The 54,854-nt window shown below is 68.9% G+C and carries 59 protein-coding genes, 1 tRNA gene and 2 pseudogenes; 36 read left to right on the forward strand and 26 right to left on the reverse strand.

Translation table 11 applies throughout. From position 1 onward, the window contains the following. The first annotated feature begins 555 nt into the window (after window positions 1-555). Both AB0K21_RS35410 and AB0K21_RS35415 read left to right on the forward strand, forming a co-directional pair. A complete protein-coding gene (locus tag AB0K21_RS35410) occupies window positions 556-1,590 on the forward strand; it encodes a D-alanyl-D-alanine carboxypeptidase family protein (protein ID WP_364156105.1) in 1,035 nt (344 codons plus the stop codon). A 109-nt stretch (window positions 1,591-1,699) separates the two neighbouring features. Next, entirely contained in the window at window positions 1,700-2,626 is a 927-nt protein-coding gene (locus AB0K21_RS35415; RefSeq protein ID WP_364156108.1) for a polysaccharide deacetylase family protein, read from the forward strand. A gap of 130 nt (window positions 2,627-2,756) precedes the next feature. Here the strand turns inward: AB0K21_RS35415 and AB0K21_RS35420 are convergent, their stop codons facing one another. Both AB0K21_RS35420 and AB0K21_RS35425 read right to left on the reverse strand, forming a co-directional pair. Next, on the reverse strand, window positions 2,757-4,571 hold the full coding sequence (locus AB0K21_RS35420; RefSeq protein WP_364156111.1) for an FtsX-like permease family protein: 1,815 nt from the start codon (window positions 4,569-4,571) through the stop codon (window positions 2,757-2,759). A gap of 5 nt (window positions 4,572-4,576) precedes the next feature. After that, a complete protein-coding gene (locus AB0K21_RS35425; RefSeq protein ID WP_364156114.1) occupies window positions 4,577-5,323 on the reverse strand; it encodes an ABC transporter ATP-binding protein in 747 nt (248 codons plus the stop codon). A gap of 216 nt (window positions 5,324-5,539) precedes the next feature. Here AB0K21_RS35425 and AB0K21_RS35430 point away from each other — a divergent pair, with 216 nt between their 5' ends. Together AB0K21_RS35430 and AB0K21_RS35435 are read left to right on the forward strand one after the other, a co-directional pair. Next, a complete protein-coding gene (locus tag AB0K21_RS35430; protein ID WP_364156117.1) occupies window positions 5,540-6,193 on the forward strand; it encodes a response regulator transcription factor in 654 nt (217 codons plus the stop codon). Between the two features lie 61 nt (window positions 6,194-6,254). Then, complete coding sequence (locus tag AB0K21_RS35435) at window positions 6,255-7,328, forward strand: ATP-binding protein (RefSeq protein ID WP_364156120.1); 1,074 nt, start codon at window positions 6,255-6,257, stop codon at window positions 7,326-7,328. Between the two features lie 170 nt (window positions 7,329-7,498). On the opposite strand, the gene AB0K21_RS35440 is transcribed toward AB0K21_RS35435, so the two are convergent. From AB0K21_RS35440 to AB0K21_RS35450, 3 genes are all read right to left on the reverse strand, one after another. Next, window positions 7,499-7,696 carry a DUF397 domain-containing protein gene (locus AB0K21_RS35440; protein ID WP_364156123.1) on the reverse strand — a complete coding sequence of 66 codons (198 nt, stop codon included), beginning with the start codon at window positions 7,694-7,696 and terminating at the stop codon, window positions 7,499-7,501. A gap of 19 nt (window positions 7,697-7,715) precedes the next feature. Beyond that, window positions 7,716-8,582, reverse strand: coding sequence for a helix-turn-helix transcriptional regulator (locus AB0K21_RS35445; protein ID WP_364156126.1), 867 nt, complete (start codon window positions 8,580-8,582; stop codon window positions 7,716-7,718). Window positions 8,583-8,703: 121 nt separating this feature from the next. Then, complete coding sequence (locus AB0K21_RS35450; protein WP_364156129.1) at window positions 8,704-8,967, reverse strand: winged helix-turn-helix domain-containing protein; 264 nt, start codon at window positions 8,965-8,967, stop codon at window positions 8,704-8,706. Window positions 8,968-9,730: 763 nt separating this feature from the next. Between AB0K21_RS35450 and AB0K21_RS35455 the strand changes: the two genes are divergently transcribed. Together AB0K21_RS35455 and AB0K21_RS35460 are read left to right on the forward strand one after the other, a co-directional pair. Beyond that, window positions 9,731-10,000, forward strand: a complete 270-nt coding sequence (locus AB0K21_RS35455) for a hypothetical protein (protein ID WP_364156132.1) — start codon at window positions 9,731-9,733, stop codon at window positions 9,998-10,000. Continuing rightward, a complete protein-coding gene (locus AB0K21_RS35460) occupies window positions 9,997-10,317 on the forward strand; it encodes a hypothetical protein (RefSeq protein WP_364156135.1) in 321 nt (106 codons plus the stop codon). The genes AB0K21_RS35455 and AB0K21_RS35460 overlap by 4 nt, the downstream gene beginning before the upstream one ends. A 133-nt stretch (window positions 10,318-10,450) precedes the next feature. On the opposite strand, the gene AB0K21_RS35465 is transcribed toward AB0K21_RS35460, so the two are convergent. From AB0K21_RS35465 to AB0K21_RS35475, 3 genes are all read right to left on the reverse strand, one after another. Beyond that, complete coding sequence (locus AB0K21_RS35465; RefSeq protein ID WP_364156138.1) at window positions 10,451-11,065, reverse strand: RcpC/CpaB family pilus assembly protein; 615 nt, start codon at window positions 11,063-11,065, stop codon at window positions 10,451-10,453. 147 nt (window positions 11,066-11,212) lie between these two features. Next, on the reverse strand, window positions 11,213-12,022 hold the full coding sequence (locus AB0K21_RS35470; RefSeq protein WP_364156141.1) for an S-methyl-5'-thioadenosine phosphorylase: 810 nt from the start codon (window positions 12,020-12,022) through the stop codon (window positions 11,213-11,215). Window positions 12,023-12,130: 108 nt separating this feature from the next. After that, the gene (locus tag AB0K21_RS35475) at window positions 12,131-12,679 is read right to left on the reverse strand and encodes a GNAT family N-acetyltransferase (protein WP_364156144.1); all 549 of its coding nucleotides are present in this window, start codon (window positions 12,677-12,679) and stop codon (window positions 12,131-12,133) included. A 3-nt stretch (window positions 12,680-12,682) separates the two neighbouring features. Here AB0K21_RS35475 and AB0K21_RS35480 point away from each other — a divergent pair, with 3 nt between their 5' ends. The 5 genes from AB0K21_RS35480 to AB0K21_RS35500 all read left to right on the forward strand — a co-directional run bounded on the left by AB0K21_RS35480 (window position 12,683) and on the right by AB0K21_RS35500 (window position 14,905). Further along, on the forward strand, window positions 12,683-12,958 hold the full coding sequence (locus tag AB0K21_RS35480) for a hypothetical protein (RefSeq protein WP_364156204.1): 276 nt from the start codon (window positions 12,683-12,685) through the stop codon (window positions 12,956-12,958). A gap of 45 nt (window positions 12,959-13,003) precedes the next feature. Beyond that, complete coding sequence (locus tag AB0K21_RS35485) at window positions 13,004-13,354, forward strand: metalloregulator ArsR/SmtB family transcription factor (RefSeq protein ID WP_343964715.1); 351 nt, start codon at window positions 13,004-13,006, stop codon at window positions 13,352-13,354. After that, window positions 13,351-13,857 carry an SRPBCC family protein gene (locus AB0K21_RS35490; RefSeq protein WP_364156147.1) on the forward strand — a complete coding sequence of 169 codons (507 nt, stop codon included), beginning with the start codon at window positions 13,351-13,353 and terminating at the stop codon, window positions 13,855-13,857. Before AB0K21_RS35485 ends, AB0K21_RS35490 begins: the two co-directional genes overlap by 4 nt. Next, window positions 13,857-14,477: a dihydrofolate reductase family protein gene (locus tag AB0K21_RS35495; RefSeq protein WP_343964711.1), complete on the forward strand. Its 621-nt coding sequence runs from the start codon at window positions 13,857-13,859 to the stop codon at window positions 14,475-14,477. The genes AB0K21_RS35490 and AB0K21_RS35495 overlap by 1 nt, the downstream gene beginning before the upstream one ends. 98 nt (window positions 14,478-14,575) lie before the next feature. Further along, window positions 14,576-14,905, forward strand: coding sequence for a transposase (locus AB0K21_RS35500; protein WP_343964709.1), 330 nt, complete (start codon window positions 14,576-14,578; stop codon window positions 14,903-14,905). 255 nt (window positions 14,906-15,160) lie between these two features. Here the strand turns inward: AB0K21_RS35500 and AB0K21_RS35505 are convergent, their stop codons facing one another. After that, on the reverse strand, window positions 15,161-15,331 hold the full coding sequence (locus tag AB0K21_RS35505; RefSeq protein ID WP_364156207.1) for a hypothetical protein: 171 nt from the start codon (window positions 15,329-15,331) through the stop codon (window positions 15,161-15,163). An 18-nt stretch (window positions 15,332-15,349) separates the two neighbouring features. Continuing rightward, entirely contained in the window at window positions 15,350-15,598 is a 249-nt protein-coding gene (locus AB0K21_RS35510; RefSeq protein ID WP_156056290.1) for a hypothetical protein, read from the reverse strand. Window positions 15,599-16,102: 504 nt separating this feature from the next. Between AB0K21_RS35510 and AB0K21_RS35515 the strand changes: the two genes are divergently transcribed. Then, entirely contained in the window at window positions 16,103-16,822 is a 720-nt protein-coding gene (locus AB0K21_RS35515) for a hypothetical protein (RefSeq protein ID WP_051753743.1), read from the forward strand. 20 nt (window positions 16,823-16,842) lie between these two features. Here AB0K21_RS35515 and AB0K21_RS35520 read toward each other — a convergent pair whose 3' ends face one another. Continuing rightward, complete coding sequence (locus AB0K21_RS35520) at window positions 16,843-18,378, reverse strand: ISL3 family transposase (protein WP_157594899.1); 1,536 nt, start codon at window positions 18,376-18,378, stop codon at window positions 16,843-16,845. 945 nt (window positions 18,379-19,323) lie between these two features. Between AB0K21_RS35520 and AB0K21_RS35525 the strand changes: the two are divergent. Then, window positions 19,324-19,539: pseudogene (locus AB0K21_RS35525) on the forward strand (Tn3 family transposase); the annotation flags it as partial. 243 nt (window positions 19,540-19,782) lie between these two features. On the opposite strand, the gene AB0K21_RS35530 reads toward AB0K21_RS35525, so the two are convergent. Together AB0K21_RS35530 and AB0K21_RS35535 are read right to left on the reverse strand one after the other, a co-directional pair. Further along, on the reverse strand, window positions 19,783-20,469 hold the full coding sequence (locus AB0K21_RS35530) for a hypothetical protein (protein WP_364156152.1): 687 nt from the start codon (window positions 20,467-20,469) through the stop codon (window positions 19,783-19,785). A 184-nt stretch (window positions 20,470-20,653) separates the two neighbouring features. After that, a complete protein-coding gene (locus AB0K21_RS35535; RefSeq protein ID WP_343964699.1) occupies window positions 20,654-21,238 on the reverse strand; it encodes a helix-turn-helix domain-containing protein in 585 nt (194 codons plus the stop codon). A 102-nt stretch (window positions 21,239-21,340) separates the two neighbouring features. On the opposite strand from AB0K21_RS35535, the gene AB0K21_RS35540 reads away from it, so the two are divergent. From AB0K21_RS35540 to AB0K21_RS35555, 4 genes are all read left to right on the forward strand, one after another. After that, window positions 21,341-22,294: an NAD(P)-dependent alcohol dehydrogenase gene (locus tag AB0K21_RS35540; RefSeq protein WP_343964697.1), complete on the forward strand. Its 954-nt coding sequence runs from the start codon at window positions 21,341-21,343 to the stop codon at window positions 22,292-22,294. Between the two features lie 86 nt (window positions 22,295-22,380). Next, the gene (locus AB0K21_RS35545) at window positions 22,381-22,506 is read left to right on the forward strand and encodes a hypothetical protein (RefSeq protein WP_343964695.1); all 126 of its coding nucleotides are present in this window, start codon (window positions 22,381-22,383) and stop codon (window positions 22,504-22,506) included. 305 nt (window positions 22,507-22,811) lie between these two features. Further along, window positions 22,812-23,147, forward strand: a complete 336-nt coding sequence (locus tag AB0K21_RS35550) for a hypothetical protein (RefSeq protein ID WP_364156156.1) — start codon at window positions 22,812-22,814, stop codon at window positions 23,145-23,147. A gap of 39 nt (window positions 23,148-23,186) precedes the next feature. Next, window positions 23,187-23,330 carry a hypothetical protein gene (locus AB0K21_RS35555; protein ID WP_364156210.1) on the forward strand — a complete coding sequence of 48 codons (144 nt, stop codon included), beginning with the start codon at window positions 23,187-23,189 and terminating at the stop codon, window positions 23,328-23,330. Window positions 23,331-23,344: 14 nt separating this feature from the next. On the opposite strand, the pseudogene AB0K21_RS35560 reads toward AB0K21_RS35555, so the two are convergent. The 3 genes and pseudogenes from AB0K21_RS35560 to AB0K21_RS35570 form a co-directional block, all read right to left on the reverse strand. Then, window positions 23,345-23,485 (reverse strand): annotated as a pseudogene (locus tag AB0K21_RS35560) (FmdB family zinc ribbon protein); the annotation flags it as partial. A 118-nt stretch (window positions 23,486-23,603) separates the two neighbouring features. Beyond that, window positions 23,604-25,109, reverse strand: coding sequence for a potassium/proton antiporter (locus AB0K21_RS35565; protein ID WP_364156159.1), 1,506 nt, complete (start codon window positions 25,107-25,109; stop codon window positions 23,604-23,606). A gap of 234 nt (window positions 25,110-25,343) precedes the next feature. Next, window positions 25,344-25,925: a 5-formyltetrahydrofolate cyclo-ligase gene (locus AB0K21_RS35570; protein WP_364156162.1), complete on the reverse strand. Its 582-nt coding sequence runs from the start codon at window positions 25,923-25,925 to the stop codon at window positions 25,344-25,346. A gap of 25 nt (window positions 25,926-25,950) precedes the next feature. On the opposite strand from AB0K21_RS35570, the gene galU reads away from it, so the two are divergent. The 7 genes from galU (at window position 25,951) to AB0K21_RS35605 (ending at window position 30,683) form a co-directional block, all read left to right on the forward strand. Continuing rightward, on the forward strand, window positions 25,951-26,850 hold the full coding sequence (galU, locus tag AB0K21_RS35575) for a UTP--glucose-1-phosphate uridylyltransferase GalU (protein WP_343964689.1): 900 nt from the start codon (window positions 25,951-25,953) through the stop codon (window positions 26,848-26,850). A gap of 5 nt (window positions 26,851-26,855) precedes the next feature. Continuing rightward, entirely contained in the window at window positions 26,856-28,043 is a 1,188-nt protein-coding gene (gene glp, locus AB0K21_RS35580; RefSeq protein WP_343964687.1) for a gephyrin-like molybdotransferase Glp, read from the forward strand. Beyond that, window positions 28,040-28,516 (forward strand): cyclic pyranopterin monophosphate synthase MoaC, encoded by a 477-nt coding sequence (moaC, locus tag AB0K21_RS35585; protein ID WP_343964685.1) that lies wholly within the window; start codon window positions 28,040-28,042, stop codon window positions 28,514-28,516. Before glp ends, moaC begins: the two co-directional genes overlap by 4 nt. Then, window positions 28,513-28,986 (forward strand): MogA/MoaB family molybdenum cofactor biosynthesis protein, encoded by a 474-nt coding sequence (locus tag AB0K21_RS35590; protein ID WP_343964683.1) that lies wholly within the window; start codon window positions 28,513-28,515, stop codon window positions 28,984-28,986. Before moaC ends, AB0K21_RS35590 begins: the two co-directional genes overlap by 4 nt. 74 nt (window positions 28,987-29,060) lie before the next feature. Continuing rightward, complete coding sequence (locus AB0K21_RS35595) at window positions 29,061-29,714, forward strand: GNAT family protein (protein WP_343964765.1); 654 nt, start codon at window positions 29,061-29,063, stop codon at window positions 29,712-29,714. A 124-nt stretch (window positions 29,715-29,838) separates the two neighbouring features. After that, the gene (locus AB0K21_RS35600) at window positions 29,839-30,540 is read left to right on the forward strand and encodes a hypothetical protein (RefSeq protein WP_364156168.1); all 702 of its coding nucleotides are present in this window, start codon (window positions 29,839-29,841) and stop codon (window positions 30,538-30,540) included. Between the two features lie 69 nt (window positions 30,541-30,609). Beyond that, a tRNA-Ala gene (locus AB0K21_RS35605) sits at window positions 30,610-30,683 on the forward strand. A gap of 156 nt (window positions 30,684-30,839) precedes the next feature. On the opposite strand, the gene AB0K21_RS35610 is transcribed toward AB0K21_RS35605, so the two are convergent. Continuing rightward, window positions 30,840-31,922, reverse strand: a complete 1,083-nt coding sequence (locus tag AB0K21_RS35610) for a DUF6461 domain-containing protein (protein ID WP_364156171.1) — start codon at window positions 31,920-31,922, stop codon at window positions 30,840-30,842. Between the two features lie 802 nt (window positions 31,923-32,724). Here AB0K21_RS35610 and AB0K21_RS35615 point away from each other — a divergent pair. Continuing rightward, window positions 32,725-33,585 carry an SDR family NAD(P)-dependent oxidoreductase gene (locus AB0K21_RS35615; RefSeq protein ID WP_343976761.1) on the forward strand — a complete coding sequence of 287 codons (861 nt, stop codon included), beginning with the start codon at window positions 32,725-32,727 and terminating at the stop codon, window positions 33,583-33,585. Window positions 33,586-33,595: 10 nt separating this feature from the next. Further along, window positions 33,596-34,144, forward strand: coding sequence for a MerR family transcriptional regulator (locus tag AB0K21_RS35620; RefSeq protein ID WP_343976758.1), 549 nt, complete (start codon window positions 33,596-33,598; stop codon window positions 34,142-34,144). Window positions 34,145-34,538: 394 nt separating this feature from the next. Here AB0K21_RS35620 and AB0K21_RS35625 read toward each other — a convergent pair whose 3' ends face one another. From AB0K21_RS35625 to AB0K21_RS35640, 4 genes are all read right to left on the reverse strand, one after another. Next, entirely contained in the window at window positions 34,539-35,216 is a 678-nt protein-coding gene (locus tag AB0K21_RS35625; RefSeq protein WP_343976755.1) for a hypothetical protein, read from the reverse strand. A gap of 63 nt (window positions 35,217-35,279) precedes the next feature. After that, window positions 35,280-35,384, reverse strand: a complete 105-nt coding sequence (locus AB0K21_RS35630) for a transposase (RefSeq protein ID WP_343976752.1) — start codon at window positions 35,382-35,384, stop codon at window positions 35,280-35,282. A gap of 1,050 nt (window positions 35,385-36,434) precedes the next feature. Further along, window positions 36,435-37,406, reverse strand: coding sequence for a zinc-binding dehydrogenase (locus AB0K21_RS35635; RefSeq protein WP_343976749.1), 972 nt, complete (start codon window positions 37,404-37,406; stop codon window positions 36,435-36,437). Window positions 37,407-37,784: 378 nt separating this feature from the next. Continuing rightward, window positions 37,785-38,399 carry a TetR family transcriptional regulator gene (locus tag AB0K21_RS35640; RefSeq protein WP_343976745.1) on the reverse strand — a complete coding sequence of 205 codons (615 nt, stop codon included), beginning with the start codon at window positions 38,397-38,399 and terminating at the stop codon, window positions 37,785-37,787. Window positions 38,400-38,462: 63 nt separating this feature from the next. Here AB0K21_RS35640 and AB0K21_RS35645 point away from each other — a divergent pair, with 63 nt between their 5' ends. Continuing rightward, window positions 38,463-39,395, forward strand: a complete 933-nt coding sequence (locus tag AB0K21_RS35645) for an NAD(P)H-binding protein (RefSeq protein WP_343976742.1) — start codon at window positions 38,463-38,465, stop codon at window positions 39,393-39,395. Between the two features lie 369 nt (window positions 39,396-39,764). Next, window positions 39,765-41,402, forward strand: coding sequence for an Ig-like domain-containing protein (locus AB0K21_RS35650; protein ID WP_364156179.1), 1,638 nt, complete (start codon window positions 39,765-39,767; stop codon window positions 41,400-41,402). 252 nt (window positions 41,403-41,654) lie between these two features. On the opposite strand, the gene AB0K21_RS35655 is transcribed toward AB0K21_RS35650, so the two are convergent. Then, entirely contained in the window at window positions 41,655-42,494 is an 840-nt protein-coding gene (locus AB0K21_RS35655; protein WP_343976736.1) for an alpha/beta fold hydrolase, read from the reverse strand. Window positions 42,495-42,622: 128 nt separating this feature from the next. Beyond that, complete coding sequence (locus AB0K21_RS35660) at window positions 42,623-43,387, reverse strand: epoxide hydrolase family protein (RefSeq protein ID WP_343976733.1); 765 nt, start codon at window positions 43,385-43,387, stop codon at window positions 42,623-42,625. A gap of 174 nt (window positions 43,388-43,561) precedes the next feature. Here AB0K21_RS35660 and AB0K21_RS35665 point away from each other — a divergent pair, with 174 nt between their 5' ends. After that, a complete protein-coding gene (locus AB0K21_RS35665; protein ID WP_343976729.1) occupies window positions 43,562-44,737 on the forward strand; it encodes an MFS transporter in 1,176 nt (391 codons plus the stop codon). A gap of 214 nt (window positions 44,738-44,951) precedes the next feature. Here the strand turns inward: AB0K21_RS35665 and AB0K21_RS35670 are convergent, their stop codons facing one another. After that, window positions 44,952-45,524 carry a dihydrofolate reductase family protein gene (locus AB0K21_RS35670; RefSeq protein ID WP_343976726.1) on the reverse strand — a complete coding sequence of 191 codons (573 nt, stop codon included), beginning with the start codon at window positions 45,522-45,524 and terminating at the stop codon, window positions 44,952-44,954. Between the two features lie 71 nt (window positions 45,525-45,595). Between AB0K21_RS35670 and AB0K21_RS35675 the strand changes: the two genes are divergently transcribed. Then, complete coding sequence (locus AB0K21_RS35675) at window positions 45,596-46,168, forward strand: TetR family transcriptional regulator (protein ID WP_343976723.1); 573 nt, start codon at window positions 45,596-45,598, stop codon at window positions 46,166-46,168. 246 nt (window positions 46,169-46,414) lie between these two features. Then, on the forward strand, window positions 46,415-47,218 hold the full coding sequence (locus AB0K21_RS35680; RefSeq protein ID WP_343976720.1) for a hypothetical protein: 804 nt from the start codon (window positions 46,415-46,417) through the stop codon (window positions 47,216-47,218). 115 nt (window positions 47,219-47,333) lie between these two features. On the opposite strand, the gene AB0K21_RS35685 is transcribed toward AB0K21_RS35680, so the two are convergent. Then, window positions 47,334-48,302: a helix-turn-helix domain-containing protein gene (locus tag AB0K21_RS35685; RefSeq protein WP_343976717.1), complete on the reverse strand. Its 969-nt coding sequence runs from the start codon at window positions 48,300-48,302 to the stop codon at window positions 47,334-47,336. 95 nt (window positions 48,303-48,397) lie between these two features. Between AB0K21_RS35685 and AB0K21_RS35690 the strand changes: the two genes are divergently transcribed. Both AB0K21_RS35690 and AB0K21_RS35695 read left to right on the forward strand, forming a co-directional pair. Continuing rightward, complete coding sequence (locus AB0K21_RS35690; RefSeq protein WP_343976714.1) at window positions 48,398-49,243, forward strand: dienelactone hydrolase family protein; 846 nt, start codon at window positions 48,398-48,400, stop codon at window positions 49,241-49,243. A gap of 328 nt (window positions 49,244-49,571) precedes the next feature. After that, window positions 49,572-50,393, forward strand: coding sequence for a nitroreductase/quinone reductase family protein (locus tag AB0K21_RS35695; RefSeq protein WP_343976712.1), 822 nt, complete (start codon window positions 49,572-49,574; stop codon window positions 50,391-50,393). Between the two features lie 443 nt (window positions 50,394-50,836). Here the strand turns inward: AB0K21_RS35695 and AB0K21_RS35700 are convergent, their stop codons facing one another. After that, window positions 50,837-51,925 (reverse strand): DUF418 domain-containing protein, encoded by a 1,089-nt coding sequence (locus AB0K21_RS35700; protein WP_343976709.1) that lies wholly within the window; start codon window positions 51,923-51,925, stop codon window positions 50,837-50,839. Between the two features lie 41 nt (window positions 51,926-51,966). Here AB0K21_RS35700 and AB0K21_RS35705 point away from each other — a divergent pair, with 41 nt between their 5' ends. The 3 genes from AB0K21_RS35705 to AB0K21_RS35715 all read left to right on the forward strand — a co-directional run bounded on the left by AB0K21_RS35705 (window position 51,967) and on the right by AB0K21_RS35715 (window position 54,739). Next, window positions 51,967-52,467: a TetR-like C-terminal domain-containing protein gene (locus AB0K21_RS35705; RefSeq protein WP_343976706.1), complete on the forward strand. Its 501-nt coding sequence runs from the start codon at window positions 51,967-51,969 to the stop codon at window positions 52,465-52,467. Window positions 52,468-52,504: 37 nt separating this feature from the next. Continuing rightward, entirely contained in the window at window positions 52,505-53,449 is a 945-nt protein-coding gene (sigJ, locus tag AB0K21_RS35710) for an RNA polymerase sigma factor SigJ (RefSeq protein WP_343976703.1), read from the forward strand. A 93-nt stretch (window positions 53,450-53,542) separates the two neighbouring features. After that, on the forward strand, window positions 53,543-54,739 hold the full coding sequence (locus AB0K21_RS35715; protein WP_343976700.1) for an FAD-dependent oxidoreductase: 1,197 nt from the start codon (window positions 53,543-53,545) through the stop codon (window positions 54,737-54,739). The last annotated feature ends 115 nt before the right edge of the window (window positions 54,740-54,854 follow it).

Consider the following 54,854-nt stretch of genomic DNA (forward strand, 5'->3'; position numbering starts at 1 on the left):
GCGGGACGGGCGAACCGGGAGGGGTAAGCCAACCCGGCCAGTCGAACCAACCCGGTCAGTTGAACCAACCCGGTCAGTCGAACCGACTGGGTCAACCAAACCAACTGGGTCAATCGGGACGGCCGGGCCTGCCAGGTGGAGTGGGCCAACTGGGCCGCACGGGTGGGCCGGACCGTTCGGGTGGATCAAGCCGACACAGCATGGACGAGCCGGACGTGGTCGTACCTCTGAGGGTCCCCAGGGGGCCGCGGAGGGCCGCGTCGCGGCCGCCTGTGGAGCCTGAGCCCCAAAAGGAGCGAGAGCCCTGGGACGGCTGTCCGACGGAGTGGCGAAGGACGTGGCTCTGGGAGGTCTGCAAGGAGCACGCGCGGCAAGAAGTCTGACTTGTCCGGTCGCAAAAAGGGGTGTTCGGCGCATAACGGCTGTGGAGGTCTGGCCCGGGTAGTTGGCCAGCTGTAGTAGCGTGCGTGCCTGACCCAGGTCACGAGTTCGCAAACGGAGGGGTCGAACGTGCCACCTCGTCGATCAGCGGGTCTGATCGCCGTCGTCGCGACGATGCTTTCCCTCCTGCCGGGGGCCGCTGTCGCGCAGCGGGCGCCGGCGGAGGTTCAGGCCGTTGTCGTCGCCGATCCGGTGAATCTCACAGAACTGCGTCGCGAGGCGGAGAAGGCGACAAAGGACCTTGAGGCCGCGACCAAGGCGCTGGAGCAGCGACGGACCCAGATCCGTGACTCGGAGAAGCAGCTCACCGCCAAGCTGAGGGAGCTGCAGGTCGCCGAGAGGGCCTTCGACCAGGTACGGCAGCCGCTCTCGGACCTGGTCGGGTTCCTCTACCAGCAGCCTCTCGGTGGGGACGTGTCCGGTTTCCTGTCCGGCGAGTCCAGCGCGGACACCCTGCGTGCCATGGCCGGTGTCACCCACCTCGTCGCCGAGCGGGACCTGATCCTCAAGGACAGCAGCCGCCTGCAACTGGAGCGGGAGCGGCTGGCGGGCGAGGCCCAGGAGCTCCGGGCGACCAACCTCCTCGCGGAGGCGCAGATGGGCGCCGAGATCGAGACGCTCAGGGCGCGCTCGCAGAAGATCGTGCAGTCCCTGACCAAGGCGCTGGTGAAGCTGGGCGTCAAGATCAACAAGAACGGGCGGCCGGCGGCCGGGTGCGACCCGACCAGGGCGACCTCGATGGGCGACTTTCCCAACGGGCTCATCCCGCAGGCGTACCTCTGCCCGCTCCAGCAGCCGGGCAACCAGCTGCGCGGTGACGCCGCGCTCGCGTTCATCAGCCTCAACGAGGCGTACAAGCGGCGGTTCGGCAAGCCCATGTGCGTGACCGACAGCTACCGGAGCCTGGCCGAGCAGCAGTCGGTCTACTACCGCCGCCCCGGCTTCGCCGCGGTTCCCGGGCGGAGCAACCACGGCCTGGGGCTCGCGGTCGACCTGTGCGGGGGCGTCGAGCGCTTCCGCTCGGCCGAGTTCAACTGGGTGGAGGCCAACGGCAAGAGGTTCGGCTGGATCCACCCCCAGTGGGCCTACGTCAGCCCCTTCGAACCCTGGCACTGGGAGTACGACCCCAAGCTCGGTTCCCTGCTGTAGGGGCTCCTGGCAGAACGGTCCACGGAAGTCGATCCCCCGACCGAACGTGAGGGCGGCGTGGCGGGTAATTCCCGTGCGCGACCTCTCGCCGGCGGTTCACACTGCGGGCATGGACGGACATGCCTTCGAGCCCGCCACGCCCTTGGTGCAGTCGAGCGAACTGCTGGGCTTCCCTCCCGACGCCCGGGTGCTCATCGTCAACTGCGACGACTTCGGGATGTACGACGCGATCAACGCCGCGGTGATCGACTCGATCGAGCAGGGGATCGCCGGTTCGTGCAGCCTGATGGCACCCTGTCCATCGGCGCCGCACGCCATGCGTCTGCTTCGCGGGCGGCCGGAGATCCCGTTCGGGATCCACCTCACGCTGGTCTGCGACACGGCCCACTACCGGTGGGGCCCGCTGACCGCGAAGGAGAGAGTGCCCTCGCTGCTCGACGACGCGGGCGAACTGTTCACATCCACACCCGCGGGGCGTTCCGAGTTCCTCGCCCAGGCCCGTCTCGACGAGGTAGAGCTTGAGTTCCGCGCACAGATCAACGCGGTGGCCGACGCCGGGCTCACACCAACGCATCTGGACTTCCACTGCCTGGCCGACGGCGGACGCGACGACATCCTCGACCTGACCGTGGCGCTGGCCGCGGAGTACGGCCTGGCGGTGCGGGTCTGGCTCGAACCCGGACGTCGGAAGATGCGACAGCGGGGCCTGCCGGTCACCGACAACGAGTTCCTGGACAGCTTCTCCCTCAGCATCGAGGGTAAGTCGGCCCGATACGCCCAGCTGCTACGCGAACTGCCGACCGGGCTCAGCGAATGGGCGGTGCATCCCAGCGTCGGCCGCGAGGAGTCGCAGGCGATCGACGGCGGCTGGCGCGTACGCCGAACCGACTACGAGTTCCTGACCTCGCCGGAGGCTCACGAACTCCTCCAGCGGGAAGGCATCACCGTGATCGACTACCGGGGCGTCCAACGGGCATGGTCCAGCGCCCCCGGCAGATCGGCAGGGCGCCTGCCGCTGGACAGCCGGCCGTCGTAGGCACTCAGATGCTCGTTGGCTTGGGAGCCACGCCGTGACCGGCGAAGCGGTCCGGGTGGCCTCCGGGCGTCACCGCGTGAATTATCCCTCGCGGAGGCCGCCGACCCGTTGGCCAGGCCATGGGCTCGGTTCAAAGAGTCGCGGTCACGGGACGGCGGCCGCCGAGGTGGGCGGGAACGGCGCTGAGCGCCGCCACCGCCAGCACGGTCGCCAGCACCAGGCCGATCAGCTGCCAGGGCGCCGGAAGCGTGGCCTTGCCGCTGTCGCCGCCGGTGATCGCGTTGATGGCGGCGAACAGCGCCCAGCCCCCCGGGAAGACACCCAGGACGGCGCCGACGAGCGCGGGCAGCACCTGCGCGGCCGCCAGGGCGACGGTCATTTCCCGCGGGGTCGCGCCGAGGGCGCGTGCCAGTGCCGACGTGTGCCGGTTGTCGAGCACCGTCGCCCAGGTGATGACGATGGCGTTGACCGCCGCCAGGGAGAGCAGGATGACCGTCCAGACGAGGAGCACGTGCCGCAGCACCGCCACCTGAGCCTCGGTGTACGCGCCGGTGCCCGGCTGGTCGCCGAGGAAGGCGTCGAGCACCATCAGGACGTAGATCCCGCTGACCGTGACCGCGATGCCGGCCACACCCAGCGCCACCCGGCGCGGCCGGCGGGCGGCGACTCGCAGGGCGAGCAGCAGCGGGACCGGCAGTCGTGCCGAGAGAGCGATCAGCCAACCGGTACGGCGGGGTGGGCGTGCCGCGTCGGCCAGCGCGCCGACGGTGCTGGAGCGGGCCGCGCGCACGGCCGGAACAGCGGTCGCCACCACCGCGACGCCGAGTGCCACGGCGGTCACCAGACCGATCGTGGACCAGGTCAACGACGCCGTCCCCGCGCTGCCGACGAGGCCGGCACTGGACCCGGTGAGCAACGGAGCGGTCAGCGCTCCGATCGTCAGCCCGGCCGCGGCCGCGACGACGGCCACCAGGAGATACTCCGCGAGCAGCACGGCGGCGACCAGGCTCGGGGTGCCGCCGACCGCCTTGAGGAGTCCGACGCGTCGGGTCTGGTCGGCCATCCGGCCGCCGACCAGCACCGAGAGACTGGCCACGGCGAGCAGGCCGAGCAGCCAGGCGCCGATCAGCAGCAGGATCTGGGAGTCCCGGGCCAGGTCGGTGGCGTCGGCGAGGATGCTCTCCCAGGTCTGCATCGACACGGCGCCGCCGGTCCGGTCGACGAATGCCTGGGCTTCGTCCGGGTCGGCCAGCTTCATGTTCATCACGTAGGACAGGGAGCTTCGGTCCGAGGCGAGGCTCCGCACATCCGCCTGGGTGAGCCAGACCAGCCCGGGATTGTGCAGCAACCCCGCCGGCAGGTCCCGGTCGTCGGGGATGGCGCCGTTGACGCAGCCGGCGGAGACGACGCAGGACGCCCCGGGATAGGGCGGCATGGCGGCGGTGACCGCGACACCGACGACCTCGAACGACCTACCGCCCAGGGTGACCGAGTCACCGACGCCCACGTCGAGCGAGTCGGCGAAGGCGGCCTCGAACACCACGCCGCCGTCGCTGACCCAGCCGCCTCGCGTCACCTCGGGCTGATCGACCGCCGCGACAGTGGCGTCGCGCCCTTCGACCTGCACGTCCGACGTCCGGCCGGAGGCCTCGAGCCTCCCCGCGATGACGGGGTACGGTCCGCTGTGCTCGGTGACGCCGGAGGCGGTGGCCAGTTTCCCGAGGCCGGCGAGGTCGGCGGCCTGGCCGACGTGAGCGACCACATCGGGCCCCTTGGTCGCCGCCCGGGTGCTCTCGTACGGGTCGCCGGCCGCGTCGCGCAGGACGAGCCCGAGCGTCAGCGTCGTGGTGGCGGCCAGGATGGCGATCAGCAGAAGCACGGCCTCGGTGCGGCGCCGCAGGAGGTCTCGCAGGGCGAGACGGATCACCAGGAGGATGCGGCCCATTGCGGTCAGTCCTCCAGTCCGACGAGCGCGCCGAGCCGCCCGGTGGTGCCGCCGGTCAGCCGGGCCTCCTCCACGAGCGCGCCGTCGCGCATCGAGAACATCCGGTCCGCGGTGGCCGCGATCCGCGCGTCGTGGGTGACGATGACCAGCGTCTGCCCGGACTCGTGCAGGTCCTCGAAGAGCTGGAGGACGTCCAGGGTGGCGGCGCTGTCCAGGTTTCCGGTCGGTTCGTCGGCGAGGACGACCAGCGGCTCGTTGCTCAGCGCCCGGGCGACCGCGACCCGCTGCCGCTGGCCGCCGGAGAGCGCGGAGGGCAGGAAGCGCGCCCGGCCGGCGAGCCCGAGCTGATCCAGCAACTCCTCCGCGCGCCGCCGGGCGGCCCGTGGCGAGCGTCCGGCGAGCAGCGCCGACAACTCGACGTTCTCGACGGCGGTGAGCTCCTCCATCAGGTGGAAGGACTGGAAGACGTAGCCGACGTCGGTCCGACGCATCCTGGCCAGGGCCTTCTCGCTGATGTTGTCGATGCGCCGACCGTTCAGCGACACCTCGCCGCCCGAGGGCCGGTCCAGCCCGCCGAGCAGGTGCAGCAGCGTGGACTTACCGCAGCCGCTGGGACCCATGATCGCCACCGTCTCTCCCACGCCGACGTCGAGATCGACCCCGTCCACGGCGCGTACCAATCCTTCGCCTCTGCCGTGCTCTTTCCGCAACCCGCGGACGCTCAGCACGGGCGTGTCGGCGGCGTCGCTCACGATGCACTCCTTCGCTAAGTCCGGTCCTTCTCACATGCCTCAAGCCGGAACGCCCCGATGACGGCGGCGCGCCGGGCGTCCTCGACATGTGCGCTCACCGGACGAGTTCTACGCGGCGGCCGGTCACGGCACGGTCCGCGCCGCTGTGACCGGGCTGTGACGGGCGTGCGGTTAGCCTCGGACCGGGACAGCCGACGTTCAGGTGGAGGTGTGGCGATGCGGGTGCTCGTGGTCGAAGACCAACCTGAGCTGGCGAACTCGGTGGCCCGGGTACTGCGGCGGGAGGGGATGGCCGTCGACGTCGCCTACGACGGCGGGTCGGCGCTGGATCGGGCCACGGTGGTCGAGTACGACGTCGTCGTCCTGGACCGGGACCTTCCCGTGATGCACGGTGACGACGTGTGCCGGGCCCTGATCAACCGCGGAACGTTGACCCGGGTGCTCATGCTGACCGCCTCTGGCACGCTGGCCGAGCGGGTGGAGGGGCTGAGTCTGGGAGCCGACGACTACCTGCCCAAGCCGTTCGCCTATGCCGAACTGGTGGCCCGGATCCGGGCGGTGAGCCGGCGCTCCCGGCCCGCCACGCCACCTGTCCTGGTCCACGGCGACCTGCGGCTGGACCCGGCACAGCGGACCGCCACCCGGGCCGGGGGCCGCCTGCCGTTGAGCCCGAAGGAGTTCGCCGTGCTGGAGTACCTGCTGAGCTGCGGCAGCCGGGTGGTGTCGGCCGAGGAACTGCTCGACCGGGTCTGGGACGAGGCCGCCGATCCGTTCACCACCACGGTGAAAGCCACGATGAACCGGCTGCGTGCCAAGCTCGGCGACCCACCGGTCATCGAGACCGTCCCCCGAGCCGGCTACCGGATCTGACGTGCGGCCCGGTCGGCACCGTCTCCGACTCCGACTGACGCTGCTGTACTGCCTGGTTTCGGTGGTCTCCAGCGCCGTTCTGCTGGTCATCATGTACGCCCTGGCCAGGAACCTGAGCCCGGGCCTGGTGCGGCCGCTGGGCGGGCCGTCCGCACTGCCGTTGCCATACCCGGGCCCGCCCGGGGCCGAAGGCCGGACCACACCACACGTCTACGATCTCTCCGCGGAGATGCTGGTCCTGCCCGGCATCGCGCTGGCGATCATGGCGGTGTTCTCGCTGCTGCTCGGCTGGCTGATCGCCGGCCGCGTGCTGCGTCCGGTGCTGACCATGACCGAACGCCTGCACCGGATCTCCGAACGCAACGTGCACGAGCGGCTGTCCCTGCCTGGCCGTCGCAACGAGCTGAAAGACCTCGCGGACACGGTGGACGGGCTGCTCGGCCGGTTGGAGACCGCTCTCGACACGAACAAACGGTTCGTCGCCAACGCCGCGCACGAACTGCGGACGCCGTTGACGGTCGAACGCGCGCTGCTGGAGGAGCCGCTGATCGACCCCGAGGCCAGCCTGGAGTCGTTCCGGGCCAACTTCGAGCGGCTGCTGGCCATCACCGACCAGCGGGGACGGTTGCTGGAGTCGCTGCTCACCCTGTCGGGCAGCGAGAACGCCCACAGCCGGGACGAGCCGGTGGACCTCACCGGCCTGATCGAGAGGACACTCCAGGACCGGGCACCAGATGTGAAACGACGCGGCCTGCGGGTGCGGAGTGTGCTCCGGCCGGTACGGATACCGGGTGACCAGGTGCTGCTCGCCCGTCTGCTGGCCAACCTCTACGACAACGCGATCCATTACAACGTGCCCGGCGGCACCGTCGAGATCGGCGTACGCCACGAGGCCGGGCGGGTCGTCCTGTCCGTGGCGAACACCGGCCAGGTCATCCCACCCGACCAGGTCGACCGGCTGTTCGAGCCGTTCCAGCGGCTGCGTCGTATCGCCGACGACGGCCATCACGGTCTAGGGCTGTCGATCGTGCGCGCGATCGCGCGAGCCCACAGGGCGGATCTCACCGCCGTCGCCCGCCCCGACGGTGGCCTCGCCGTCGACATCGCGTTCCCCACGGTCACACCGGACCCGTGAAGCCGGCCACCTCGGCCGACCTGTCTCCAAGCGAGGAACCGGCCGCCGCTGGGCGACACGCGGCGAACAAAACCACACTCGAGCCTCTTCGGCCGCATTGAGCCGCAGGTGCCTACCTCCACAGCCTGTTGGCCGCGCCCGCCCTCATCCGGCACCGCCGGACGAGGATCTCAGGCTTCTCCCGTACGGATGCCCGCGAGGAAGTCGTTCCAGGTCGCCGGGGAGAAGGTGAGCATGGGACCCGACGGGTCCTTGCTGTCGCGGACGGCGACGACACCCGGCAGGTTGGTGGCCACCTCGACGCAGCCGTTGCCGCCGTCGCTAAGGGTGGATTTGCGCCACGCGGGAGTAGGTGTCAGATCTGGCATCTTGGCATCCTCCGTACGTTCAGGTTGTGGCGGCAATGGCATGGAGAAAGACGAGGGAATCATCAGGATTAAGTGCCATCGCGCATAGCTGGTCGAAAACCAGGTTATATCGGTACACCTCGGCATCTGCCTCGATGTAGATGCTACTCGCCAGCGTCTCGATATAAACGATGTCCGGATGGATGCCGGGGAAGTCCAAGATTGAAAAGGGGCCAACAACGGCGGGATGCGCCCCGGCATCATGTGACAGGACCTGAATTGTCACGTGTGGTTTCTGGGCCTGGGCAAGCAAGTGGGAGCATTGCTTAGTCATCACGCCGGGATCGCCCATTATGCGGCGGAGTGCGGCCTCGTCGATGATCGAATGGATGTTCAGGGGCTCGGGCTTGCTCAACGTGGCCTGGCGAGTCATCCGCACTTCGACGCGCCGATTGATCTCCTCGGCCGGTTCCTGGGACATCATCGTCGCCTCGATGACAGCGCGTGCGTAGTCCTCGGTCTGGAGCAGCCCGTGCACGAGCTGCATGCTGTAACACCTGATCACGGCAGCGTCGGACTCCAGGCCGATGTAGCCCGCATAGTCGGACGGCAGGTCGTCGTAGACGTCCCACCATCCGTGCTCGCGGACTGACGCCTGCAAGGTGATCAGACTCTGGCGAGCCTCCTCTGCCACCCCGTAAGCGTCCAGCAGAGTGATCAGGTCGGCAGCCTTTACCCGGGAGGTGCAGTGCTCGATACGGCTGATCTTGGATGACTGCCACCCGACTCGTCGCGCCGCCTGCTCTCCGGTGAATCCTTTGAGCTCACGAAGCCGACGCAACTCTGACGCCAGTCGGCGCTGCCGTACTGTCGGACCTGAGCCAGCCACCATGATCCAGTCTTCCATGAAAAATAGAAGTTTCTGAAATTCTCTGGAAATCCTAGCGCTCCGCCGCCACCTGGAGAGATGATGCCTGCGACATAAGAATCACGTGATGACTGGAGGGTGACTGATGCTCCCTGTCACTTCATCCTTCCGGGTTATGTGCGTTATGTCGCCATTCGCTCTGAGGGCGTACGTACGTTCCCTTGCCGGGGATGGTACGGATCAGGAAGTCGTCTTTCAGGAGGCGCAAGACCTTCTGGATCGTGGTCCTGGCGACGCCGAACTCCTGTTCCAACTGGGTAAGGCTGGGGATGACGGATCTTTCCCGATATTCGCCACTTACTATGCGCGTACGAAGGGCGCTGTAAAGCTGCTCCCAGATCGTGCGATCTTCGTCCCACTCCATGATTCGTACCGTAGAGGGCTGCACTTTGCCCTACTTAACCCGCTCAGGCTCTACCCTGCTCCACTGTGGTGCACCAGGGTAGAGCCTGGTGGAGCACTCATTCATGTCCAGCAACACGAGACCCGCCCGGCGCTGCCACGACCGGATGGGTCCTTGACCAGGAAGGTCCTCCTGAACCGTGACCAACCCTAGTGCTCCGGTTCTCGACCGACAGGCGGCCAGCGGTTGCGGCTGTTTCGTCGACGAGCCACCGATGCCGATGGGGTGTGCCATCTGCGGGCACGCGCCCTACACGCACGGCTGCCCAGACGGGTCCGCCGATCATGAGTACGCGCAGCCCTCCGGCGCTCTGATGGCCACGCGCCTGGAGGCCCGGCGTACCGGGGACCGCTCCTTGCCCTGCTTCGAGTTGCCCGCTCTCACAGCTCCGGCCGAAGTGATCCCGCCGGTACCCGCTCAGCGGTCTGCCGAGCCCGCCGTACCGGTGTCGCCACCCCGGCGGGTGCCCTGCCGTCGTCGCCCGGTGCCCCCGGCCAGGTCCGCCCACACCAGACCGCCCCGACCCGGGAGCAGGTATCGCTGCATGCCCCGTCTCGGGCGAACGACCGCCTGCGCTCTGCGTCGAGTGGCGGTCACCCCGTCTCCGTACCGGCCACCCAGCCCGTACGGCACACCCCTCCATGTCCTGCCCTGCCCCATGAAGTGGGCCCGTCCTCCGCTACCAACGTCCGGACGGGCCCTTGATCGGATGGAGGTCCAATCAATGGACGATGTTAGATCCAGCACACCCGAACCGGCCATCCCCGGCTGGCGACTGATCCTCAGCGACGCCGGACGGCTGTGGGCCAGCCGGGAGCAACCCTTCCCCCTGGCCGCCTTCCACGCCGGGGCCGAACGGACCGTCGACGCCGACAGCCTCGACGCCCTGCGCGCCGAGACCGACCGGCAGGAGAGCATCGCGCGAGAGGCCGTCGAGCAGCGGGAGGCCGTCGCGCAGAAGGCACAGGAGCAGGCCGGGCAGGTGATCTCGTGATCCGGCGACGACCGGCCCGTACCCGCGGACGCCACCGCGACGGCCTGGCCGCCCCTCCCATGCCGCACTACACCTGGGACCACGAGGCCCGTGCCGAGGCCGCCATGCTGGAGATCACCTGGCCCGGCTGGGCCGTGCTGTACGGCACCGGCAGCCGTCTCTTCCACGCCATCGCCACCTGGCCCACCCCGGAGCCCCTACTCCTCTGCGACCGCACCGTCGAGGGGCTCAAGGCGCAGATGCGCGAAGCCGAGACGACCGCGCTCCTGCACCGCTGGGCACTCACCTCCACCTCGGCCACTACCGGCCACTTCTGAGCATGAGCAGGCGCGGCGGTCCCCTTCCCGGGCCTGGGCCGCCGTGCCGTTGTCAACGCACCGCGCGGGCGGGCGTGCTCATCCGGCCCGCCCGCGCCCGCCAGGCAGGAGCACCCGATGACCGACGACGGAATCACCTCGCGGGGACGCCGATCGTGATGGAGAGCCGTCCGCCCGCCTGGGCGGAGGCCAGTTCGGTCGCCTGGGCCGAGGTGGTGGCCAGCACGACGAGGGCGCCCCGCTCGGACTTCTCGCCCGGGGTGGCCAGGACCGTGACGTCCTCGGCCACGATCGTCGCGTGAGCGGGGGTGGTGCCGTCCCACGTCGAGGTGGCGGCGGCGAGCACGTCCACCACGTCACCCGGCGAGAGCAGGCGCGCGGTCTCGGGGTCCGCGACGCGGACCGGGGTGGCGACCGTTCCGGGGCCGTGGGCGGACAGCAGGCCGGGGCCGAGCAGGCGGACGTCGGTCAGCGGCTCCCCGCGTCGTACGGGACCGGCCAGGATCTTTCCGGCGAACGGCGTGCCGGGTCTCAGCGCGCCGTCGGGGACCGTGCCGGGCCTCAGGGCCGCCGGTGTCAGGTCGGTCCCGTTCAGCACGCCGCCGGAGAGATCCCTGGCGGCGGTCAGGACGATCACCGAGGCGGTGTCCGGGCGTAGGGCCAGCAGGGCGCATCCCATCGCCAGGGCGGCGACGAGGGCGGCGAGCAGGCGGTGACGGCGGCCGAGAAGGCGGCGCAGGGCGCGCATGGCTGACTCCATGGATGGGAGCCGGGCGGCGCGGTGCCCGTGACGGGATGCCCGCGGGGTGGCGGGACAGGGACGACTCCCGCTGGGTGGCGGGCCGGCGATCCCACGGAATCGGTGATCGCCTGGTGATGTCTCAGGGGAAAGGGCTCAGTCAGGGAGGTCGAAGGGGAGATCGAGGCCGTCGAGGGCGGTGGGGCAGGGGCAGGTGCGCTCTTCGGGGAGGGCGGCGACGACGTCGATGATCAGGGAGCGCATCCGGGTGACGTTGGTGGCGAAGAAGGCGAGGACCTCCTCGTGGGTGACCCCCTCACCCGCCTCGACCCCGGCGTCGTGGTCGGTGACCAGGGAGATCGAGGTGTAGCAGAGGGCCAGCTCGCGGGCGAGGATGGCCTCGGGGAAGCCGGTCATGCCGACGATCGACCAGCCGTTGCCGCTGAACCAGCGGGACTCCGCGCGGGTCGAGAAGCGCGGGCCCTGGATGACCACCAGGGTGCCGCCGTCGGACACCTCCCACTCCGAGGAGCGCGCGCCGGCGACCGCCGCCGCCCGGCCCGAGGGGCAGTAGGGGTCGGCGAAGGCGACATGGACGACGCCGCCCTCGTCGTAGTAGGTCTGTACGCGGCCGGCGGTGCGGTCGATGAGCTGGTCGGGGACGACCAGGGCGCCGGGGCCGATCTCCGGGCGCAGCGACCCGACCGCGCTGGGGGCGAGCACCTGGCGCACGCCGAGGGAACGCAGCGCCCACAGGTTCGCCCGGTAGGGGATGAGGTGCGGCGGGAAGCGGTGGTCGCGGCCGTGGCGGGGCAGGAACGCGACCGAGCGCGACCCGATGTGGCCGACGGTGACGACGTCGCTCGGCGGCCCGTACGGTGTGGTGATCTCGATCTCTGTGGCGTCGTCGAGCAGTGAGTAGAAGCCCGAGCCGCCGATGACTCCGATGTCCGCGCGAGTAACCATGGCGCCGAGATTAGCGCCACGACCGGACCCCTGAGGAGTCCGGGGCGCAGCCTGTGGACAACCCGGCTTCCATGGCGGCCGGTTGGGGAAGCCCGTCAGGAAGGGGCGCTATGAGGCGGGGGACGGTTCGAGATCGGATGGGAGAAGCGCGCCGATCCAGACGTCTCTCCAGGTGCCGTGGTTCATCATCGCCGCGCGCAGCACGCCCTCGAAGACGAAGCCGGCCTTCTCCGCGACGATGCGCGAACCCTCGTTGCCGGCCTCGGCGCGCCACTCCAGGCGGTGCACGCCCAGTGTGGTGAAGGCCCAGCGGGCTATGGCGAGTACCCCCTCGGTCGCGTAACCGTGGCCCCGATGCTCCCGCGTCGTCCAGTAGCCGATCTCCCAGGTGCCGGTGTGATTGTGCACGTTGACCGAGGCCAGCAGGGGGCCGCCGGAGCGGGGTTCCACGGCGAAGTGGAACATGGTCTGCTTCTGCTGGCCCTCCGGTACCAGCTGCCGCAGGAAGTACTCGGCGTGCTGACGTTCGTACGGTGCGGGGATCCCGGTCCAGCGCTGTATGTCGGGGTCCTGGCAGGCGAGGAAGACGGCTTCGGCGTCGCTGGGTTCGAGGGGGCGCAGCAAGAGGCGCTGCGTGGTCAGGGTGACAGGCTCCATTGCGTGATTGTCGGACTTGTCGTCGGAAAGTCGCCATGGGTTTTCCGGTATGACCCCGGCACGGTCCTGTCCTCTGGATCGGCATCCGCGGCGCGGCGGCGCCAGACGATCGTCTCCACCGTGCCGCCCACCATCGTCAGTGACCTGGGCGGGGTGAAGCAGCTCTCCTGGGTGGTCACCGCCTACATGCCGGCGTCGACGGTCTCGACGCCGCTCTGGGGAAAGCTCGGCGAAGGGGCTGTTCCAGGGCGCGATCGTCATCTGACAAGACCCGCCTGATTCCCCTGGATTGACGCATGCCGATATCGGCATATGATGGCGGCCATGGCACGAGCAGCGACGACGTCGGACGTCTTCAACGCGATCGCCGAGCCGCAGCGCCGGGAGATCCTGATAGTGCTGCGGGCGGGTGAGCGGCCGGTGACCGAGTTGGCCCAGGAGCTGGGGATGACCCAGCCGCAGGCGTCCAAACACCTGCGGGTGCTCCGGGAGGTCGGGCTGGTGCGGGACCGCAAGGCAGGCAAACAGCGCCTGTACGGCCTGGACGCCCGCGGGCTGCGACCGGTCCACGAGTGGACCGGCGGGTTCGAGCGGTTCTGGAACGAGAGCTTCGACCGGCTGGACGCCTACGTGCAGGACCTCAAGCAGGCAAGACAGGAAGGAAGTAACCGATGAGCGAGGCGGGACAAGGAGCGCCGGCGCAGTCCGCGACGGCCGACCGCGAGATTGTGATCTCCCGGGTCATCGACGCCCCACGGGAGCTGGTGTTCGAGGCGTTCACCGAGGTGCGGCACCTGTCGCGGTGGTGGGGGCCGGAGGGGTTCACCACCACCACGCGGTCCTTCGAGTTCCACGTCGGCGGGGAGTGGGACTTCGTGATGCATGGGCCGGACGGGACGGACTACCGGGAGTGGATCACCTGGACCGAGATCGTCCCGCCGGAGGGGATCGCGCTGCTGCACGGCGAATACCGCGGCGACCCGAACGCCTTCGAGTCGGTCCTCGCGTTCGCGCCCGACGGGGCGGCGACCCGGATCGAGATGCGCACGGTGTTCCCCACCAAGGAGCTGCGCGACGAAGCGGTCGAGAAATACCACGCGATCGAGGGCGGCCGGCAGACCCTGAGCAACCTGGCTGCCTACGTCACCGAGATAGTTCGGAAGGGAGCTGAGGGCTGATGGCCGGGAAGGTTTTCTTCAGCGTGTCGATGTCGCTGGACGGTTTCATCGCACCCGAGTCCCTCGGGGATTTGATGGGGCGGCAGTGGATGGAACTGCAGCGGTGGATATTCCCGCTGCGGTTCTTCCGGGAGAACCTGAAGCTCGGCGGGGGCGGCGAGGAAGGGCGCGACAACGACATCGTGCGGGAGACGTTCGAGCGCACCGGCGCGAGCGTGATGGGCAAGCGCATGTTCGACGCCGGCGAGCAGGCGTGGCCGGAGGAGGCGCCGTTCCACACGCCGGTGTTCGTCGTGACGCACGAGAAGCGTGACCCCTGGGAGCGGCCGGGTGGGACCACCTTCCACTTCGTCAACGACGGCATCGAGACCGCGCTCGACCAGGCCCGCGAGGCCGCCGGCGACCGCGATGTCCGCATCTCGGGCGGCGGCGCGACGATCCTGGAGTACGTGAACGCCGGCCTGATCGACGAGTTCTCGATCGCGCTCTCACCCGTGCTGTTCGGCTCCGGAATCCGCCTGTTCGAGGGCGTGGACGCGGGCCGCGTGGCCCTGGAGCAGGTCCGCGCGGAGCCGACGCAGCGGGTGACCCACCTGACCTACGCAGTCCGGGAGCGGTGACTGTCTCGACCTCAGCGCTCCCCGCCGAGGTCGGCAGCGCGGTGAGATCCTCGACGTGATGTACTCCGGCTTTCGCGGAGTCGCTTTGGTTGACTTACATGCCTCCGCCCCCTTGGAGAGGTCGGCATGTCGAAGAGATATCCCCTGAGTTTCGTCGTAAGGTCCTGGACCTGTTGAAGGCCGGTCGAACCGTCCGCCAAGTGGCCTTCGATCTACAGATCAGCGACCAGACGATCTACAACTGGCGCGAGCAGGAGCTGATCGACACCGGTCAGAAACCTGGCCTGACTTCGTCGGATCACACCGAGCTGGTCGCGGCTCGGCGCCGGATCGCTGAGTTGGAGACCGAGCCGGCCGTGACCAGGCGCGCCGCCGAGCTGTTGAGAGAGGCGGTGCCCCCCAAAGACGGTTCGAGGCCATCGCGGTAACGGCTGCCGAAGGACTCCCTATCCAGGTCTGCTGCCGCATCTCAAGCGTCTCGGAGTCGGGCTTTTATGCCTGGCGAGACCGGCCGCCCTCAGCTCGAACGCTCCGGCATGCCTGGCTGACCGACGAAATCCGGAAAGTGCACGCCGCATCCAACGGCGTCTACGGCGGCCTGCGGGTGCACGCCGAGCTCACCATGGGGCGAGGCATCGCGGTCGGGCACGGAGCGGTGGCCATGCTGATGCGCCGGGCCGGCATCAAAGGACTCCCTCGAACTCGGGATACATCACTTTGGGCCGCAGCGTGTTCCTCGGGGTCGAGTCGGGGTTCAGCGCCACCGACGCAAGGTCGCTCATGGCGCGGCGGCTTTCCCGCATGGCGTCGACCTGCTTCCACAAGATGGCGTCGACGACGTCCGGGGCGACCATATTGCTACCGAGATTTCGTCAGTCACCGCCGTCGCCCCCATCTCCGCCAAAGCCGCCCCCGCCCCCGCCGAAGTCGCCGCCGGCCCCGTCGTGGTGGCTGCTGGAACCGCTTGATGAGCTGGAACCGCCCAATGAATTCCATAGGAGCCGCAGAAACCAGAACGCCCCGGCTGCCAGCCATATCCACCCCAACGGGGTCGATATCACCATAGATACCGCTACATCTACGAGGAAGCGAAAAATATCAATGAGTTCGATGTCGTTCACAGCCCCACCTTCCTGAGCCAGAAGGCCCGGACTGGCATGCTGGCATAGTCGATGGCTAGGGCGGTTCCATTTGGGATCTGGCCCACATTTCGTGATGAATACTGCCCCGTAGCCTCGGCTGAGTCGGTGAGGATGCGTCGAGTGCGAAGATCGTTGCCTGGATGTCCTCCTCCCGCATTTGGCCGGAGTCGAGGTCGAACACGTCATGGAGGCCGGCTCCGTGGTGCGGATTGCGGCCAAGACCAGGGGCGGCCCGAGTCCGTGTAGCGCACGGGGCACGTTCTTGCGCAGGTCTTCGGGGGTGACCTCGGCCTTGCCCAGGCCCGGCGGATCGTGCATGGGGCTGTCGGCTTCCGGGGCCCGCCGTGGCGGGCAAGCCGACACCCGGGTACCGGGTCACCGTGTCCGGCCGAGGAGACCTCGCTTCACGTCGGCGCCGGTCACCGCGCTCCCACCTGGAAACCGTGATGCCGCCCACGAGTGACGAGAAGTAACCTCTTGCCCATGGACGCGGATTCTGATCTTGGTGTGGCGCTGGAGAACCTCTACGGGACCTTTTCTCGCTACCCGCTTCCGGAAGACAGCTCCATATGCGATCACTGTGTTTCCCCGGAAAGCATCCAGGCGGCACGCGTGGCGCCGCTTCGCGCGCTCTCCGCGTCGGCCCTGAAGCCCTATGCGGCGAACGCCTTGTCCACGTGGGGCGACATCAGGGATTTCAAGCATTACCTTCCCCGCCTGCTGGAGCTCCTGATCAGCGAGGAGCTCGACGGCTTCTACGGTGACATGTTCGCGCGCGTGCTCGGCGGTCGCTGGCGAAGCTGGCCGCAGGACGAGCAGGACGCCTTTGTGGCCGTCGTCGACGCCTGGTGGCGGTTCACCCTGCATCACTATCCGCGCGGCGTCGATGTTCTGGAGGTGCTCAAAATCATCGTGGGTGAGTTCGGCCTCGACCTCCGTACCTACCTGGCCGCGTGGGAGGGGAGCGCGGGCGACGAAGCCGCAGCACTGCATATGGCGTGGCTCGTCGGGTGGTTCCAATATGAGCTGGATCTCGACACGGACTGGCATCGTTCGCTGGAGAGCTGGATCACCAGTCCCGCTTCCGCCCGCATCATCGAGAGCGCGCTGGCCTCCGCCGACTCAACCGAGGTATTGGAGAAGCTGCGAGACGGCCTGAGGTGGTTACGACGGCTTGAAACGGGATCTGGCCACATTTCGTGATGGGCCTGGCCTCAGTGGGATCAATGGTCGGCGGCGGTGAGCAGGACCCGCTTTCGTAGTAGGGGCAGGCCGGCGCGGCCGAACATTTGGCGCTTGATCATTTTGATGTGATTCACGCGTCCTTCGACGGGGCCGGAGTTCCAGCGCATGGTCAGTCCGTTGATGACGGCGTCCAAGTCGCTTTCGAGCCCTCCTGCGAAGGATGTCAGGCCAGGCAGATCGTCAGCGCGGACAGCGGAGATCCAGGCCGGCAGGTCATGGCCGGACAACTCGGTGAGCATCTCACCGAAGACGCGAATGTGGCCGCTGGCGGCCCGGAGTTCGGGACAGTGATCCAGGATCGGCTTGAGCTGCAGCTTGTCGTCCTCGGTCAGGCTGTCGGGATGGCGGGTGAGCCAGCTGGTGACCTGCCGGACCGTCGGTGCGGGCGGGGCGATCGGCGCGAGGGCAAGACGTTCGTGATGGTCGTCGAGGTAGTCGCGAACCAGTGAGTAGCTGCCCTGAAACCCCAGGGCGGTGATCTCGCGGTGGAGCTGTCTGGCATTGGTACAGCCGGCCTCCCACCGCTGGCGCAGGTGGGACTTGAACGGGTCGAGCTTGCTGGGCCGGACGCCTTTCCAGCGGCCGTCGACCAGTTCCTCCCAGGTGGCGGCGCGGGCAAAACGCTGGACGGTGTGGCGGCCCCACCCGAGACGGCGGGCGATGCCGCGAATGCCGTGGCCTTGTTCGACCAGGTCGTGAACCAATGCGTGATGACGGCGAGCCCGCTCGGCGAATGCTCCGAGCGGCGCGGCCTGTCGCTCCGGCTTATGGGCGTTCACCGCCGATTCGGTGGTCTCGGTTTGCGAGGTGCGCAGGCAACCGCGGTGGCGGGCCACGCATTGCTCGACGGCCTTGCCGAGGTTCTGCCACAGATGGAAGCGGTCGGCGACCTGCGTGGCCTCAGGCGCTCCGATACGGGCTCCTTCGGCATAGGAGCCGGATCGATCCCGGCAGATCAGCTCGACTCCCGAGCGGCCGGTCAGCCATTCGGCGAGTGGTCGGCTGTCGCGGCCGGGCAGCAGGTCCAGGGGCGCCCCGGTCTCGCAGTCGATCAGCACGGTCCCATAGACATGACCGCGTCGCAGCGCGAAGTCGTCCACTCCCAGTACCCGCGGTGTGACCGCGGCAGGGTCGGGCAATGCCATCACCAGCCGCAACATCGTAGAGCGGCCAACGATCACCCGCAGCCCGCAGGCCAGCCGGGCACCAGCCCTCCCGGCCAGCGCGACCGCGATCTTCTCCAGCATCACGCGCAGCAGTGGTGTGCGCCTCCCGTAGCGGACCGTCAACCCCGCCACCTGCTCGGCGAACGTCCGCTTCGTGCAGCCGGTATCTCCGCAGACCAGACGCCGCACCGACAACATGATCTCCACTCGGCGGCCGCCCACCGCCACGTCCGCCAACCGGCGCCTATATCGGCTATGCAGCCTCTCCGACACCGAACCGCAGCCAGGACACGGACTCGGGCCGCCCCTGGTCTTGGCCGCAATCCGCACCACGGAGCCGGCCTCCATGACGTGTTCGACCTCGACTCCGGCCAAATGCGGGAGGAGGACATCCAGGCAACGATCTTCGCACTCGACGCATCCTCACCGACTCAGCCGAGGCTACGGGGCAGTATTCATCACGAAATGTGGGCCAGATCCTTGATTTGGCCCCACCCCGGTCGGCCGGAAGGGGGGCCCAGTAGTACTGGCGAAAAATACAACGGATATGCAGGTCAGAGCTTCCTAAAGAACCTTCGGGTACAACCTGGAAGGCCCTCCGCTCGGGTCGGTGTCATAGACCGCAAAGTAGGGGCGTATCCCCAGGTCAGGACAGCGCGCCGGTGCCTGTCGGAATCCACTCACCGACCCGTTCGCCGACGTTGATTCTCGGCACGAGTTCTTGATGCTCACTACCTGCGACCTCGTAGTTTGCCGGTGGAGTGTCGACAGAAGAGAGTCTGTCGACACTGACACGCGATTACACAGAGCTACTTTGCGTCCTATGACGCCGACCCGAGTGGAGGGCCCTGAAACCCCAGAGTTCCCGCGAACCCAAGGGTCGAGCCCAGGCTGTTGGGGTGGTCTGGGAGGTTGTGCACCCTTGGGTTCGCCGGAACCCAAGGCCGTCTACGGTCAGCCGTTCCCGGAGCGGCACCGGGCGGCGCCCAGGACCCGGCGACGCGAGGCCACCCCGGCCCAGCGAGCAGTTGAGGCTACGGAGCCAACCCCCGCGTGAGCAGGCGTCCTCTGCCAGGGCGGCGCCCAGCACCGGACCGAGCCATCCTCGACCGGGGCCGGCACACGACTCCTCGGCTTCACCACCACGACAAAAACCTCAACGAAGAGGAAGAAGCTTCACCGATCCCGAGATCCCTTCAACCGCCAGAGCGACGTGCTCTGTACGGAGAACGCCCAGGTCCTGGAGCTATGGCGACGATGGAGGGCTCAGGGAACTGTGGGGTTATTCCTTACTTCCACGGCAAGAAGGGCGAGCTCTACCAGCGCTACCACAAGGGCATGGAGGACCAGCTCGGCGCGCTCGGCTTGGTGCTCAACTGCGTCACGCTGTGGAACACCTTCTACATGGACCGGGCACTCGATCAGCTCAAGGCCGAGGGCTACCCTCTGGCCGGAGAAGACATCGCACGCCTGTCGCCCTTCGTCCGCCGGCACATCAACGTGAGTGGTGGCGACCTGGAGCGTGCCGAGGAAGCGGGCGGCGGCGCCAGCCACGGTGGAGCGGTCACCGGCGGGACTGATGCCCGCCTCGTGTCGGGCGGCCGTCATCCATCCCACCCATACCCGGCGGGCTTGTTCTTCGGTTTGCCGGGCGGTGTCACGCCGCCGTAAGCCAGCCGAGTCGAAGATGGCCGCGCGGAGGCGAGGGCCGGTGGACGTCGCTCCTACCGTCGGCCGCCGGTCCTGGAAATGTCAGCACTCGACGTCGAACTCGAGTTCGTCGTAGCGGTGCTCTGCGATCTGCTCCCGGGTCCCCGAGACGAGGGTGATGCAACCGTCCCCGAAGACCGCGCTCTCCGGGATGGAGAGGAACAGTGCCTTCCCGCGGTCTTCGACCGGGTTGTGAAAGGCGCGGGAGTAGCCGCCGAGCTGGAGGTCATATTTCCACCGGACGTCGGGAATCTCCCCTATCTCGTCGATCAACTTGGTCACGAGGCGGGCCCGCTCGGCGTCGCCCTCGGCGTAGTCGGCCGCTTCCGCAACCTGGGACCAGTGGAGAGGGTCGGGCTTGGTGGTGCCCGGGACCGCGTAGAGCGGGAACGGCTCATGAGACTTCGACTGCGATTGTCGTTCGACGGTCTCAGTGCCTGCCGGGAGGTGGATGATGACGCCATCCTCCGGGTCGTCCGTGATCTCGGCGAGGATGACCAGGTGGCCGTCGGCGGGAAAGTCGATGTCGAGGACATCGGCAGGTAGGGCGGCGCAGTCGATGGTCACCACGTGCGACCGGTACGAGGGCACTTCCACGTCCTCGGGCAGATGGGGAAACCCGAGGGCCCGAGCGGCCGGCCGGGCATCCTTCTTCAGCTCTTGCGGCAGTTCGTCGTAGGGGCAGAGGTAGATGCAGGGGCGCAGGAGGCGGATGAACGCCTCGGTCACCGGATCGGGTACGGCAAGGGCCCGTCCAGCGTCGAGGACGGCTTCACGCACGCTCAAATTCATGGACGTCACAGTGTCACGCGTCACTGACATCCCCCTACGCCCCGGCCGGCCCTGATCGATGCGGCTCCGCGAACGCACCCCGGCAGGGCTACGCCGGCCAAGGGCGTCTCCACCTGATCCGTCATGCGGCCTGGCCTCGGATGCCCTCGATCGCGATCTCCAGCAGCCGGTCCGCCTGTTCGTCGTCATCGTGCTGCTCGGCGGCCAGTGAGATGGCGTTGACGAGCGCGAGCAGGTCCTCGGCGCGGATCCCGGGGCGTACGGCGCCTGTCTGTTGTGCTCGCCGCAGGAGGTCGCGCGCCGCATCGGTGATCATCGCCTGGCAGCCTGCGTTCTGCTCCAACAGGTCGGCATCCCGGCTGTCTTGCAGCAGTGAGGCGGCCAGGCCGCGACTGGCGCACGCGTAGGTGTTGAGGTCGCCAAGCCAGGCCAGGAGCGCGGGGCCCGGCTCGTTCTCCTCGGCGCGTTGTGCCGCCATGGCGCAAAGGTCCTCGACGCGGTCGTGGAAGACGGCTTCGAGCAGGGTCCGGCGGGAGGGGAAGAGGCGGTGCAGCGTCGCCGATCCCGTCCCGGCTTGACGGGCGATCTCCTTCAGGGCGGCGCCGGCGCCGTCACGCGCGAAGACGTCCCGGGCCGCGCTGACGATGCGGTCGTAGTTGCGCTGGGCGTCCGCACGCAGGGGCCGTCGCCGGGCGGCGTGGGGCATGGCCTCCTCCAGGTTTTGACAAGTGGGCTGGCGCTCCGGTTAGAGTAGCCGAACCGTAAGTGGGCCGCGAGCCCACTTATGGTCCGACGATTGGGAGAGATCATGCGCGCCGTCCAATACACCCGATTCGGCCCTCCCGAGGTGCTGCGCATCAACGACGTGCCCACGCCTCAGCCTGGGCCGGGAGAGGTGCTCGTCGAGGTCCGCGCCGCGAGCGTGGATGCCGGAGAACTCGCCTTCCGCGCAGGCAGACTGCGCGGCATCGCCCGAGCCCGCTTCCCCCGCGGCCTGGGGGGCGACTTCACCGGCCGCATCGCGGCCCTGGGCTCCGGCGTACACGCCTGGAGCGAGGGAGAGGAGGTGTGGGGGTTGATGCCGCACTTCGCCTTCGGCGCCATCGCCGACTACGTCACCGTCCCCGAACAACGGCTCGCCCGGGCCCCCAAGAACCTGAGCCTGCTGGACGCCGCCGCCCTGCCCTCGTCGGGCACCACCGTCCTGACCGCCCTGACCGACAAGGCCGGCCTCACCAGCGGTGAACGGCTCCTGGTCCGCGGCGCCACAGGCGGCGTCGGCAGCATCGCCGTGCAACTGGGCAAGGCGCTCGGCGCCCACGTCACCGCGCTCGCCGGCGCACGCAATCTCGGCTGGGTCACCGAACTCGGCGCCGACGCGGCCCTGGACTACCGCACGACCCGGCCGCAGGACCTCGGTCATTACGATGTGATCCTCGACGTCGTGGGCACCGATCTCGGGGCCTACCAGGCCCGGCTCGATCGTCGTGGCCGCATGGTCGCGCTGGCCTTCGACCAGGACCGAATCCTGACCTCCATGGCCACCACGGGACTGCGAGCCGCCCTCTCGCCCCGGCGCATGAAACTCTTCAGCAACAACCCTTCCCCCGCGCGGATAGCCGAGCTCACCGCCTCCGCCGAGGCGGGCAGCGTCCGCCCTGTGATCGACGCCGTCTACCCGATCGGCGACGTCACAGAGGCTCACCGACGACTCGAAGCCGGCGGAGTCCGTGGGAAGCTCATCATCGACATGCAGCGCTGACCTGTGCGCGAAGCGGGCCGGCACTTCGGCGAATGAAGCCAAGGGTTGCTTCTGGCGGCCAAATACATCGCAAGCGTGGCAGAGAGGTGACCCAAGACCCGCCTGGCAGCCCGCCGCCGCAGGCCGATGACAACGTGACGGTCAGCCAGAGCGGCACCCGCGCCACCATGTCGACGGTCGTGATGCTGAAGGAACCGCCTGAGCTTCCCTGAAGGCCGACGAACCCGTCAGCAGCCGCCGGAAGGACCGCGATGACGTCGACGCTGGCCTGGACCAGCGTCGAGATGCTTGGTCCACCTCCGCTGCGGGTGCACGGTCCTGGGGCTGAACCTGGGCACCGTGCTCGGCTCCGCGGCTTCGTCAACGACCTCCTGGTCGGGGCTGTCCTGGTCGGGATCGCCGTCGCGGAAGACGGCGACGTCACCGCCGGTCGCTACGGCGTCTTCCGTTCCGGTGACCTTCAACCCCGGCCAACACGCCTTACGTGCCTGACAAGATCATCACGTCCTGACCTGCGTTGAAGGGCCAAGAACCCAAGATAACCCCGGAACTCGCGGCGCGGACGGGGGTGACCGCCGAGGAGGGCCGGCCGTACGCGGACACGCTCGTCGAGCGCGGCCTGATCCGCCGATCAGGGGACCGAAAGGTCCTGGAACTCACCCCCGAAGGCGAGCGGTTGGCGAGCCGCCTGGTGGAAGAGGCGCGCGGAGGGCTCGCACGGCTGATCGGCGACTGGGACCCGGCCGAGCATCCCGAACTCGGGGAACTGCTGGACAGGCTCCCCCGGGAATTGCTCGGCTCGACGGCCGACCGCCCGTCGGGCGACCGAACCTCTCGGCGGCCGGGAACCTAGGACGCCGCGGCAGCCGGGCTGCTCGCCACCTTCGCCGGCTTGGCGTCGGACTTCGAGTCCGACTTCGACTCCGACGAGGTCGAGGAGCTCGACGACTCGGACGACTTCGACGAGCCGGACGAGTCCGAGGAGCTCGACGAGCTCACCGTGCTGGACGAGGACGACCGGCTGTCGGTCCGGTAGAAGCCCGAACCCTTGAAGACGATGCCGACCGCGGAGAACACCTTGCGCAGGTCGCCCGCGCAGCTCGGGCACTCGGTGAGAGCGTCGTCGGAGAACTTCTGGACGATTTCGAACTGGTGGTTACAGGCACTGCAGGCGTACTGGTAGGTGGGCACGCGCTCCTCCTCGTGTGGTCCGCGCCGATTGGCACTCTAGTGGCGCGACTGCTAATGGTACGCAGCCGACAAGCTTAAACGCGAGTTGGAGTCTTCGCATTCCATAGGGAGATCTCGATCAGACGCCGCGCTCGCCGTACCAGCCCGCGAGTTTGCCCCTGCGGCTGATCGCCCGCATCCGGCGCTCGACGGTGTCCCGGCAGGCGGCGGTCGTCACGATCAGGAGCTGGTCCTCGACCTTGAGCCTGGTGGAGTCGGTGGGGACGAACGTCCGGCCCTCCCTGACGATCAGCGTCACCTGGGCGTCCCTGGGCAGCCGCAGCTCGAAGATCTCCACACCCTGCAGCTTGGACGTCGGCGGCACCCTGACCTGGAGCAGGTCGGCGTTGAGCTCCTCCAGCGGCGCCGACTCGACCTCCAGGTCGCGGGCCTCGTCGGGGGTGGACAGCCCGAGGAGTTTCGCCACGAACGGCAGGGTCGGCCCCTGTAGCAGCGTGTAGACGACGACGATCACGAAGACCTCGTTGAACACGAGCTTGGCCGTGCCGTTCTCGATGGAGGTGGCGGCCCAGGGGATGGTCGCGAGCACGATGGGCACCGCGCCGCGCAACCCGGCCCACGACAGGAACGCCTGTTCCCGCCAGCTGAGCCTGGCGATGCCCGTCAGACGGGTCACGAGGGCGGAAACCATGATCGACAGAGGGCGGGCGACCGCGACCAGGATCAGCCCGGCGACCAGGCCGGGCACGATCGCGGCCGGCATCTCCGAGGGGCTGACCAGTATCCCGAGCATGACGAACAGGCCGATCTGGGCCAGCCAGGCCACGCCCTCGGCGAACCCCCGCGAGGACGCGCGGTGCGGCATCCGGGAGTTGCCCATGACCAGCGTCGCGAGATAGATCGCCAGGAAGCCGCTGCCGTGCAGCAACACGGCTCCCGCGTAGGCGACGAACGCCAGGGCCAGCACCGCGATGGGATACAGGCCGGAGACGGGCAGCGCGATGCGGCGCAGCGCGTAGATGCCGAGCGGGGCGACCGCCAGGCCGACGGCCGCGCCCACCACCAGCTCGAAGAGCACGTCGAACAGCGCGGTCCCGAGGCTGGGCGAGGTGGCGGTGCTCAGCAGCATCACCGCGATCACCGTGGGCGCGTCGTTGAAACCCGACTCGGCCTCCAGGATGCCCGCGAGGCGCGGCGGCAGCGGCAGGCGGCGTAGCACGGAGAAGACGGCGGCGGCGTCGGTGGAGGCGAGGATCGCGCCGACCAGCAGCGCGGTCCGCCAGTCCAGGGCGAGGATCAGATGCACCGAGACCGCGACGGCCGCGATGCTCACCCCCACGCCGACGGTGGCGAGCACCAGGGCGGTGGGAATGGCTCCCCTGACGTGGCTCCAGGTGGTGGTCAGGCCACCCTCGGCCAGGATGATCGCCAGCGCGATCAGGCCTATCTGCTGCGCGAGCTCCGGGTTCTCGAACTGCAGCCCGAGCCCGGACTCACCGAGGATCACCCCGAAGCCCAGGAAGAGCAGGAGGCTGGGCAGTCCGCTCCAGTGAGCGACACGTACGGCGACGATGGCCGCGATGACGACTCCGGCGCCGAGAAGCAGCCAGACGTCGACCCCCATCTGGTCCCCTCTCTGTCTCCGGGGACCATTGTGTCGCATTCGGAAGGGGCGTCACACACGCCCCACGCGCACAACGGGTCACGGCTCGGACGCACACCGGCCCGGGGCGGGCGGTGATTTCGCCCGCCGGTCGCGTGTTCGGATGCGGATTCCGGTGACCCACCGTGGTCGGGCCCGTGTTCCCGGCGCCGGTGTCGGAGGTTTCCCGGGCGGTCGGGGCGCTCGTGTGCCGGCTCAGGTGCCCGTGGCGCCCGTCCTGAAGATCCCCTCGGGTGTCGCCGCGTAGCGGACCGCCACGTCGTGCGGCTCGGCGGGCACGTCGTCGAGCAACTCGCCCTCGTGCAGCAGGGCCACGGTCGGCACGTTCGGGCCGACCCTGGCCAGTGCCCGGTCGTAGGAGCCGCCGCCCCGCCCGAGCCGCACCCCGGTGGACAGGTCCACCGCCAGTGCGGGCACGATCACCAGTGCCGCGGTCCTGATCGCGTCGACACCGCGCCGGGTGTCGACCGGTTCCATGATCCCGAAGCGGCCGGGGGCCAGGGTGTCCGGGCCGTCGTACACGGCCCAGTCGAGATCGTTGTCGTCGCGCAGCACGGGCAGGATCACGGTCGCGCCGTGCTTCCACAAGGCGAAGACCAGCCCGTGGGTCGCGGGCTCCGTCCCGATCGACCAGTAGCACGCGACGAGCCCGGCCATCTGGACCCAGGGCCGGTCCAGCAGGGATTCCCTGATCTGGACGGAGGCCGCCTGGCGCCGCTCATCGGGGATCGCGGCCCGCGCCGCTTCGATAGTGGCACGCAGCCTCAGCTTGTCCACGGGTCCCTCCACTATGGTTTTGGTTATGGCCGACTTCGAAGCTGTGACGAAAGCCGTTGTCCCCGCGGCGGGTCTGGGCACCCGTTTTCTTCCGGCGACCAAGGCGACCCCCAAGGAGATGTTGCCGATCGTCGACAAGCCCGCGATCCAGTATGTCGTCGAGGAGGCGGTCTCCGCCGGACTGCTCGACGTCCTCATGGTCACCGGGAAGAACAAGCGTTCCATCGAGGACCACTTCGACCGGGCGGTCGAGCTTGAGGAGGCCCTGGAGGCCAAGGGCGACGACGAGCGCCTCTCCCAGGTACGCGAGCCCGCGGACCTGGCCACCATCCACTACGTACGGCAGGGTACGCCGCGCGGCCTCGGCCACGCCGTCCTCTGCGCCAAGCAGCACGTGGGCGACAACCCCTTCGCGTGCCTGCTCGGTGACGACCTCATCGACTATCGCGACGAGCTGCTCAAGCGCATGATCGAGGTGCGCGGCACGCACGGTGGCAGCGTCATCGCGCTGATGGAGGTCCCCAGGGAACAGGTCTCCCTGTACGGCTGCGCCGCCATCGTGCCCACCGACGAGGAGGACGTGGTCAGGGTGACCGACCTGGTGGAGAAGCCGCCCGCGGACGAGGCCCCGTCCAACTGGGCGATCATCGGCCGGTACGTGATCGACCCGGCCGTCTTCGAGGTCCTGGAGAACACCCCGCCGGGACGCGGCAACGAGATCCAGCTCACCGACGCCCTGCGTACCCTAGCCGGGCGTGGCAACGACCAGGGTGGCCCGGTGCACGGGGTGCTGTTCCGGGGCCGCCGCTACGACACCGGCAACAAGCTCGATTACCTGCGGACGGTGGTGCAGTTCGCCGCCGACCGCCCCGACCTGGCGCCGGAGTTCCTGCCCTGGCTCAAGGAGTTCCTGGCCGCGCGATGAGCTTCATGAGATCGGTAGACGACCACCTTTCCGACATCCTGCGCACGGTCCGGGTCCTCGCCCCGCTGGAGGTGGAGCTGGAGCAGGCGCTGGGCACCACGCTGGCCGAGGAGGTCACGGCCCCGGTTCCGCTGCCGCCCTTCGACAACTCCGCGATGGACGGCTACGCCGTGCGGGCCGAGGACGTCGCCGACGCCCCGGTGACGCTCCCGGTGATCGACGACATCGCGGCGGGTGACGGCCGGGTGCAGGCCATCGGCCCCGGCATGGTCATGCGGATCATGACGGGGGCCCCGCTGCCCGCCGGGGCCGACGCGGTGATCCCGGTCGAGTGGACCGACGGCGGCACGGCACAGGTGCTGATCAACCGTCCCGCGCCGCCGGGGAACGCCATCCGCAGGTCGGGGGAGGACGTGCGCGCCGGCGACGTCGTGCTGCCCGCGGGCACCCCGATCGGGCCCGCGCAGCTCGGGGTGCTGGCCGGGGTGGGCCGCCGCCGGGTGCTGGTGCGGCCCCGTCCGAGGGTGGTGGTGATATCCACCGGGGCCGAGCTGGTCGAGCCCGGCCTGCCCCTGGGCGACGGTCAGATCTGGGAGTCCAACAGCTTCGCCCTGATCGCCGCGGTCCGTGAGGCGGGTGGCGAGGGTTACCGGGCCGGGATCGTCGCCGACGACGCCGCGCGCTTCCTCGACCAGCTCGACGCGCAGCTGCTGCGGGCCGATCTGGTGATCACCAGCGGCGGTGTCTCGATGGGGGCGTACGAGCCGGTCAAGGAGGCCCTCGGGCCGCTCGGCACGGTCCGCTTCGATCGGGTCGCCATGCAGCCGGGCATGCCCCAGGGCTTCGGCGTGGTCGGCGAGGACCACATCCCGATCTTCACGCTGCCGGGCAACCCGGTGTCGTCGTTCGTGTCGTTCATGGTGTTCGTCCGGCCCGCGCTACGGAAGATGGGCGGGCTGGCCGCCGAGCCCACGCCGACCGTGCGGGCGATCACCACCGGGCCGCTCCGCTCGCCCGAGGGGAAGCGCTCCTACCTGCGCGGCGTGCTCGGTCCCGGCGGCACCGTCGACCCGGTGCGCAGGCAGGGGTCCCACCAGCTCGCCGCGCTGGCCGCGGCCAACGCGCTGATCGTGGTCCCCGAGGACGTCGTCGAGCTTCCCGAGGGAGCGAAGGTGGAGGTCATCCCGCTGTGACTGGATTCACACACATCGACGAGACCGGCGCGGCGCGCATGGTGGACGTCTCGGCCAAGGACGTCTCCGTCCGTACCGCGACCGCCACCGGCAGGGTGTTGCTCTCGGCCGAGGCCGTGGCGCTGCTGCGGTCGGGGGAGGTCCCCAAGGGCGACGCGATCGGCACCGCGCGGATCGCCGGGATCATGGGTGCCAAGCGGACCCCCGACCTGATCCCGCTCTGCCACCCCATCGCGCTGCACGGGGTCAAGGTCGAGCTGGCCGTGGTCGACGACGGCGTGGAGATCACGGTACGGGTCAGGACCGCCGACCGTACCGGGGTCGAGATGGAGGCGCTGACCGCGGTCTCGGTCGCCGCGCTCGCCCTGATCGACATGGTCAAGGCGGTCGACCCGGCCGCCGTGATCACCGATGTCCGGGTCGAGGAGAAGACCGGCGGCAAGACGGGCGTCTGGACCAGGGGAACCTCGTGAGAGCTCTGGTGGTCACCGCGTCCAACCGGGCCGCCGCCGGGACGTACCAGGACACGTCCGGGAAGCTGCTGGCCGGGCTGCTCGCCGAGGCCGGGTGCGAGGTGGAGGGGCCGAGGGTGGTTCCCGACGGCGAGCCGGTCGAGGCGGCGCTCCGCTCCGGGGTGGCCGAGGGGTACGACGTGATCGTCACCACCGGCGGCACCGGGCTGACCCCGGCCGACCTCACCCCGGAGATGACCCGGCGGGTGATCGACAGGGAGGTCCCCGGCATCGCCGAGGCCATCCGTCAGGTCAACCGGGAGAAGGTGCCCACCTCGATCCTGTCGCGCGGGCTCGCCGGGCAGGCGGGCGGCACGCTGATCGTCAACCTGCCGGGTTCCTCCGGAGGGGTGCGCGACGGCATGGCCGTGCTGGCGCCCGTGCTCCGGCACGCCGTGGACCAGATTCGCGGGGGAGACCACCCTCGCTGACCCGTACCCTCGCGCGGGCCCCTCGCGGCCGCTGCCCCGGCTCCCATGGCACGGTGGGCGGTGTTGGGGGGATGATGGAGGGCGTGGATCGACTTCGTGGCTGGCCGGTGACCCTGACGGAAGGTCCGGTAGGACTTCGACCGCTGCGGCTGCGGGACGTACGCGTCTGGCGGGAGTCGCGGCTGCGCAACGCGAACTGGCTCCGTCCCTGGGAGCCGAGCAATCCCGAGACCCCCCTCTTCAAGACCGGCCTCGGTCCCTACATCTCGATGGCCGGAACCCTGCGCAGGGAGGCCCGGCAGGGCCTCGCGCTACCGTGGGTGATCACCTACGAGGGTGCCTTCGCCGGGCAGCTCACCGTGGGCGCCATCGTCTGGGGCTCCGCCAGGTCGGCACAGATCGGCTACTGGGTGGACGGCGCGCTGGCCGGTCGCGGGATCGCCCCCACCGCGGTCGCGATGGCGGTCGACCACTGCTTCTTCACCACCGGACTGCATCGCGTCGAGGCCAACATTCGCCCGGAAAATCACGCAAGCCGCAGAGTGGTTGAAAAGCTTGGTTTCAGGGAAGAGGGCATCAGACGTAGGCATCTACACATCGATGGTGCCTGGCGCGACCATATCTGTTACGCGCTCACGGTCGAAGACGCACCGAGAGGGTTGCTGGTGCGGTGGCGGCGGGCCCGTGAGGCGGCCGCCCATGGCGGCACTCCGCACGAAGAGGTTTGAAGATCTCGCGACACACCGCATCGAATGCTCGTCAAATAGTGACACGCGGTCTTACGGTGCGTGACATGAGCACATCGAAGGCGCCGGGGGACCACCCGTGTCTTCGTGCTGCCCGGAGGTGGCCGTGAGCAGCGTCGTCCTGTATCTGGCCATTGTCATCATGTGGCTGTGCGTGCTCGTGCCCATGTGGCTGCGCCGCGACCGCAACACCCTCGTCGAGACGGCCAAGGACCCCGAGTCGTACGCCTACGACGAGGACTCCACCGAGACCCTGGTCGAGCCGCCGCACGCCTCCTCTCCGGAGTCCTCCTCGGGAGCCCTTTCCGCCGCCGAGAGCACGTCGGAGTTCCCGGCGGACGACGACGTGCCCTCGCCCGCCGCCGGGAAGACCCCGGCGGACGCGCGGACCTCGCCCCCGGCCGGCCGGCCCAACCCGCGTAGGGCCGCGGCCGAGCGCCGTCGCGCCGAGCTCCGGCGCAGGGGGAGGCAGGTGGCCAAGCGCAGGCGGCTGACCTTCTGGTGCGTGCTGCTCCTGCTCGCCTCCGTGGTGACGGCCGCCGTCCGGATCATCCCCTGGTGGGGTGTGGCGCCCTCAGTGGTGCTGCTGGGGACCTATCTGGCCATCCTCCGGGTCACCGTGCAGATCGACGCCGAGCAGCGGAGAGCGGCCGCCAAGGCCCGCGCGGAACGTGCCAGACGCGCCCGCCGCCGCGCCGCCCTGCTGGAGGCCCAGCGCCCGGTGGCCGAGGTCATCGACCTGACCGCGCTCCGCGACGAACTCTTCGACCAGTACGCCGAGAGCCCCCGCCGCGCGGTCGGCGACTGACGGTGGCACCGACGGTGGCTCTGGATGGCGCGAGTGCCCCTGGAAGTTTGCTAATCTAGTCCACGTCTTGGGGATGTAGCGCAGTCCGGTAGCGCACTTCGTTCGCATCGAAGGGGTCAGGGGTTCGAATCCCCTCATCTCCACAAGATTGAGAAGGCCCGGTTCCAGATCATGGAGCCGGGCCTTCTTGTTGCTCGGGATCTATGTGGCAGTTCGACAAGCCATCGATCATGCATGTGGCAGCGGGTTATGCGGTGTGTTGGTCGCCGGTGGACACACAGATTTTGATCTGGGGGCGGTCAAAGGTGTCGCAGGTCATATGCGACGCGTTCGACGACGTTGCTTAGCACGCGCAGGCGCATGTGGTCTGTTCCGGTCGTGCAGAAATTCCCCGCCCGCTCGGCAGCGGAACGGGCCGCGTCGACGGGAGAAGGGCCCAGAGCCTGCTCCAGAAGGACAAGCGCGGCGCTCTTCCGCCACAGTGGCATCACCTCGTCGGTCGCGCCCGGCGTGGAGCGCGCCAGGATCTGCTTGGCCTGCCCATCGGTCTCGGTACACAGCCGGGCCAGCCGCGACCGCAGTGCCTCACGTTCGCCAGGCGAGCGCTCGCCGTGCTCCAGCACCCGCAGTGTCTCCTCGCCGAGTGAATCTTCCAAATCGATCGCGGCGACGGCGAAGGAGACGGCCAGCTTGGTGATGTCGAGCAGTACGGCCGGCGAGGGGTCGGCGAGAATCCGCGCCATCTCCGGCTCGTCCAGGAAGGGCGCGCGCGGATTCCGAAGGGTGGCGGGCACGAGGGGGTTGGGCAGTGGGTCGGTGACAAGGATCGTGAACTGATCGGAGCGCAGCCACCGCGGGGTGAGGCGCTGCCCGCTGATCACTTCGCCCAGGGCCAGAACCCGTGCCTTGCGCGCCTGCGCTGGCAGGCCGTCGTGCAGGCCGACCTGATGCAGAAGCTCGTCCAAGGCGGTCGGATCACTGCCTGAGCGCTGCCCGATGTCCAGCAAGTCAAAGGACGTGACGACCCGGCCGTCGACGGCGTAAGCCACCTTGCTGTCCCACTCGACGTTCCAGAACACACTTAAGGCACATCCGCCAGCCGACAAAGGCTCCAGAACCGCGGAGCGCACTCCCTGGAATCCGCTGGGTTCCAGGGCGATCGTCCATTCGCCCGTCGTGGTGAGCTCGACCAGTTCCTCTCCGTGCTCCTCCTCCAGATCCTCGAGCTCGTCGAGCGTGGCCCACGACCCTGTTCCGGGAGCCGCGCCGAAGTAGTGGGCGACCTCTTCCAAGTCGTTGTTCTTACACCAGGTCACGCACACTTGGCCGTCAGGGAAACCGGCTTCGAGAAGTTCGGCGTATCGCGCATGGATCGGATCCATGGGGCGCTCCTTTGCGTGTGGCATGGCAGGGGGGCAACGATCCGGGAGCTGTCGGAGGCGCATCCGTCGTATTCGTCAACGGTGAGGGAAGACGACGGACGGCGACTGACCCATACTGCGATCAAGCCCGAGACGGTCAGAAGTTAAGGCATCGCTCGTGGCGTCGCTCGCCAGGCGGTGGCCATGCTACGCGAGGAGGGGCAGATGATCACCTTGTCGCAGCGTGGAGACTTCGCGACCGGCGAGGAGAACTGGCCCGCGGAGGGCTGATCAGAGTCAGCGAAAAGTCAGCGAACCCGCTGACACGGGGGCGTGGCCGAGATCATCAGACGGCATCAGCACGGTACCTGACGACACCAGACGGCATCCGGCGAGCAGGTCCGGCACGTCCTACCAGGGTTCGCATCGAAGGGGTCAGGGGTTCGAATCCCCCCATCTCCACCAGAGGCCGTTCTTGAGGCGGCTGGACTGAGGTTGACGGGATCCCGTCTGATCATCGCGATCGGGCGGGATCTTGTCGTTTCTGGGTTTCCGAATCGGGTTCGTCCTGGTTTTGAGGGCTGCGGAGTCAGTGTCGGGGAAGGCCCGGGTGGTGTCAGGCCGCTGATGGGGGAGCAAGATCCGGCCGTTGGGCATGGCGAAGCCGACGGTGGGCGGGGCGCTACCGGGGGAGGCTCACCCTCAAGAGCCGGAGCGGGCAGGTGGCGGTCCACGTTCCCTTGCGCTTCCGGGCACGATCTTCCGTTTTGGGGGTCACGTCGGTTTTGCGTTCGAGCGCGCTCGAAGGCATAGCGTCCCCGCCATGACGACACAGACCTGGATCATCACTGGCGCGTCCCGCGGGTTCGGACGCGCACTGGCGGAGTCGGCGCTCGCGGCGGGTGACCACGTGGTGGCGGCGGTGCGCCGGCCCGAGAGTGTGGCCGATCTGGAGGCCGAGTACCCGGACGACTGCCTGATCGCGAAGTTCGACGCCCGGGACGTCGCGGCGGCCGCGGGCCTCGTGCGCGACACCCTCGACCGCTTCGGTCAGCTCGACGTGCTGGTCAACAACGCGGGACGGGCCGTGGTCGGAGCGGTTGAGGAGGTCAGTGACGCGCAGTTGCGCGAGTTGATGGATCTGCACCTGTTCGGCCCCGCCGCGCTCGTCCGGGCGGCGCTGCCCACGATGCGTGAGCGGGGCACCGGGACGATCGTGCAGATGAGCAGCCAGGGTGGGCGGACGTCGTTCCCCGGCGTGTCGGCGTACTCCGCGTCGAAGTTCGCCCTCGAAGGCTGGTCCGAGGCCCTGGCCGGGGAGGTCGCGCCGTTCGGGATCCGGGTGATGCTCGTCGAGCCCAGCCGGTTCAGGACCGGCTTCAATGGGGGCGACGTGCTCGAGTTCGTCGAGCCGTCCGCGACCTATCGTGACTTGCTCGCCGACGTCCGTGCGGACATGGCCGGGACCGACGGCCGCCAGGAAGGTGACCCGGCGCGGGCGGCCGAGATCATCGTGTCCCTCGCGCACGGCGACGAGGTGCCGCTGCGGCTGCCGCTCGGGCGCGAGGCGGTCGAGCGTATCTCGCGTGCCTACCGGCGCGGCCTGGACGAGGTCGAGCAGTGGGCCGAGACCGCCCGCAGCGCCGACTTCGAGGGTGTCTCCGCATCGGTACGGCCCATCTAGGCTCGTGGTCATGGCCACCGACGATCTGATGACCAGAGCGCTCGAAGCGCTCGGGGACGACGGTCCGCTGTCGGTCGAGGCGATCCACCGCCTCGCCGACCTGGTCGATCTGCCCGAGACGATGACGATCGCCGAGGTTGCCGGCCTCCTCGACATCTCACCTCACACGCTGCGCTATTACGAGCGGGCCGGGCTGGTCGAGGTGGCCCGCGACGGTAATGGTCATCGCGTCTACGACGCCGAAGCGGTTCGGCGCCTGGTGTTCCTCACCCGGATGCGGCTGTCCGGTATGCCGATGCGTGACCTGCAGCACTACATCTCGCTCGTCGATGCCGGAGGGCACACGGTGCCGGAGCGGCTCGATGTGCTGGTCGAACATCGCGACACCATCCGCCGCCGGATCCGTGAGCTGACCCTTTCCCTCACGGCGGTCGAATATAAGATCGCCACGTACGGGGGCTCGACCGGGCCGGACGTTCAGGACCTCGGCACCACCACCGGTACCGACCGCACGGCGCTGCCGGACGAGCCGCTGCGACGGGCACTCCCGGCAGAGTGAGGGACGCCGACGCTCGCCGGGCTGCTGGCGGTAGTCCGGCCTCCCTCCAATCTCCGGCCACAGCCCCTGCGGGAAACGATCACTTCCCCGCTGGGAAACGATCTTCAATGCCTCGCATTCTCCAAGCTCAACTGCACTCGTGAACTCCCCACCCAGGGCCGTTCTTGAGTTCGCTCAGGAACGGTTGACGAGATCCCGTCCGATCGCTTGATCGGGCGGGATTTCATCGTTTCCGAGGTTCTGTGGCCGCTGGACGGGCTGATTTTGGCTCGTGCGGTGGTCCTGGCGGAGGGCGCTGGTGGTGGTGGACCGCTGTGAGCGCGTGTGGGGCCGGCCGGTGGGCGTGCGAAACCCAGCGGTCGTCGTGGTGTTGTGCGGTTGGTGGCGGGGCGGATCATTCGCGAGGTGGTGGTCTGCTGTCGGCGCTGGGCGGGGCGAGGTCGTGCTCGTCGAGCATCGTCGTGTCCTGAGGTACGGGCTCCTCGGGGCGGTCGTGGGTCTGCCGCCAGCTGAGCAGGATGTGCTGGTTGGCCAGGCAGACCATGAGCGCGGTCAGCAGTGTTTGGGCCACGCGGCCGTGCGCGAGCCGGTTCTTGGGGTCACCGACATCGATGTGGTGGCCCTTGATCCTGCCGTTGATGCCTTCGGTGTTGGCTCGGATGCTCTTGTAGGCGTCCTGCCAGGTGGGGGTGAGGTAGTGCCGGTCCTGGCGGAGCTTGTCTTTGATGCCGAGGTCGTCGGGGCGCAGCGTGATGGTCGACTTCTGGCAGATGCGTGGCAGTTCGGCCAGGGGAAGGGGCCGTTTTCTTTCGTTGTCGGGCAGTTGGATCGTGGGTTTGGCGGCCAGGTGGGCGGCGCGCTGGCGGGCGTTGGCCAGATCCACCGCCGCGGGAGAGGCGGGTGGGGTGGGGCGGGTGTGGCCCCGGCGCGGGCAGGTCACCGAGGGGGAAGGACCCGCGGCCGGACATTGCAGTCGTATGCGTTCTTGGGCGTCGGGGCTCTGTTTGAGCTTGAGCCGGTAGGGCTCGCGCTCTGCGATCGGCTCGTTCAGTTGCTCGGGTGGGGTGCGCATGGTTTTGTCGCCCAGAACCTCTATCAGCTTATGTAGCCGACTGTCTGGGATATTTGAGGTACCTCAATCTCGTGCGACGTGCGAGACGGGCTTGCCGGCCTCCCTGACGATGCGCACCGCCCCGGCACGGAACTCCGGATCAAAGTGGCGCCTCGTGGTACCTGACACGCTTGAACCTTTCCTAATTCGGTCTCCACGCTGCGAGGGGGAACGCAGCACCCTGGAACCTTATAGGTTCCCAAGATTCCAACTAATCGGTGATCATTATCTAGGTTCTAAACGGTCCGGACTGGACCCATGTAAAAGACCCGTTGGTCGCCGGCCGGTCATCGCAACATCATCATCGTTCGCTGCTGGACGGTAGAACCCTCACAGGGGAAAGGAAAGCAATGCGTCTACGAATCACAAGTCTCACACTGGCCTGCGCAGCGGGGATCGCTACGACCACATTCACGGCCGCTCCTGCCCATGCTATTCCGACCAACTGTTCTGCGGGGGCCGCCTCGCGGACTGCTTCCATCGCGGTCTGCCAGTCGGGGACGGGTTCCTATCGGGCGGTCGCTTTCTGCGATTATCCCGACGGCACCTACGGCTCGGCATACGGCAACTGGGTATACATGCCGTCCAGTTCGTATTCGACGGCATACTGCCCCAATAAATCCGTGTACGGCGGGCAGAGCATTCTCGATTTTGGATTTTACGAGAGGCGCTGATATCTGAGTGATGAGCCTCTCGGCTCCTCGCTCGCCGTACCGGAAAGCCTTATATTCTGAGATCGATATCTTGCGCGTTCGAGTCCGCCGGTTCGCCGGGATGATCTCGGCGAATTGGCCTCACCGGATGTATGGGGCGCGAGTCGGCGCCGGTGCCAAGAGTACGCATGGCCGGCCGGGCGTAACGGTATCTGGGGTGATGTGGTCATCGCGGGGCGATGATCAACCGCCAGGCACACGCCACGGTCTTGATCCACACCACCGCCCGCGGTTGTCCTGCGCGGTCAACGACCTCACCCTGCGGTCCCCGGTCGCCGCGTTCGCCTCGGGCAAGAACCGCGTCGACGAGGCCGCCGGGTCCGCGGTCAGTGAGGTGGTCGACTGACGACCGGCACCATGCCGACGAATGACGAGACCTCACCGATGAACACACACTGGGGGCCGTCCAGTCGTTCCGGCTGATTGATCGCGGCGTGTGGCTCGGCGGGGATGTCTTGGGGCGCTGTCAGATCAGGAGCAGGGTCTTGCCCAGGGCACTGCGTGATTCGATCGCGGTGTGCGCGTCCGCGGCGCGTTCCAGCGGGAAGGTCTGCCCGATGATCGGCCGGATCCGGCCCGCCACCGCTTCCGACATCATCTGCTCGGCCCACCGGCCCATCCGTGGCCCGAAACCGAAGAGCTGCTCGATCCCGATCACCTCGATCCCGCGCTGTCGCGCCTGCTCAGGGTCGATCGCCGTGACCTGGCCGCTGGAGGCGCCGTGGACGGAGAAGCGGCCGCCGTCCGCCGTCACCTCGAACGAGGCCTGGCCGATCTCTCCACCGACCCCGTCGAACACCACATCGGGGCCCGCACCACCGGTCGCCTCACGTACCTGCTTCGTCCAGTTGGGATCGGAGTAGTCGACCGCGACCTCCGCGCCCAGATCGCGAGCCAGCTCCAGCTTCCGCGCGCCGCGCGCGGCTCCGATGACCCTGGCGCCGGCCGCCTGAGCCAGTTGCACCAGCAGGCTGCCGACACCGCCACTCGCCGCTTCGACCAGCACCCACTCCCCGGAACGAATCCGGGCTCCCTCGACCAGGCCCAACGCGGTGCTGCCGTCGGTGTGCAGGGCGACGGCCTCGGGCAGTCCCAGTCCTTCCGGCACCGGGATCAGGTCCTCCACGGCGGCCACCGCGCGCTCGGCGAAGCCGCCGCTCTCCCCGGTGCCGGCGATGACGCGCCGTCCTGACCAGCCCGGATCCACGTCCTCCCCGAGCGAACTCACCCGGCCGGCCACCGTACCGCCCGGCACGTACGGCAGCTCGGGCCTGCTGTGCCACTTGTCGATGCCACGCCGGATCTGCGTCTCGACGAATGTGATGCCCGCGACGGATACGTCGACGACCACCTGGCCCGGCCCGGCGACCGGATCCGGCACCTCGCCCGGAACCAGCACCTCGGGACCTCCGAAACGCATCGCCTGTACCACCCGCATGTCGATTGCTCCCTCGCACTTGGCCCACCCGCGCACCGGTGCAGAGAAGTCTCCAACCTCAACCTCAATCGAGGTCAAGCGACCGTGAGCCATGTCCACCGAACTCGCCGCAGCCACCTGCGGCCTGATCTGCCCCGACACTCCGGGTAGCGGAGATGGCGCTGGTCCTGTGGCCGCTGGGCGGGCTGGTTTCGGCTCGTGTGGTGGCTTTGGCGGAGGGGGCTGGTGGTGGTGGACCGCTGTGAGCGCGTGTGGGATCGGCCGGTGGGCGTGCGAACCCCAGTGGTCGTCGTGGTGTTGTGCGGTTGGTGGCGGGGCGGATCACTCGCGAGGTGGGGCCTGCTGTCGGCGCCGGCCGGAGTGTGCGGGCGCAGCGGGCTAGGAGTTGCCCGTCGCGTGGCACAGTTGGGCGAAGGCATGGTCTGCGTCGGCGACCGCCTCGGGGTGCACATCGTGTGCGGTCCGCCCGTCGGCGATCTTCTGCCAGTTGGTCCGGGCCAGTACGCGTTGAACCGCGATCACCTGGGCGGCTTGCAGCCGGCCCCGGACACCCGGGTCGAGGACGGCGGCCAATGCGTCCTCGTCGTCGAGCATGTACTGCAGGAGCCGTCCCGCCAGGGTTGGGGTGGTGAACACCAGCCGATGAAACGCCACCACCTCAGGATGATCGTTGAGGCCGGTGACCGGCTCGAAGCGGTCGAGACCGGCCAGGAAATGCCGGTGCAGCGCCGCTGTCGGCGCGATACCCGGAGGGCGATCGCGGACCACGCGTGCGGCCTCACCGTTGTGGTCGGCGAAGCGGTGCAGGATCAGGTCTTCCTTGGTGGCGAAGTAGCGGAACAGCGTCGGTTTCGACACCTCGGCCGTCGCGGCGATGTCGGACACCGATACCTGGTCGAACCCGCGCGCCAGGAACAGCGAGATCGCCGCCTCGGCGATCGCGTCCCGGGTTCGTACCTTCTTGCGGGCCCGCAGCCCGACCGGCTCACTCACCCTATCAGGGTAACATTCGTTACCGGGTTGCGTTTTTAACTCGGTAACGAAAAAATGGCGCCCATGGAACAGACAGACACTCCGCCGCACTCCGTCGACGACGGCGAGGCTGCCATGACACCCGCAGGAGGGCCTCCGGTGCTCGTCACCGGGGCGACCGGACGCATCGGCCGCGCCGTGGTCGACCTGCTGACCGATGCGGGCGTGCCGGTCCGTGCCCTCGTGCGCCGCTCCGAGTCGGCGGCGACACTGCCCGCCAACGTCGAGATCGTCACCGGCGATCTCACGGTGCCCGAATCGCTCGACGCCGCGCTGCACGCCATCAGTACGGTCTTCCTGGTCTGGACCGCCCCGCCGCAGACCGCGGCGGCCGTCGTCGACCGGCTGGCCGCCCACGCACAGCGGGTCGTCTATCTGTCCGCACCGCACCGGACCCCGCACCCGTTCTTCCGGCAACCGAACCCGATGGCGGTGCTGCACGCCGAGATCGAGCGGCTCATCGCGGCCACCGGACTCGACTCGACGATCGTCCGGCCTGGGATGTTCGCGTCGAACGCCCTGTTCTGGTGGTCCGCCGCGATCCGTGGCGAAGGCGTGGTCCGGTGGCCGTACGGCGCGGCCGAGACGGCCCCGGTCGACGATCGAGACGTGGCCGCGGTCGTCGCGCGGACCCTGCGCGAGGGCGGACACGCCGGCGGTGACTACGTCCTGACCGGCCCCGAGTCACTCACTCAGGCCGAACAGATAAGCGTCATCGGAGACGTGCTGGGCCGCCGGCTGACGTTCGAGGAACTGCCGCCCGACGAGTTCCGGCGCGAGACCCCGGAAGCCTCGCGCCCGGCCGTGAACATGCTCCTGGCGGCGTGGAACGCCGCGATGGGACGCCCGGCATACGTCACCTCGACGGTGTCCGACCTCCTTGGAAGGCCACCGCGAACCTTCCGCCAGTGGGTCACCGACCACGCCACCTCGTTCACCGGGAACCCCGCCCGATGAATCGACCAATCTCCTTCTGACAACTCCACTCACGCCCTACCAACCCCGAAGCCGGTCCCGCCACATGGCCGCTACCAGGAGGTTGGTAGCGGCCATCGGCGTTACCGAGTGACTGTGCCTCACGGAGTGGCCGCAGCCTCCCAGCCGTCGTACTCGGCGTGGTGCCGAGCCGCCAGGGCGTCGAAAAGGTCGCGCGTCTCCCGTACGAAGTCCGGTGAGAGCACCGCGTTCGTCATCCCGCGGGGTCGCTTTTTTCGACCTGGGGCGGACTTGATCACGGTTTGGTGTCGCGCGATCGGCCGATCTTGACGTGGGAGCAGCCATAAGGCGTTATTAGAACGTATGTTCCCATCTGTGTAGGAGGTCTTCGTGCGCCACCCACTGGTTCGTCGATTAGTCGCTTACTGCGGCGCAGTCGGCCTGCTCACCGGCCTGCTCACGGTTGCGGCCCCCGCCGCCTCGGCGGCCGACACCACGACCGACCTCGGGGTGACCTTCGACTCCTACACCGCCGACCTGGCCGTCGGCGGCGGCCGGGTGTTCGTCGCCGCCGACGACCGGATCATCGTGGCCGACACCGGCGGAAACCTCACCGGCGGCGTCGTCACCGGCCTGTCCGGCGTCCGCGAGCTGGCCATGAACGCGAACGACACCCGCCTGTACGCGGCGCTCGCCGGCTCGAACGAGGTGGCCGAGATCGACACCGCGAGCCTCGCCGTCACCCGGCGGATCGACCTGTCGGCCCACCCGTGCCCGTCCACCCTGGCATTGCTGGGCGAGCGGCTGTGGGTGGGGCACGGGTGCGACAACGGCCCTGGCGGCGTCGTCGGCCTGGATCTGAGCGCGGCCACACCGGCGCCGGTGGCGGTCGGGGGCGAGCACCTGCACGCTCCCGTGCTCGCGGCCGCCGGCGACACGCTCGTGGTCGGCCGGACCGGCCTGCACCACGCCGACATGCTGGTCTACGACGTCGGCGGCGACACCCCGGAGCCGCGCGGCACGATCGACGGCGAGGAGTGGCGCATGGACTACCTGCGCGACCTCGCCCTGACCTCCGACGGCACCACCCTGTTCTCCGCGGCCGACACCCCCGGACACTTCACCAGGTACGACACCGGGACCCTGGCGGCGACCGGCACCTACGGCGACGGCTGGGACGGGTATCCGTCGGCCGTGGCGCTCGACTCGGGCGGCGCCTACGTCGCCGCGGGACGCCAATGGGGCGGCACCGACCTCACGCTCTACGACGCCGCGACCGGCGCGGCGATGTTCGCGGCCGACCAGCCGGACGCCGAACTGCTCCCGGACGGCGTCGCGTTCTCCGGCCCGGACGTCTTCGTGCTGCTGCGGAGCTCCGCGAACCGGCTGCTGCTGTGGCGGGTGACGGGCGTCGCGCTGCCGGCGTCCAATCTGACGGTGAGCGCTCCGGCGCGCGTGTTCCTCGGCTCGCCGGTCACCGTCGAGGGGCGGCTCACCCGCACCGACGGCAAGGCGCTCGGGCTCAAGCCGCTCGCGGTGACCCGACGCCTGCTCGACGGGACGAAAGAGCCGATCACCGGCGTGACGACGCAGAAGAACGGCACGTTCACCTTCGAGGACAGGCCGTCGGACGTCGGTGAGGTGACCTACCTGGTGTTCTGGGACGGCGACGACCACTACCGCCGAAGCAGCGCCTTTGTCACCGTGACGGTCAGGCACGTATCCATCCTCACCATGGACGGGCCGCAGTCAGGCGTCGTCGGCACGGCCATGGAACTGACCGGCGTGCTGACGGCGGGTGACAAGCCGCCCTCGCCGGGGGCCACGCTCACCGTGCAGCGCAGCGTGTACGTCGACAACGTCAACGCTGGAAGCGTCAAGCTGCCGCCGGTGAGCGTGAACGCCGACGGCACGTACACGTTCACCGACACGCCGGCCATCGCCGGCAGGTACAGCTACCTCGCGTCGTGGTCAGGAGAGGCCACGGCCGGGCCGGCCAAGGCCACCCATCAGATCATGGTCGAGTGACCTGACGGCCGTGCCCGGCCATCGGGCCGGGCACGGCCGTCGACCCTTCATCGCACCGCAGAAACGGAAGCGTCGCCCTCTGCTTCAAAGAGGCGGAGCTACCGCGTGACCGGCAGCGATGCACACAGATCGCCGCGGCCGACGGGCAAGGAGTGCGCGCCACCTGAAGCCGGGCCGCACTTCTGGCGCTGCTGCCTGGTGCCGCTCACGTGCCCGCCGCCCGGCCCCGGCCTTGTTGAGTGACCTTTCACCTCAGGCCCGGAGGAACTCGGCGATCGGCTCGGCCTGGCCGAAGATGGCGTGACCGGCCTCGGGGAGCAGGTTCACGGTCGAGTGCGGGATGTACTCACGGACGCGTCGCGCGGTCTGGTGGGAGTCGAACATGGCGTCACGGTCACCGACGATGACGAGTACGGGCATGGTGAGGCCGCCCAGCGCGTCGTCGGGGAATACCGGGAGCCTCTCCCTGCGCGGGTTGAAGTGCGTGAACGTCAGGACGACGGCGTCGAGCGCCTGCCGGTCCTTCTCCCCGTCCAGTCCTGCGACGGCCATCGCCGACTCGCGTAGTCCATCGCGCCGGAACGGACGGGTCAGCAGGGCCTTGAAGATCCAGCCGACCTTCTGCCGTCCCACGCCGCCGGGGCACATCAGCACCAGGCGGGTCACTCGTTCTGGACGGCGGATGGCGTAGTCCAGGGCCGTCCAGCCGCCGAGGGACGCGCCGACGAACGCGGCGTTGGTGATCCCGAGCCCCTCCCGTACGTCGTCCAGCCAGAGGGATACGGCGTCGGAGTCCAGAGCGGGGCGCGAGGGCGCGCTCAGGCCCGGCTCGCCGACGAGGTCGACGGCGTAGCTGCGGAAGTGCTGCGACCAGGTGGCGATATCTCCTCGCCACATCGACGCGTTCGCGCCCGAGCCGTGCAGCAGCACCATGGGCGGCGCGTCCTGCGGGCCGGAGACGAGGACGAAGGTCTCGCCCTCGCGAGTCGGCACCCGTAGGTGCTCGGCGGGCACCGGCCAGGCATCCAGCACCTGCCGGTAGTGGTCGCGGAGCTCGCGTCCACCGGCCTCGGACTTGTAGATCATGGCCATGACGACTGCACCTCCAGCCGCGCGTCGAGCGCGTTGAAATGTGGAACGAGCCACAGTGAAGGCCTTGTCACCGTGTCAAGGTCAAGCGGGATCACGTCGCGAGATGGTCTGCCCCGTGTCCGGTGGTGTCAGGGCGCCGGTGGAGGTTCGAGTTCGCGTCGCTGGACAGGGCGAAGCCGACGCTGCGGCGATCGCGACTGGATGGGGACGTAGCCGGCGGTGGCCTCCTCCAGCTCCGCCGAGCGCTGCCGCTCCACCGCGGACAGTTGCGCGTCCTCTCCCTCGACCCCGGCCGGGAATGACAGGACGCCGTTGAGGTGGATGCCGATGACGCGCTCGGGGGCGAGGTGACCCATCTCCGGGGCGACGAACGCGCCGGTGTCGCCGCCCTGAACGCCGTACCTCTCGTAGCCGAGCACGGTCATGAGCTCGACGAACGCCCCGGCCATGCGGGCGGCCGTCCAGCCGGGCTCGGCCAGCGGCGTCGAGAACGCGAACCCGGGGAGCGAGGGGATCACCAGATGGAACTCCTTGGCCAGCGGTTCGATCACGTCGAGGAGCTCGACGAACGAGCTGGGCCAGCCGTGCAGGAGCAGCAACGGCAGCGCGCCGGGATCATCCGAACGGACGTGTGCGAAGTGGATGGTCTGTCCGTCGATGACGGTCGTGAACTGCGGCAGCTCATTCAGCCTGCGCTCCTGTGCCCGCCGGTCGAAGCCCGTGAGCCAGTGCTCGACCAGCTCCCTGGCGTAAGCCACCGGCGTGCCTCGGCTCCAGCCGACACCGGGCAGTTCCCCGGGCCAGCGCGTCTGGGTCAGACGATCCCGTAGGGCGTCGAGTTCGGCCTGCGCCACGTTGATATGGAAGGGGACGACGGATGTTTTCTCTGTCATGAGCGCGACCGTAGGATCAATCGCGGTCAGGTAGCGTCCGCCGGGAAAACAGCGGTCGGGCAAGCGACCGTGCGGGCCGCTCGTTGGTTGCGTCCGAAAAGTGCCAGTGCCCGCTGCTTCATCACTGCTTGGCTGGGTGCCTGCACGCCACGCGCACCTGCCTGAACGGGAATCATGTCTACCGCCACGCTCGCCCGACCCCGCTCGCCCCTCACCGGCTGGCTCGCGGTCACCTCGCTCATGCTGGGCATCTTCGCCATCGTCACCAGCGAAATCCTGCCCATCGGCCTGCTGACCGCCATCGGCGCCGACTTCGGCATCTCCGACGGCATCACAGGGCTGACCATGACGCTGCCCGGCATCGTCGCCGCGGTCGCCGCACCCATCGTCACACTGACCACTGCGCGCCTGGACCGCCGCGTGATGCTGTGCGTCCTCATGGCGGTGCTCGCCGTGGCCGATGTGCTGGCCGCAGTGGCGACCTCCTACTGGGTCATGCTGATCTCCAGGGTGCTCGTCGGCCTCACCATCGGCGGCTTCTGGTCGATCGGGGCCGGGCTGGCCGGCCGCCTGATGCCGCCGCACGCCGTAGGCACCGCCACCGCTGTGATCTTCTCCGCCGTGCCACTGGGCTCCGTACTCGGCGTACCGGCCGGCACCTTCATCGGCAACCTCGCCGGCTGGCGAACCGCCTTCCTGGTGCTGGCCGCGCTGGCCATCCTGGTCCTGGCCGCCCTGCTGATGCTGCTGCCGCCGCTGCCCGCCCACCAGGTCACCAGCCCTCGCGTCCTGCTCGACCTGCTGCGCGCACGGGGGGCCACCATCGCCCTGCTGGCCACCTTCCTCATCGTCTTGGCCCACTTCGGCACCTACACCTATGTCACGCCATTCCTCCAGGACGTCACCGGCCTGCCTCCCACAGCCGTCAGCGCCGTCCTGCTGGCGTACGGCATCGCCGGAATCGCCGGCAACTTCCTGGCCGGCAAAGCCACCGCCACACGCCTGCGAGCCGCTTTCGCAACCTGCGGTTGCCTGATCGCGGCCACCACCTTGCTGCTGCCCTCGGTAGGCGGCACGACCGTCGGCGCCGTGGTACTGCTCGTGATCTGGGGCCTGGCCTACGGAGGCGTGCCCGTCTGCTCGCAGGCATCGTTCATCACCGCCGCCCCTCACACGCCCGAAGCCGCCACGGTCGTCTTCACCTCCTCCTTCCAGGCGACCTTCGCCCTCGGCGCGTTCCTCGGAGGCCGCGTCGTCGACTCCTTCTCGGTCTCCACCGTGATGATCTGTGGCGGGCTGACCGCTCTGCTCATGGCGGTATCCCTATGGTCACTCACCAAATCCCGCTGAGCCGGCGCCCTGCATCCCCGCAGCCGACAGGAGCCGCGGCTGAGCCGTCCAAACAGTCCCGACCTCGGGAAACGATCAACCTGGGTCTGGGGAGCGATTTTCAGCGCCTTGCTTCCATACCAGTTCAGGCTGACTCGTGAACACCCCACCAGGTCAGAGGCCCCCTCCAAGAGCATCGGGCGGACCCTACGTCATCAAGCCCGGCCGTGCGGTGCTAAGCCCTGGTGAGCCAGGTGACCTGGGTGCCGTTGTCGAAGGACTTGCGCTGGGTGGGGGTGAACAGGGTGGGGCGGAACGTTCCGGAGAACATGGAGATGCCCGTTCCCGCCACCACGGGGTAGCTCTTGAGGATGATCTCGTCGATCTCCGGGAGCAGGGAGGAGGCGAGCTTGCCACCGCCGCAGAGGTAGATGTCCATGCCGGTGTCCTCGGCCTTCAGCCGCCGGACGAGCTCGATCGGGTCGCCCGTCTCCACCCGCACGGTGGGGTCGTCGATCGTCAGCGTGCTGGAGACGACGTACTGGCGCAGGTGGGCGTACGGGCTGGTGGTGGGGACGGTCAGGGCCGGCTCGTAGGTGCCGCGGCCCATCACCAGGGTGTCGAAGACCTTGTTGGGCGCGTCGTCGAGGCCGACCAGCTTGCGGACATGGGTGGGGAGGGTCTCGGGGTAACGGTCGTTGATCCAGGCGACCATCTGGTCCGACACGGGGTAGAAGTCGAACTCGGCGTTGGGGCCCGCGATGTAGCCGTCGAGCGAGACGGCGATGTAGTAGACAAGCTTTCGCATATCGAGCAACTCCCGATGTAGTACTCTGTTTGGAGTGGTTAAAACGTAGTACTACAGGCGGAGTGGTGTCAATGCGGAGAAATCCCGAGCGGCGGCAGACGCTGATCGACGCGGCCATCGAGGTGCTGGCCAAGGAGGGAGCGCGGGGGCTGACCTTCCGGGCCGTCGACGCGGAGGCGGCCGTGCCCCCGGGCACCGCCTCCAACTACTTCGCCAACCGCGACGATCTGTTCACCCAGGTCGGCGGACGTATCTATGAGCGGTTGCTGCCCGACGAGGCCACGATCGCCCGCAGCCGGGAAGGCGTGCAGGACCAAACCCGCTATGCCGAGCTCATGCACGAACTGGTGCATCGGGTCTCCGCCTTCAACTCCGGCTACCTGGCCCTGCTCGAACTCCGGCTTGAGTCCACTCGGCGCCCCGAGCTGCGCGCCGTGCTGACCAAGCGCATCCGCGAGGACATCGACGCCAACATCGGCCACCACACAGCCTCGGGTCTGCCCGGCGACTCGACCTCGGTGATGCTCCTCTACCTCGCTCTGAACTGGCTCATCGTGGAACGGCTGACACTGCCCGACATCTTCACCGAGCAGGAGATCCACGAGCTGGTGGACGCCGCCGTGCAAAGATCGCTGAATATCTGACCCGAGAGTGCTGCTCCCGGGAGGGGACGGTGAACAGGTCGGGGACCGGCCGGCCATCATCGGTCGCCATGGTCCGCTCCGGCGGCGACCAGGGCGCGGGCGTCGTCGGGGCGGTTGGCGAAAACGCCCCGGCGTGGCGTTCGAACGCGCCCGCGGACGCACGCCCTCTGCCCGGCGTCACTCCTCATGATCGATTGTAGGGTGAGGCGTTCGCCCCCATCCCCCTGAACCCCCGGGAAGCGTCCCGTGTTACGTCGTCACCGTTCAGCCCTGCCCGCCCTGCTCGTCACCGGTCTGTACGGCGCCGCGCTGACGGTCGCCGTCGTCGTCGCCCTGACCTCTGGCGACCTCGGCCCGTTGTGGTGGCTGACGCTGTTCGCGACCATGACCGAAGGTGTCGCGGCGACAGGGCAGAACCTGCTCCTCCTGGTCCTGGCCGGGCTGTCCTGGGCATGGGGGATCTGGCAGATCCTGCGCGGGCCACTGGCGGGGCCGCCGCCCCGGCAGGACCGGAACACCCTGCGGTTGCGCGTGGCGCTCTACGTCGCGACGGCTACGACGTGGCTGCTCCACGTCACCGAGTCGTTGATCTGGGCGGATGCGACGGTGATCATCTCTGCGGTGATGTGGGTGGTCGTGCTGCTGTTCATGCGGGTGCTGGGTGGCGACCGGCCGTACATGCGGGGCGCGGGGGTGCTGGGGTACGGCGGTTTCACCGTCATCGGCGTGCTCGACCTCGTCGGCCGGCCCGTCCCGGATGCGGCGGAGTCGATCTGCGGTCTGGCCGGCCTGGTCTGGACGGTGCTGGTCCTACGGGCCCAGAGGGACGACGACCGCTGGGGGACGGCGACCGTCGCATACGGTGTCGCCGCCCTGGTGGTGCCGATCTTTCTGGTGCTGGCGGCATTGCCGTTCCTGGGCGGGGGAGGCGCTGTCGAGGCTCTCGGTGTGGTCTCGAGCGTCCTGATCATGATCTGGCTGGCCCGCTCCGCCCACGACCTCGCCGCCCCGCGCCACCAACCGGCCGCCCAGACCACGTCGGAGGCATGAGCAGTCGCGCTGCCGGCCATCGCCATGGTGATCATTCGTCCGGGCGATTCTGAGCGCGCCGCCCTGAGGTGCTCCAGAGATTCCGGACAGGCCGGCGCTCCGGCCGTCCGAGTGGTCAGTCGACACGACGGAAGGCCGCGCGGTAGTCGCTCGGGCGTCGTCCGGTGTGCTTGGCGAAGAGGGCGGCGAACGTGCCGGGGTCCTTGTATCCGACCGCGGCGGAGATGCCGGCGACGGTTCGGTTCGTGGTCTCAAGGAGGTGGCGGGCGCGACGGACACGCGACGACTGCAGGTACTCCAGCGGGCTCTGGCCGGTCTCGTCCGCGAAGCGCCGCAGCAGCGTCCGAGTGCTGACCTTGAACGTGTCCGACAACGCGGCGAGGTCGTATCGGGCGGCGAGGTGCTGGTCGAGCCGCCGCATGACCTGGTGGGAGAACTCGTTTCCGGGCCGCGGAAGAAATCGTGCGTCGACATATGGAGTCTGGGACGATCGCGCATCGTCGACGAGTGTCACCCGTGCGGTTGTCCGTGCCACGCCGGCACCGCTGTGCCGGCGGATCAGATCCAGCGCGAAGTCGTACATGGCACTGAAGGCCGCCGTGGTCGTCACCCCCGTGTCGGTGACGACCAGACGCTCAGGTCGGACGTCGGCGTCCGGACAGCGTCGAGCCAGTTCGTCCGCGAGGAGCCAGGCCGTCGTGGCGCGGCGTCCGTCGAGGAGTCCGGCCTCGGCGAGCAGGAACGCACCGACACAGATCGAGACGACGGCAGCGCCCGCCGCGGCGTGTGAACGGATCGCCGCGATCTCAGGGACGAGGGGTGCGAGCTTCGCGTCCACGTCGAGGCCCGGCACGAGTTCGAACCCCGGCACGACAAGGACGTCCACCTCGCGCAGCGGTGAGACGTCCAACGCCGCACCACCCGACGCGGCGACACGACGACGAGGCGAAACGATCGACACCTCGTATCCGGAGCCGTCCGGTCCGGCGACGTGCGTGGCCATCGTCAAGAGATCGGGTACGCCGAACACCTCGGACGCGAAGCAGCCTGGATAGGCCAGGACACCAACCCGCAGCGCGCTCACGCTCGCCTCCTCACCGCCGCCTCTGGCGAGATTACCCGCATACATGGCGACCTGGCCTCTCACCTTGTGCCGGGGCATCGGTCCACGCTGTCACCATGAGCGCTGCCAGCGGAGGACTTGACGACATGATCACGGATTTCTCCCGCCGACTCGTGGATGTGGAGGGGGTGGTGAAGACGGTGTACGCCGCGGGTTCCGGGCCGGCCGTCGTGTTGATGCCGGAGATGCCCGGCATCAGTCCTGACGTCCTTCGACTGGCGCGGTGGGTACGGGACGCGGGCTTCACGGTCTATGTCCCCTCACTTTTCGGGATCGACGGTGCCTATCCCACGGCCGAGGGCGGTACGGAGGTTGTCCGCCGCGCGTGTGTCAGTGCCGAGTTCCGCGCGTTCGCCGGGGGCGGCACCAGCCCGGTCACGGCATGGCTACGTGGGCTCGCGCGCCAAGCCCACGGCGAATGCGGCGGCCCGGGAGTCGGCGCGATCGGACTGTGCTTCACCGGCAACTTCGCTCTCACGATGGCACTTGAGCCGGCTGTCATCGCGCCAGTGGTCAACCACCCGTCGCTGCCGCTGGACGACCCTGCCGGACTCGAGATCGGCGACGAGGACGCACGCGCGGTCCGAGAGCGCATCGCACGCGACGGACTGAAGGTTCTCGCCTACCGCTTCGACGACGACCGCTGGTGCACCGGCCAGCGCTTCGCCGCCTACCAGGCGCTCCTCGGCGACGCCTTCGACGGCCGTGTTCTTCCGGGCGGTTCCGCGAACACCAGCCCGCCACCGTTCTTCGACGACGTGGTCGGGACCCCCCACAGCGTTGTCACCGCCCACCTCGTCGACGAGGACGGACATCCCACGCTGAAGGCCAGGGACGAGATCATCGCCTTCCTGGCCGACCGCTTGAGCCCGTTCGAACATTCCGGGACGACATCCGACTGAGCGGCACAACGGTCGCCGGTGCAGTCGGCGATCAGATCCGGGCGTCGTGTCCGGCGCAGACCGTTGAGCAGCCACGCCTATCACCTCTAGAACTGGGAAGGTCCTGGTGGTTACGGGGAGCGCGTTCCTAGGCGCTTACGATTACTGGACGGGGCGCCACTTTGCGGAAAAATCTTGATGAAGTAGCCTGGTCTGCGTGACTGCCGGGTCGGCCTTGGGCCACGAACCAGAGAGCAGCCCGGCTGACGCTTGATCGCCGGGCGGGCCCGCGGCCCGCCGTCTTCTTCTCCATTCAGTACGGCACAGTGGAAACCACCAATGGAGAAGAATGGATTTCAACAAGCAGGTCATCGACGAGTTCCGCGCCAACAACGGCCAGGTCGGTGGCTATTTCGAGGGAGCGCGACTGCTCCTGCTCACCACCACGGGCGCCCGCTCGGGCAAGCCGCACACGACCCCGCTCGGCTACCTGCCCGACGGCGGCGAGCGCATGCTGGTCATCGCCTCGGCCGGGGGAGCGCCGAACAACCCGGCCTGGTACCACAACCTGAAGGCCGACCCGCGCGCCACCGTGGAGACCGGCGTCTTCGTCCTCGATGTCGAGGCGGAGGTCCTGGAGGGCGCCGAGCGTGACGCGGCGTTCGCCCGCGCGGTGGAAGGCGACCCTGGCTGGGCCGACTACCAGGCCAAGACGACGCGTACCATCCCGGTCGTCACACTTCGCGTGATCGGCCCGCCCCGGGTCGGCGCACCGTCGGGCGGTGCGTACCTCAAGCTGGTGCACGACGGCTTCCGCCGTGAACTCGCGCTGATTCGCAAGGAACTGTCCGGTTCGGGACGGCCAGGCCTGGGCGTGCAGCTTCGGATCAACTGCCTGACCGTCTGCCAGGGGCTGCACAATCACCACACGGGCGAGGACACCATGATGTTCCCCGGCCTGGCCGAGCGGCATCCCTCGCTCGCTCCGGCCTTGAAGCGGTTGGCCAGGGAGCACGAGCGCATCGCCGTACTCCTGGAAGAGCTGAAGCAGGCCCTATCCGGTGAGGATCCGCTGAAGGTGCGGGCCGAGATCGAGCGGCTCGTCGACGAGCTCGAGGCGCACCTGACGTATGAGGAGGAGCAGCTGATCCCGATTCTCGATCTTGCTTGAAGTCCGAGGAATGCCGACGAGCAGGGATCGGGGAAACGATCTGCGCTGCCCTCCTGAACGTCCGGCTCAGCCGTACTCGTGAACACCCCACCAGAGGCGGTTGACGAGATCCCGCCCGATCGGGCGGGATCTCGTCGTTCTCCGTGACAGGCCGCGCTGTCGGCGAGCGGTCCTGGCGTGGTGGCCGCCTCGAACCCGGGAAACGGCCGGCCTTCACACGGGAAGCGATCTTCGGCTGTACCTATTCCAGCGGGCCGTCACCTGCCGTGAACACCTCACTCAGGGGTCGTTCCGGAGACGGCCCGGAGGCGGTCGGCGCAGCCGGTGTGCCGGTGCCGGCGCTGTGGTGTTCGGGCAGCCAATCGCGGGCGGCCTTTCGCGGTGCCGGTGTCACCTCGGCCGGCTGCGGGCGGCCGGGGCGGGGCGCTCGGCGTACGGGTGAGTCATCGACGCCCGTAGGTGAGACGCCGCAGCGCGGCCTCGGCCGGGCCCCTTCGCCCGCCGGGCGCCGACAGCGCGGCGAGCACCACGGTGGTCAGCCAGGTCATCACGGCTATGCCGGACGCCGCAGCGTCACCGACATGCGCGCCGAGCCCTCCGGTGTACGGCGCGAACACCGCCACGAAGATCACCGACTGGAGGAGGTAGCAGGTCAGCGACCACTGACCGCACGCGGCGAGAGCTCTGACGACCGGACCGGGATGGCCGCGCCCTATCCTGTCGGCGAGGAGCCCGACGATCGCCGCGTACGCGAGCCCGCCGGCGATGCCCGTCACGCTGTGCAGCGTGTACATCGATATGGCGATCGTGTCCGACGGCATCCAGATCCGGGTGTCGATCAGCATCAACGGCGCTCCGCCGACGACGGCCAGCCCGAGACCCGTGGCGGCGACCCGGGAGAGCAGGTTCCGGTGCGACGCGGGGTCCTCCAGCACGCGGCGCCGGGCCGCCCAGATCCCGAACAGGAAGGCCGGCGCCACGCTGACGGCGAAGTACGTGGGCGTCATTCCGGACCATCCGATGAGCCGCATCACGGTCGCTTCGATCGGGTCCGCCAGGGCGGCGGGCGTGTCGCCCTTCGGCGCGGAGACGGTGAGCAGCCCGAAGCCGACCAGCACCACGACGTGCGACACCAGTCCGACTGCGGCGGCCCGCAGCACGGCCCTGTCCTCGCGCCGGACGAAACCGACGAGCATGAGCCCCACCAGCCCGTACGCCCCGAGGATGTCACCGAAGAACAGCAGCAGCGCGTGGCAGAACCCGAACGCCAGCAGCCACAGGTTCCGGCGGCGCAGCACCTTGCGCACCTGCGGCCAACTCCGGCCCGTGGCGAGCTGCCGGTTGGCGAGCTGCACCAGGCCGTAACCGAACAGGGCGGCGAACATGGGTAGCGCCCGTCCGTCCACCAGCAGGATCTGCACCCCGGCGACCAGCCGGTCCGAAGCGTCGCCGTCGAGTGCGTAGCCGCGGAAGCCCGCCTCGTGGCCTGACAGGTACATGTGCGCGTGGGCCAAGGCGATGAGCAGCAGCATCAGCCCGCGCGCGAGATCGGGCGCGAGCGCGCGCTGGACGAATGGACGGCATCGCCCGGCGCGCGGCCACGCCCCGCACCACCCTCTACCGTCGCTGGTCGGATCCGATCGAGGTACTCCTCGACGCGCTCTACCACCAGCACCCGGTCGAGGAGCCGACCCCGGGGGCCGACGACCTGCGCGGCGACCTGATCCGCGCCCTGCGTCTCATGGTCGAGTGGGCACTCAGCCCGGCGGGTCGCGCCGTCGCGGCCATCCTCACCGACCCGAGGAGCGCCGCGCTGATGTCCGAGGCCCTGTTCGAACGGGTCTTCGCCAACCGGGGCGGCACGTTCACCCGCACCGTGCTGCAGCACTACGCCGACCGGGGCCGCTTCCCGGCCGAACTGCTCACTCCGGTCGTGGCCGACATCGGCGAGGCCCTCGTCACCAAGCACCTGATCGACGGCGGAGCACCGCCCACCGACGAGGAGCTGGCAGCGATCGTCGACCAGGCGATCCTGCCCGCGATCGGGCTCGGCCCGCGAGCACCGCGAGCGTGAACTCGGAGAACGGCGCTCTCCCGCTTAGGATCGGGCCATGGCCTTGACCGCGGACGACGTCGACCGGTTCGAGGCATCCAGGCCGCGCCTGGAGGCCATCGCCTACCGCCTCCTCGGCTCCGCCGGGGAGGCCGAGGACGCCGTGCAGGAGACGTTCCTGCGCTGGCAGGCCGCCGACGCCGACCGCATCGAGGTCCTTGAGGCCTGGCTGACGAAGGTTCTCACCAACCTGTGCCTCAACCAGCTAACCTCCGCGCGGGCGCGCCGCGAGACCTACGTGGGGCAATGGCTTCCCGAGCCGCTGCTCGCCGGGGATCCGATGCTCGGCCCGGCTGAGACCGCCGAGCAGCGCGAATCGGTCTCGTACGCGGTCCTCACCCTCATGGAGCGCCTCTACCCCAACGAGCGGGCGGTTTACGTACTGCGGGAGGCCTTCGGCCACTCGCACCGGGAGATCGCCGAGATCCTCGACATCACCGAGGCCGCCAGCCAGCAGATCTTCCACCGCGCCAAGAAGCACGTCGCGGAGGGCAAGGCCCGAACCGGGATCGACGAGGCCGCCGCCCGGCGGATCGCCGAGGAGTTCCTGGCGGCCGCCACCAGTGGCCAGACCGAGCCGCTCGTGCGCCTGCTCACCAAGGACGCCGTCGCGATCGGCGACGGCGGCGGGAAGGTCCCGGCCCGCGCCAAGGCGTTCGAGGGCGCCGTCGCGGTCGCGAAGTTCCTGTGGGGCCTGTTCAAACCCGGCAAGGCCAAGCGCGCCATGGTCGGCGGCACGGCCGAGGTCTACGCCTGGACCGCCAACGGCGACCCCGCCGTTGTGGCCGTCGTGGACGGCCGGATCATCGGCGTCATGTGCCTGGAGGTCACCGCCGAGGGCATCTCCGCGTTCCGCAACCAGGTCAACCCCGACAAGCTCGAACGCGCGACCGCGCACTGGGCGGCCGCCGACCACGGGGAACCCCTGTTCAACGCCTTCTGAGTGCGATGTGAGGTGCTTCACATCGCGTTCCTGTCAGGAAACGGCGGGCCGTCCGGTTCAAGGGGCAAAGCCTCGCAAGATGGGAGCAAGGGAATGCAGCACCGCATCATCGTCCTCGGAGCTGGATACGCCGGAGCCATCGCCGCCGGCCGCCTCGCCAGGCGGCTCCGCCGCGAGGAGGTCGTCATCACCCTCGTCAACGCCGAGCCGGACTTCGTCGAACGCGTCCGCATGCACCAACTGGCGGCCGGTCAGGACCTCAAGTCCCGGCCGTTCAGCGAGATGTTCGCGGGCACCGGTGTCGAACTGAGGCTCGCGGAGGTCACCGGCGTCGACGTCGACGGCAAGACCGTCGCCGTCGTCGACGCGAACGGCACCGAAGAACTCGCCTACGACACGCTCGTCTACGCCCTCGGCAGCGGCTGGAACGCCCAAGGAGTCCCCGGGAGTGCCGAGCACGCCTATCAGATCGCCGGCCGCCCCGGAGCACTCCGGCTGCGCGAGCGCCTGGCCCGCCTCGACGCCGGGCAGACCGTGCTCGTCGTCGGCGGCGGTCTCACCGGCCTGGAGGCCGCGACCGAGATCGCCGAGGCCCGCCCGGACCTCGACGTCGCCCTCGCCGCCCGCGGCGACCTCGGGGACCGGCTCTCGCCCAGGGGGCGTGAACACCTGCGGAAGGTCTTCGACAAGCTCGGGATCACCGTGCACGAGCACACCGCCGTCACCGGCGTGGAAGCCGAGCGTGTCACCACCGCCGACGGCAAGACCATTCCGGCCGCGGTCACCGTGTGGACCACCGGCTTCGCGGTCCACCCGATCGCGAAGGTGACCGCTCTGGAGGTCACCGGCAGCGGGCAGATCGTGGTCGACGAGACCATGCGCTCGGTCTCGCACCCGGATGTGTACGCCATCGGCGACGCGGCCATGGTGATGGGCCCCGGGAACAAGCCGCTACGGATGTCGTGCGCCTCGGGAGGTCCGACCGCCTGGCAGGCCGCCGGCGCGATCGCGGCGCGCCTGACCGGCGGGAGGCTCCCGAACGTGCCGATCCGCTATCTCAACCAGTGCATCTCACTGGGCCGCCAGGAGGGCTTGATCCAGTACGTCACCGCCGACGACCGCGCGGTGCGGGCGGTCCTGACCGGACGGCTCGCCGCCGTCTACAAGGAACTGGTCTGCAAGGGCGCCGCCTGGAGCGTCGCCAACCCGACGTTCGGGCTGCCGGCTCGGCGCCGCCGCGTCACGCGGGAGTGGGCCGCGGCGGGCTCGGCCGTCAAGACGCCGGCGTAGAGCACGAAGCGAAGAAGACGGCGAGCACTCCAACGACCTCGCCCCCGCACAACTCGGGGAAGCGATCTCCCTGATTCCCCCCGCACCCCAGGCCGGCCCTGCTCGTGAACACCTC

The sequence above is a fragment of the Streptosporangium sp. NPDC049248 genome (genome assembly GCF_040678965.1).
GTDB lineage: Bacteria > Actinomycetota > Actinomycetes > Streptosporangiales > Streptosporangiaceae > Streptosporangium > Streptosporangium fukuiense.

Coding starts and splice junctions, on each gene's coding strand:
- AB0K21_RS35410 (WP_364156105.1), top strand. CDS start 556: ATGCTTTCCCTCCTGCCGGGGGCCGCTGTCGCGCAGCGGGCGCCGGCG.
- AB0K21_RS35595 (WP_343964765.1), top strand. CDS start 29,061: ATGGAGGGCGTGGATCGACTTCGTGGCTGGCCGGTGACCCTGACGGAA.
- AB0K21_RS35485 (WP_343964715.1), top strand. CDS start 13,004: ATGGCACGAGCAGCGACGACGTCGGACGTCTTCAACGCGATCGCCGAG.
- AB0K21_RS35565 (WP_364156159.1), bottom strand. CDS start 25,109: ATGGGGGTCGACGTCTGGCTGCTTCTCGGCGCCGGAGTCGTCATCGCG.
- AB0K21_RS35695 (WP_343976712.1), top strand. CDS start 49,572: ATGGATTTCAACAAGCAGGTCATCGACGAGTTCCGCGCCAACAACGGC.
- AB0K21_RS35625 (WP_343976755.1), bottom strand. CDS start 35,216: ATGCGCACCCCACCCGAGCAACTGAACGAGCCGATCGCAGAGCGCGAG.
- AB0K21_RS35415 (WP_364156108.1), top strand. CDS start 1,700: ATGGACGGACATGCCTTCGAGCCCGCCACGCCCTTGGTGCAGTCGAGC.
- AB0K21_RS35490 (WP_364156147.1), top strand. CDS start 13,351: ATGAGCGAGGCGGGACAAGGAGCGCCGGCGCAGTCCGCGACGGCCGAC.
- AB0K21_RS35715 (WP_343976700.1), top strand. CDS start 53,543: ATGCAGCACCGCATCATCGTCCTCGGAGCTGGATACGCCGGAGCCATC.
- AB0K21_RS35635 (WP_343976749.1), bottom strand. CDS start 37,406: ATGCGGGTGGTACAGGCGATGCGTTTCGGAGGTCCCGAGGTGCTGGTT.
- AB0K21_RS35465 (WP_364156138.1), bottom strand. CDS start 11,065: ATGCGCGCCCTGCGCCGCCTTCTCGGCCGCCGTCACCGCCTGCTCGCC.
- AB0K21_RS35655 (WP_343976736.1), bottom strand. CDS start 42,494: ATGGCCATGATCTACAAGTCCGAGGCCGGTGGACGCGAGCTCCGCGAC.
- AB0K21_RS35610 (WP_364156171.1), bottom strand. CDS start 31,922: ATGGATCCGATCCATGCGCGATACGCCGAACTTCTCGAAGCCGGTTTC.
- AB0K21_RS35645 (WP_343976742.1), top strand. CDS start 38,463: ATGGAACAGACAGACACTCCGCCGCACTCCGTCGACGACGGCGAGGCT.
- galU (WP_343964689.1), top strand. CDS start 25,951: ATGGCCGACTTCGAAGCTGTGACGAAAGCCGTTGTCCCCGCGGCGGGT.
- AB0K21_RS35495 (WP_343964711.1), top strand. CDS start 13,857: ATGGCCGGGAAGGTTTTCTTCAGCGTGTCGATGTCGCTGGACGGTTTC.
- AB0K21_RS35620 (WP_343976758.1), top strand. CDS start 33,596: ATGGCCACCGACGATCTGATGACCAGAGCGCTCGAAGCGCTCGGGGAC.
- AB0K21_RS35470 (WP_364156141.1), bottom strand. CDS start 12,022: ATGGTTACTCGCGCGGACATCGGAGTCATCGGCGGCTCGGGCTTCTAC.
- AB0K21_RS35615 (WP_343976761.1), top strand. CDS start 32,725: ATGACGACACAGACCTGGATCATCACTGGCGCGTCCCGCGGGTTCGGA.
- AB0K21_RS35505 (WP_364156207.1), bottom strand. CDS start 15,331: ATGGTCGCCCCGGACGTCGTCGACGCCATCTTGTGGAAGCAGGTCGAC.
- AB0K21_RS35540 (WP_343964697.1), top strand. CDS start 21,341: ATGCGCGCCGTCCAATACACCCGATTCGGCCCTCCCGAGGTGCTGCGC.
- AB0K21_RS35705 (WP_343976706.1), top strand. CDS start 51,967: ATGGACGGCATCGCCCGGCGCGCGGCCACGCCCCGCACCACCCTCTAC.
- AB0K21_RS35675 (WP_343976723.1), top strand. CDS start 45,596: ATGCGGAGAAATCCCGAGCGGCGGCAGACGCTGATCGACGCGGCCATC.
- glp (WP_343964687.1), top strand. CDS start 26,856: ATGAGATCGGTAGACGACCACCTTTCCGACATCCTGCGCACGGTCCGG.
- AB0K21_RS35455 (WP_364156132.1), top strand. CDS start 9,731: ATGGACGATGTTAGATCCAGCACACCCGAACCGGCCATCCCCGGCTGG.
- AB0K21_RS35690 (WP_343976714.1), top strand. CDS start 48,398: ATGAGCGCTGCCAGCGGAGGACTTGACGACATGATCACGGATTTCTCC.
- AB0K21_RS35660 (WP_343976733.1), bottom strand. CDS start 43,387: ATGACAGAGAAAACATCCGTCGTCCCCTTCCATATCAACGTGGCGCAG.
- AB0K21_RS35670 (WP_343976726.1), bottom strand. CDS start 45,524: ATGCGAAAGCTTGTCTACTACATCGCCGTCTCGCTCGACGGCTACATC.
- AB0K21_RS35475 (WP_364156144.1), bottom strand. CDS start 12,679: ATGGAGCCTGTCACCCTGACCACGCAGCGCCTCTTGCTGCGCCCCCTC.
- AB0K21_RS35515 (WP_051753743.1), top strand. CDS start 16,103: ATGGACGCGGATTCTGATCTTGGTGTGGCGCTGGAGAACCTCTACGGG.
- AB0K21_RS35520 (WP_157594899.1), bottom strand. CDS start 18,378: ATGGAGGCCGGCTCCGTGGTGCGGATTGCGGCCAAGACCAGGGGCGGC.
- AB0K21_RS35700 (WP_343976709.1), bottom strand. CDS start 51,925: ATGCTGCTGCTCATCGCCTTGGCCCACGCGCACATGTACCTGTCAGGC.
- AB0K21_RS35420 (WP_364156111.1), bottom strand. CDS start 4,571: ATGGGCCGCATCCTCCTGGTGATCCGTCTCGCCCTGCGAGACCTCCTG.
- AB0K21_RS35500 (WP_343964709.1), top strand. CDS start 14,576: ATGCCTCCGCCCCCTTGGAGAGGTCGGCATGTCGAAGAGATATCCCCT.
- AB0K21_RS35440 (WP_364156123.1), bottom strand. CDS start 7,696: ATGCCAGATCTGACACCTACTCCCGCGTGGCGCAAATCCACCCTTAGC.
- AB0K21_RS35450 (WP_364156129.1), bottom strand. CDS start 8,967: ATGGAGTGGGACGAAGATCGCACGATCTGGGAGCAGCTTTACAGCGCC.
- AB0K21_RS35665 (WP_343976729.1), top strand. CDS start 43,562: ATGTCTACCGCCACGCTCGCCCGACCCCGCTCGCCCCTCACCGGCTGG.
- AB0K21_RS35430 (WP_364156117.1), top strand. CDS start 5,540: ATGCGGGTGCTCGTGGTCGAAGACCAACCTGAGCTGGCGAACTCGGTG.
- AB0K21_RS35535 (WP_343964699.1), bottom strand. CDS start 21,238: ATGCCCCACGCCGCCCGGCGACGGCCCCTGCGTGCGGACGCCCAGCGC.
- AB0K21_RS35445 (WP_364156126.1), bottom strand. CDS start 8,582: ATGGAAGACTGGATCATGGTGGCTGGCTCAGGTCCGACAGTACGGCAG.
- sigJ (WP_343976703.1), top strand. CDS start 52,505: ATGGCCTTGACCGCGGACGACGTCGACCGGTTCGAGGCATCCAGGCCG.